The 55,516-nt window shown below is 54.4% G+C and carries 68 protein-coding genes; 64 read left to right on the top strand and 4 right to left on the bottom strand.

Annotation, left to right across the window (positions count from 1 at the left end):
• Window positions 1-19 precede the first annotated feature (19 nt).
• The 5 genes from Q0Z71_RS08995 to Q0Z71_RS08975 all read left to right on the top strand — a co-directional run bounded on the left by Q0Z71_RS08995 (window position 20) and on the right by Q0Z71_RS08975 (window position 5,031).
• Window positions 20-361 (top strand): plasmid mobilization protein, encoded by a 342-nt coding sequence (locus tag Q0Z71_RS08995; RefSeq protein WP_298021184.1) that lies wholly within the window; start codon window positions 20-22, stop codon window positions 359-361.
• Window positions 348-1,784 carry a relaxase/mobilization nuclease domain-containing protein gene (locus Q0Z71_RS08990; RefSeq protein ID WP_298021181.1) on the top strand — a complete coding sequence of 479 codons (1,437 nt, stop codon included), beginning with the start codon at window positions 348-350 and terminating at the stop codon, window positions 1,782-1,784. The genes Q0Z71_RS08995 and Q0Z71_RS08990 overlap by 14 nt, the downstream gene beginning before the upstream one ends.
• Before the next feature lie 217 nt (window positions 1,785-2,001).
• A complete protein-coding gene (locus tag Q0Z71_RS08985; RefSeq protein ID WP_298021178.1) occupies window positions 2,002-3,120 on the top strand; it encodes an IS110 family transposase in 1,119 nt (372 codons plus the stop codon).
• A 443-nt stretch (window positions 3,121-3,563) separates the two neighbouring features.
• Window positions 3,564-3,896 (top strand): DUF6809 family protein, encoded by a 333-nt coding sequence (locus Q0Z71_RS08980; RefSeq protein ID WP_298021175.1) that lies wholly within the window; start codon window positions 3,564-3,566, stop codon window positions 3,894-3,896.
• Window positions 3,877-5,031, top strand: coding sequence for a site-specific integrase (locus Q0Z71_RS08975; protein ID WP_298021172.1), 1,155 nt, complete (start codon window positions 3,877-3,879; stop codon window positions 5,029-5,031). Before Q0Z71_RS08980 ends, Q0Z71_RS08975 begins: the two co-directional genes overlap by 20 nt.
• Before the next feature lie 315 nt (window positions 5,032-5,346).
• Here the strand turns inward: Q0Z71_RS08975 and Q0Z71_RS08970 are convergent, their stop codons facing one another.
• From Q0Z71_RS08970 to Q0Z71_RS08960, 3 genes are all read right to left on the bottom strand, one after another.
• Window positions 5,347-6,486 carry a site-specific integrase gene (locus tag Q0Z71_RS08970; protein ID WP_298021168.1) on the bottom strand — a complete coding sequence of 380 codons (1,140 nt, stop codon included), beginning with the start codon at window positions 6,484-6,486 and terminating at the stop codon, window positions 5,347-5,349.
• 197 nt (window positions 6,487-6,683) lie between these two features.
• A complete protein-coding gene (locus tag Q0Z71_RS08965; RefSeq protein ID WP_298021165.1) occupies window positions 6,684-7,145 on the bottom strand; it encodes an ImmA/IrrE family metallo-endopeptidase in 462 nt (153 codons plus the stop codon).
• Window positions 7,146-7,796: a helix-turn-helix domain-containing protein gene (locus Q0Z71_RS08960; RefSeq protein WP_298021163.1), complete on the bottom strand. Its 651-nt coding sequence runs from the start codon at window positions 7,794-7,796 to the stop codon at window positions 7,146-7,148.
• Between the two features lie 200 nt (window positions 7,797-7,996).
• Between Q0Z71_RS08960 and Q0Z71_RS08955 the strand changes: the two genes are divergently transcribed.
• A complete protein-coding gene (locus Q0Z71_RS08955; RefSeq protein ID WP_298021159.1) occupies window positions 7,997-8,215 on the top strand; it encodes an XRE family transcriptional regulator in 219 nt (72 codons plus the stop codon).
• Window positions 8,212-8,427, top strand: a complete 216-nt coding sequence (locus Q0Z71_RS08950; protein WP_298021156.1) for a hypothetical protein — start codon at window positions 8,212-8,214, stop codon at window positions 8,425-8,427. The genes Q0Z71_RS08955 and Q0Z71_RS08950 overlap by 4 nt, the downstream gene beginning before the upstream one ends.
• Here Q0Z71_RS08950 and Q0Z71_RS08945 read toward each other — a convergent pair.
• On the bottom strand, window positions 8,413-8,862 hold the full coding sequence (locus Q0Z71_RS08945) for a DUF2513 domain-containing protein (protein WP_298021153.1): 450 nt from the start codon (window positions 8,860-8,862) through the stop codon (window positions 8,413-8,415). The genes Q0Z71_RS08950 and Q0Z71_RS08945 overlap by 15 nt on opposite strands.
• A gap of 71 nt (window positions 8,863-8,933) precedes the next feature.
• Between Q0Z71_RS08945 and Q0Z71_RS08940 the strand changes: the two genes are divergently transcribed.
• From Q0Z71_RS08940 to Q0Z71_RS08665, 57 genes are all read left to right on the top strand, one after another.
• Window positions 8,934-9,248, top strand: coding sequence for a helix-turn-helix domain-containing protein (locus Q0Z71_RS08940; protein WP_298021150.1), 315 nt, complete (start codon window positions 8,934-8,936; stop codon window positions 9,246-9,248).
• Between the two features lie 13 nt (window positions 9,249-9,261).
• Entirely contained in the window at window positions 9,262-9,498 is a 237-nt protein-coding gene (locus Q0Z71_RS08935; RefSeq protein ID WP_298021148.1) for a hypothetical protein, read from the top strand.
• On the top strand, window positions 9,495-10,151 hold the full coding sequence (locus tag Q0Z71_RS08930; protein ID WP_298021141.1) for a hypothetical protein: 657 nt from the start codon (window positions 9,495-9,497) through the stop codon (window positions 10,149-10,151). Before Q0Z71_RS08935 ends, Q0Z71_RS08930 begins: the two co-directional genes overlap by 4 nt.
• Before the next feature lies 1 nt (window position 10,152).
• Window positions 10,153-11,076, top strand: a complete 924-nt coding sequence (locus Q0Z71_RS08925; RefSeq protein WP_298021136.1) for a DUF1351 domain-containing protein — start codon at window positions 10,153-10,155, stop codon at window positions 11,074-11,076.
• A 17-nt stretch (window positions 11,077-11,093) separates the two neighbouring features.
• Window positions 11,094-12,056, top strand: a complete 963-nt coding sequence (locus Q0Z71_RS08920; protein WP_298021134.1) for a hypothetical protein — start codon at window positions 11,094-11,096, stop codon at window positions 12,054-12,056.
• A 49-nt stretch (window positions 12,057-12,105) separates the two neighbouring features.
• The gene (locus Q0Z71_RS08915; RefSeq protein WP_298021131.1) at window positions 12,106-12,255 is read left to right on the top strand and encodes a hypothetical protein; all 150 of its coding nucleotides are present in this window, start codon (window positions 12,106-12,108) and stop codon (window positions 12,253-12,255) included.
• 77 nt (window positions 12,256-12,332) lie between these two features.
• A complete protein-coding gene (locus Q0Z71_RS08910) occupies window positions 12,333-12,785 on the top strand; it encodes a hypothetical protein (protein ID WP_298021128.1) in 453 nt (150 codons plus the stop codon).
• 4 nt (window positions 12,786-12,789) lie between these two features.
• Complete coding sequence (locus Q0Z71_RS08905) at window positions 12,790-13,014, top strand: hypothetical protein (RefSeq protein WP_298021125.1); 225 nt, start codon at window positions 12,790-12,792, stop codon at window positions 13,012-13,014.
• The gene (ssb, locus tag Q0Z71_RS08900) at window positions 13,014-13,466 is read left to right on the top strand and encodes a single-stranded DNA-binding protein (RefSeq protein ID WP_298021122.1); all 453 of its coding nucleotides are present in this window, start codon (window positions 13,014-13,016) and stop codon (window positions 13,464-13,466) included. The genes Q0Z71_RS08905 and ssb overlap by 1 nt, the downstream gene beginning before the upstream one ends.
• Window positions 13,467-13,478: 12 nt before the next feature.
• Entirely contained in the window at window positions 13,479-14,273 is a 795-nt protein-coding gene (locus Q0Z71_RS08895; protein ID WP_298021119.1) for a hypothetical protein, read from the top strand.
• On the top strand, window positions 14,270-14,977 hold the full coding sequence (locus Q0Z71_RS08890; RefSeq protein WP_298021116.1) for a replicative helicase loader/inhibitor: 708 nt from the start codon (window positions 14,270-14,272) through the stop codon (window positions 14,975-14,977). The genes Q0Z71_RS08895 and Q0Z71_RS08890 overlap by 4 nt, the downstream gene beginning before the upstream one ends.
• Complete coding sequence (locus Q0Z71_RS08885; protein WP_298021112.1) at window positions 14,967-15,407, top strand: DUF1064 domain-containing protein; 441 nt, start codon at window positions 14,967-14,969, stop codon at window positions 15,405-15,407. The genes Q0Z71_RS08890 and Q0Z71_RS08885 overlap by 11 nt, the downstream gene beginning before the upstream one ends.
• Window positions 15,404-15,586: a hypothetical protein gene (locus tag Q0Z71_RS08880; RefSeq protein WP_298021109.1), complete on the top strand. Its 183-nt coding sequence runs from the start codon at window positions 15,404-15,406 to the stop codon at window positions 15,584-15,586. Before Q0Z71_RS08885 ends, Q0Z71_RS08880 begins: the two co-directional genes overlap by 4 nt.
• The gene (locus Q0Z71_RS08875) at window positions 15,583-15,942 is read left to right on the top strand and encodes a hypothetical protein (protein ID WP_298021107.1); all 360 of its coding nucleotides are present in this window, start codon (window positions 15,583-15,585) and stop codon (window positions 15,940-15,942) included. Before Q0Z71_RS08880 ends, Q0Z71_RS08875 begins: the two co-directional genes overlap by 4 nt.
• Window positions 15,943-16,218: 276 nt before the next feature.
• Window positions 16,219-16,395, top strand: a complete 177-nt coding sequence (locus Q0Z71_RS08870; protein WP_298021104.1) for a hypothetical protein — start codon at window positions 16,219-16,221, stop codon at window positions 16,393-16,395.
• A gap of 393 nt (window positions 16,396-16,788) precedes the next feature.
• Window positions 16,789-17,637, top strand: coding sequence for a hypothetical protein (locus tag Q0Z71_RS08865; protein WP_298021101.1), 849 nt, complete (start codon window positions 16,789-16,791; stop codon window positions 17,635-17,637).
• Between the two features lie 68 nt (window positions 17,638-17,705).
• Window positions 17,706-18,038, top strand: coding sequence for a hypothetical protein (locus tag Q0Z71_RS08860; RefSeq protein ID WP_298021098.1), 333 nt, complete (start codon window positions 17,706-17,708; stop codon window positions 18,036-18,038).
• Between the two features lie 2 nt (window positions 18,039-18,040).
• Window positions 18,041-18,871, top strand: a complete 831-nt coding sequence (locus Q0Z71_RS08855) for a DUF5131 family protein (protein ID WP_298021095.1) — start codon at window positions 18,041-18,043, stop codon at window positions 18,869-18,871.
• A 38-nt stretch (window positions 18,872-18,909) separates the two neighbouring features.
• The gene (locus Q0Z71_RS08850; protein ID WP_298021092.1) at window positions 18,910-19,410 is read left to right on the top strand and encodes a J domain-containing protein; all 501 of its coding nucleotides are present in this window, start codon (window positions 18,910-18,912) and stop codon (window positions 19,408-19,410) included.
• 18 nt (window positions 19,411-19,428) lie between these two features.
• Entirely contained in the window at window positions 19,429-20,034 is a 606-nt protein-coding gene (locus tag Q0Z71_RS08845; RefSeq protein WP_298021089.1) for a 3D domain-containing protein, read from the top strand.
• 14 nt (window positions 20,035-20,048) lie between these two features.
• Window positions 20,049-20,333 carry a hypothetical protein gene (locus tag Q0Z71_RS08840; protein ID WP_298021086.1) on the top strand — a complete coding sequence of 95 codons (285 nt, stop codon included), beginning with the start codon at window positions 20,049-20,051 and terminating at the stop codon, window positions 20,331-20,333.
• Window positions 20,330-20,788 (top strand): hypothetical protein, encoded by a 459-nt coding sequence (locus Q0Z71_RS08835; protein ID WP_298021083.1) that lies wholly within the window; start codon window positions 20,330-20,332, stop codon window positions 20,786-20,788. Before Q0Z71_RS08840 ends, Q0Z71_RS08835 begins: the two co-directional genes overlap by 4 nt.
• A 3-nt stretch (window positions 20,789-20,791) precedes the next feature.
• Window positions 20,792-21,367: a hypothetical protein gene (locus Q0Z71_RS08830; RefSeq protein WP_298021080.1), complete on the top strand. Its 576-nt coding sequence runs from the start codon at window positions 20,792-20,794 to the stop codon at window positions 21,365-21,367.
• Window positions 21,368-21,377: 10 nt separating this feature from the next.
• A complete protein-coding gene (locus tag Q0Z71_RS08825) occupies window positions 21,378-21,758 on the top strand; it encodes a hypothetical protein (RefSeq protein WP_298021077.1) in 381 nt (126 codons plus the stop codon).
• Window positions 21,755-22,273 carry a hypothetical protein gene (locus Q0Z71_RS08820; protein WP_298021074.1) on the top strand — a complete coding sequence of 173 codons (519 nt, stop codon included), beginning with the start codon at window positions 21,755-21,757 and terminating at the stop codon, window positions 22,271-22,273. Before Q0Z71_RS08825 ends, Q0Z71_RS08820 begins: the two co-directional genes overlap by 4 nt.
• A gap of 12 nt (window positions 22,274-22,285) precedes the next feature.
• Window positions 22,286-22,459, top strand: a complete 174-nt coding sequence (locus Q0Z71_RS17115) for a DUF3797 domain-containing protein (RefSeq protein ID WP_363316697.1) — start codon at window positions 22,286-22,288, stop codon at window positions 22,457-22,459.
• A 256-nt stretch (window positions 22,460-22,715) separates the two neighbouring features.
• Entirely contained in the window at window positions 22,716-23,270 is a 555-nt protein-coding gene (locus Q0Z71_RS08815; RefSeq protein WP_298021071.1) for a hypothetical protein, read from the top strand.
• A 54-nt stretch (window positions 23,271-23,324) separates the two neighbouring features.
• Entirely contained in the window at window positions 23,325-23,603 is a 279-nt protein-coding gene (locus Q0Z71_RS08810) for a hypothetical protein (protein WP_298021068.1), read from the top strand.
• Window positions 23,600-24,394: a hypothetical protein gene (locus Q0Z71_RS08805; protein ID WP_298021066.1), complete on the top strand. Its 795-nt coding sequence runs from the start codon at window positions 23,600-23,602 to the stop codon at window positions 24,392-24,394. The genes Q0Z71_RS08810 and Q0Z71_RS08805 overlap by 4 nt, the downstream gene beginning before the upstream one ends.
• Window positions 24,395-24,429: 35 nt before the next feature.
• A complete protein-coding gene (locus tag Q0Z71_RS08800) occupies window positions 24,430-25,164 on the top strand; it encodes a hypothetical protein (RefSeq protein WP_298021064.1) in 735 nt (244 codons plus the stop codon).
• A 107-nt stretch (window positions 25,165-25,271) separates the two neighbouring features.
• Complete coding sequence (locus tag Q0Z71_RS08795) at window positions 25,272-25,676, top strand: hypothetical protein (RefSeq protein WP_298021061.1); 405 nt, start codon at window positions 25,272-25,274, stop codon at window positions 25,674-25,676.
• A 62-nt stretch (window positions 25,677-25,738) separates the two neighbouring features.
• On the top strand, window positions 25,739-26,068 hold the full coding sequence (locus Q0Z71_RS08790) for a hypothetical protein (RefSeq protein ID WP_298021058.1): 330 nt from the start codon (window positions 25,739-25,741) through the stop codon (window positions 26,066-26,068).
• A complete protein-coding gene (locus tag Q0Z71_RS08785) occupies window positions 26,037-26,888 on the top strand; it encodes a DNA adenine methylase (protein WP_298021055.1) in 852 nt (283 codons plus the stop codon). Before Q0Z71_RS08790 ends, Q0Z71_RS08785 begins: the two co-directional genes overlap by 32 nt.
• A complete protein-coding gene (locus Q0Z71_RS08780; protein WP_298021050.1) occupies window positions 26,872-27,681 on the top strand; it encodes a hypothetical protein in 810 nt (269 codons plus the stop codon). Before Q0Z71_RS08785 ends, Q0Z71_RS08780 begins: the two co-directional genes overlap by 17 nt.
• On the top strand, window positions 27,650-27,934 hold the full coding sequence (locus Q0Z71_RS08775) for a hypothetical protein (protein ID WP_298021047.1): 285 nt from the start codon (window positions 27,650-27,652) through the stop codon (window positions 27,932-27,934). Before Q0Z71_RS08780 ends, Q0Z71_RS08775 begins: the two co-directional genes overlap by 32 nt.
• Window positions 27,935-28,210: 276 nt before the next feature.
• Window positions 28,211-28,399: a hypothetical protein gene (locus Q0Z71_RS08770; RefSeq protein WP_298021044.1), complete on the top strand. Its 189-nt coding sequence runs from the start codon at window positions 28,211-28,213 to the stop codon at window positions 28,397-28,399.
• Between the two features lie 127 nt (window positions 28,400-28,526).
• Window positions 28,527-28,703, top strand: a complete 177-nt coding sequence (locus Q0Z71_RS08765; RefSeq protein ID WP_298021042.1) for a hypothetical protein — start codon at window positions 28,527-28,529, stop codon at window positions 28,701-28,703.
• A 12-nt stretch (window positions 28,704-28,715) separates the two neighbouring features.
• A complete protein-coding gene (locus Q0Z71_RS08760; RefSeq protein ID WP_298021039.1) occupies window positions 28,716-29,810 on the top strand; it encodes a hypothetical protein in 1,095 nt (364 codons plus the stop codon).
• 130 nt (window positions 29,811-29,940) lie between these two features.
• Window positions 29,941-31,767: a hypothetical protein gene (locus Q0Z71_RS08755; RefSeq protein ID WP_298021037.1), complete on the top strand. Its 1,827-nt coding sequence runs from the start codon at window positions 29,941-29,943 to the stop codon at window positions 31,765-31,767.
• 9 nt (window positions 31,768-31,776) lie between these two features.
• Window positions 31,777-32,115 (top strand): hypothetical protein, encoded by a 339-nt coding sequence (locus Q0Z71_RS08750; RefSeq protein WP_298021034.1) that lies wholly within the window; start codon window positions 31,777-31,779, stop codon window positions 32,113-32,115.
• 10 nt (window positions 32,116-32,125) lie between these two features.
• Window positions 32,126-33,934: a hypothetical protein gene (locus Q0Z71_RS08745; protein WP_298021031.1), complete on the top strand. Its 1,809-nt coding sequence runs from the start codon at window positions 32,126-32,128 to the stop codon at window positions 33,932-33,934.
• 101 nt (window positions 33,935-34,035) lie between these two features.
• Window positions 34,036-35,403: a hypothetical protein gene (locus Q0Z71_RS08740; protein ID WP_298021027.1), complete on the top strand. Its 1,368-nt coding sequence runs from the start codon at window positions 34,036-34,038 to the stop codon at window positions 35,401-35,403.
• Window positions 35,404-35,434: 31 nt separating this feature from the next.
• Window positions 35,435-36,058: a hypothetical protein gene (locus Q0Z71_RS08735; protein WP_298021024.1), complete on the top strand. Its 624-nt coding sequence runs from the start codon at window positions 35,435-35,437 to the stop codon at window positions 36,056-36,058.
• Window positions 36,059-36,087: 29 nt separating this feature from the next.
• Window positions 36,088-37,326: a hypothetical protein gene (locus Q0Z71_RS08730; RefSeq protein WP_298021021.1), complete on the top strand. Its 1,239-nt coding sequence runs from the start codon at window positions 36,088-36,090 to the stop codon at window positions 37,324-37,326.
• A 102-nt stretch (window positions 37,327-37,428) separates the two neighbouring features.
• The gene (locus tag Q0Z71_RS08725; RefSeq protein ID WP_298021018.1) at window positions 37,429-38,340 is read left to right on the top strand and encodes a hypothetical protein; all 912 of its coding nucleotides are present in this window, start codon (window positions 37,429-37,431) and stop codon (window positions 38,338-38,340) included.
• Window positions 38,341-38,373: 33 nt separating this feature from the next.
• Window positions 38,374-39,069, top strand: a complete 696-nt coding sequence (locus tag Q0Z71_RS08720) for a hypothetical protein (protein WP_298021015.1) — start codon at window positions 38,374-38,376, stop codon at window positions 39,067-39,069.
• An 85-nt stretch (window positions 39,070-39,154) separates the two neighbouring features.
• A complete protein-coding gene (locus Q0Z71_RS08715; protein ID WP_298021013.1) occupies window positions 39,155-40,447 on the top strand; it encodes a hypothetical protein in 1,293 nt (430 codons plus the stop codon).
• Between the two features lie 227 nt (window positions 40,448-40,674).
• A complete protein-coding gene (locus Q0Z71_RS08710) occupies window positions 40,675-41,379 on the top strand; it encodes a hypothetical protein (protein WP_298021011.1) in 705 nt (234 codons plus the stop codon).
• On the top strand, window positions 41,376-42,017 hold the full coding sequence (locus tag Q0Z71_RS08705) for a hypothetical protein (RefSeq protein ID WP_298021008.1): 642 nt from the start codon (window positions 41,376-41,378) through the stop codon (window positions 42,015-42,017). Before Q0Z71_RS08710 ends, Q0Z71_RS08705 begins: the two co-directional genes overlap by 4 nt.
• A 7-nt stretch (window positions 42,018-42,024) precedes the next feature.
• Complete coding sequence (locus tag Q0Z71_RS08700; RefSeq protein WP_298021005.1) at window positions 42,025-42,840, top strand: hypothetical protein; 816 nt, start codon at window positions 42,025-42,027, stop codon at window positions 42,838-42,840.
• Window positions 42,841-42,922: 82 nt separating this feature from the next.
• Window positions 42,923-44,002 carry a hypothetical protein gene (locus tag Q0Z71_RS08695; RefSeq protein WP_298021002.1) on the top strand — a complete coding sequence of 360 codons (1,080 nt, stop codon included), beginning with the start codon at window positions 42,923-42,925 and terminating at the stop codon, window positions 44,000-44,002.
• Between the two features lie 202 nt (window positions 44,003-44,204).
• On the top strand, window positions 44,205-44,660 hold the full coding sequence (locus tag Q0Z71_RS08690; RefSeq protein WP_298021000.1) for a hypothetical protein: 456 nt from the start codon (window positions 44,205-44,207) through the stop codon (window positions 44,658-44,660).
• Window positions 44,661-44,676: 16 nt separating this feature from the next.
• The gene (locus tag Q0Z71_RS08685; protein ID WP_298020997.1) at window positions 44,677-49,578 is read left to right on the top strand and encodes a phage tail tape measure protein; all 4,902 of its coding nucleotides are present in this window, start codon (window positions 44,677-44,679) and stop codon (window positions 49,576-49,578) included.
• Window positions 49,579-49,596: 18 nt separating this feature from the next.
• A complete protein-coding gene (locus Q0Z71_RS08680; RefSeq protein ID WP_298020995.1) occupies window positions 49,597-51,681 on the top strand; it encodes a hypothetical protein in 2,085 nt (694 codons plus the stop codon).
• 13 nt (window positions 51,682-51,694) lie between these two features.
• Window positions 51,695-51,901 (top strand): hypothetical protein, encoded by a 207-nt coding sequence (locus Q0Z71_RS08675; RefSeq protein WP_298020992.1) that lies wholly within the window; start codon window positions 51,695-51,697, stop codon window positions 51,899-51,901.
• Between the two features lie 30 nt (window positions 51,902-51,931).
• Entirely contained in the window at window positions 51,932-55,012 is a 3,081-nt protein-coding gene (locus Q0Z71_RS08670) for a hypothetical protein (RefSeq protein ID WP_298020989.1), read from the top strand.
• Window positions 55,013-55,215: 203 nt separating this feature from the next.
• On the top strand, window positions 55,216-55,516 hold a 301-nt coding region (locus Q0Z71_RS08665), incomplete at its 3' end, for a hypothetical protein (RefSeq protein ID WP_298020986.1).

Raw genomic sequence — 55,516 nt, 5'->3', positions numbered from 1 at the left:
TATATGGAGGTGATAGCATATGGCAAACCGAAAACGACACCAGGTCATCGCATTCCGAGTGACTGCGGCGGAGCGGCGGCAGATCAACGCCAAGATCAGGCAGTCCGGCCTGAACCAGCAGGAGTATCTGCTGAACACCGCCCTGGGCCAGCCCATCCATGTGGTGGCGGAGCTGAAGCCGATCCTGTCGGAGCTGCGGGCCTGCGGCAGGAACTTGAACCAGCTCACTGTGCTGGCGCATGAGGGACGCATCCAAACGGTGGGCCTGCGGGCGGCGGTGGACGCGTTGGGCAAGGCCTATGATGCGGTCAATGCACTGCTCACATCGGAAGACAAGGTGATCTCCCATGGCGATCTGTAGCTTTATCAAGGAATCCAAGCAGACAGCGGGCGCTATGGCCGGTGTGATCCGTTATGTATCTCAAGCACAAAAGACTGTGGACGAAAACGGTACCCGCTACCTTAACGGCGTTAACTGTGTGGCGGATCTAGCGCAGCAGACCTTCATGGCAACTAAAAATCTGTATGGAAAGGCAACTGGAACATTCTTCTACCAGTACGTCCAGTCCTCCTCACCACATGAACAGATCACCCCAGCGGAGGCCCACAAGATCGCACTGGAGCTGGCCGAGAGATTCTTCCCTGGCTGCGAGGTCCTGGTAGCGACCCATATCGACACAGAGCATCTGCACTCCCACTTCATCGTGAATTCCGTCCACCCGGACACAGGGCAAAAGCTCCACTTCACGCCGAAAACGTTAGAACAGATGCGGCAGATCAGTGATCAGATCTGCATGGAGCATGGCCTCTCCACCCTGAAACCGTATCGACAGGACCGAAAAACCAAGGGTCTGCGGACAGGAGAATACCGGGCTGCTGTTCGTGGAGAAAGCTGGAAGTTCCAACTTATCGCCGCCATTGAAACTACAATGGAACGAGTAGGCAGCAGGGAGGACTTCATCCGGGAGATGCGGCGGCGGGGTTATGAGGTGCGGTGGGAGGCAAACCGAAAGAGCATCACCTACACCACGCCCTCGGGCATGAAGTGCCGGGATGACAAGTTACACGAGCGGAAATTCAGAAAGGAGAAGATGGAGGATGAATTCAGAATACGGCGAGCAGAGCAACAGTGCATTAACCAGTTTGAAACAGCGGGCACAGATGCCCCCGACATTGATGGAACAACAGCCCAACGTCCTCTACACAATGCCCATGCAGACGGTGGGGCGATTGGAGGAGGTGCTGCGGAGGACGCTGGCATTGCAAGAGAACATCCGCACATCTATGGAGGAACTGGCAACCAAAGAGAGCCTGGACTCGCTGGCGACATCGGAAGAATTGTTGGATTGGGTGAACCAGGTACAGGAACTCAATCAGCAGACATATCGATCTATGCAGCAGGTGTTGGCAGATGTGAAGGAGGAGAACCGACAGGCTGGGAAGATGCGCGACGAGTTTATGAGGAAACTCTCCGATATGGAGCGGCAGTTCCAATCGGATGGGGAGGACATTCTGAACACTTTCCGGCTCTGGACCCCGCTGACATTCATCGGGGCGGCAGCGGTATCCACGGTGTTCACCATCCTAATGCGGATCCTGGTGCGATAACGGAGGAGATCATCCACCTGCTGTCCAGACTGGAGGGTGGAACCGAGGATCAGGTGATGGACAGCACCACACAACGTCAGCACAGTGATAGAAAGGCACTCTCCAGAGAACGGGAAAAGAAGATCGCCATGGGACATAAGGCGGACGACCATGAGGAAGGCCAGAAAATGATGTGAGAGAGGTGCAGACAAAGGTCTGCACCTCAAATTTTGCATCGCAATATTCAAAGAAAGAATCTCTCCAAGCCAAATTGATAACAGTTTGATAACTCTGCCCAGTTGAGATAGACAATATGAAATGACCCCTTCACTTGTAAAGCGTGGATTTACCTGTCATACTTAAGGTGCGAACAAAAGCACACAGGAGTCACCACATACAAGAGGAGGAGTCATTATGACAAGTATAATCTATGTAGGAATGGATGTCCATACCACAAATTACACACTTTGCTGCTACAGCATGGAGGATGACCGATTTTTCGCCGAAGTTCAGGTTGAGCCGGATGCGAAGAATATTCTGAAATACCTTGCTCGCATTGAAAAGCAACAGAACAAAGAGTGCCGTATTGTCTGTGGTTACGAGGCAGGATGCCTGGGTTACTCACTGTATCATCAACTGCACGCACATGGTATCGACTGCGTGATCCTTGCACCGACCACGATGATGACAACGCCTGGCAAGCGTATCAAGACGGATCGCAGAGACGCCCGCCTAATCAGCAAGTGCCTTGCATTTCATACTTACAGCTCCGTGTATATTCCAACGGAGATAGATGACGCAGTGAAAGAGTATATCCGTATGCGTGATGATGCAAACAGCGCACTGGTTCGCGTCAAGCAGCAGATCATTGCATTCTGCATCCGACACGGCAAGGTCCATGATGGTAAGAGCTATTGGACAAACAAGCATTTGGAGTGGCTTTCAAATTTGAATTTCGGCAATGATATTTTATCCGAGGTATTGCAGGAGTACCTGATTCGTTACTACCAACTGCGGGAGCAGGTGGATATGTATGATACGCGGATCAATGAACTCTCACAGGCAGAACCCTACCGGCAAAAGGTAGAAAAGCTGGGGTGCTTCCGTGGCATTGCTGCGCATACGGCACTGTCTTTCTGCGTTGAGGTAGGAGACTTCCGGCGGTTTGCGACCGCACAGCAGTTTGCGTCCTATCTCGGACTGGTGCCGGGAGAATGTTCCAGTGGTGACAAACAGCAATATACCGGAATTACAAAGGCTGGCAATTCACATCTTCGCAAACTGCTTGTGGAAACGGCTCAGGTATTTGGCCGATGCGCAACAAAAAGCGGGAAATCAGCGGCTCTCAAGGCGCGGCAGGCAAAATGCGACTCCTTAACGATTGCCTATGCGGATAAAGCGAACGCACGGTTGAAGAAAAAATACTTTAAAATTGCAATGCGTTCTAAGGCGAACATCGCAAAAACTGCCGTGGCAAGAGAGATGGCATGCTTTATTTGGGGCATGATGACAGATAACATTTCTTGTGCATAGGGTATTGCATGAAAATCCGTGCGTCAAGGATGCTTCGCACCGCTGCGCGGCTTCGTCCTTGACCCACATATTTTCATGCAATATATGGTTTTCCAAGGGATCAATGTACAACTGTGCTGCCAAACGGCATCTGAAAGGGGCTAAGCGACTTTGAAGGTTCAGCAATCTACGAAATAGCTATGGCGGCGCCCTTGCGGCGATCCACGACGGTAGACGGTAGTGCTGGCGGAGAACCATTGTCCTGTGGTAACCAATCCACGTATAACAGAGTGGCCAATGCCGGAAATCTGTATCGTCTTAGCCCTTTTCTGATGCTGTTCGGTATCCTGCACAATTTGACAGGTAAAATTTCGTTGACTTTTCCCCTTGAAAAAAGTCATTTCATAACAGCTATTAAGGTCAGTGCATGGTATTGTGTGTCGCTGAAAAGGAGGTGGCACACAATGTATAACTACATGCAAGCCTTAAAGCAACGGTTCTTCCAGCCCCCAAAGTATGAAAAACTGCGGCAGGATATTGAGAGAACCCATCAGGAGTTGAATAGCAGACTAGGTGAACGGGAGTGCAACCTGCTGCTGGGGATCATGGATATGCAGACAGAACTCTGTGAAAATATCTCGCTGGATAGCTTCGTGGCAGGATTCCAGCTGGCATATGGGATCACAAAAGAACTGGAAGAGAAAGGTGTGTATTCCTTCGAATTGGAGGATGAACAATTGACCTGCCAAAGGCTTAGGGAGAGGAGGGAGCAGGCAAATGGCAAAGCGCAGGGCTAACGGTGAGGGTAGTATTCGCAAGAGAAAAGATGGCCGCTGGGAAGGCCGGTATACCGCAGGCTATGACCCAGAGACAGGCAAACGGATCATCAAAAATGTCTTGGGCCGCACACAGGCAGAAGTCAAAGAAAAGCTGAGACTGGCGGTAGAGGACAACAAGAAGATCGACGCCGCCAAGGGACAGGACCTCACCGTAGGGCAGTGGGCAACGCTCTGGTTTGAGAACTACGCAAAGCCTGCTATCCGCGAGAGTACAGCGGAGCACTACCGGAACTACATCGAGAAGCACATTGTCCCCCGGATTGGTAAGATCATGCTCCGAAAGCTGACTACGCTGGATATTCAGAAATTCTACAACAAAAGCAGAGAATCAGGAAGGGTCCAGCGCTACGAGGGCATGGAAGACCTACACCTCAGCAACAAGACCATCCGGGGCCTCCACGCCGTGCTGCGCCAGTGCCTGGAACAGGCTGTGACGGAGCGGTTGATTCCATACAACCCCGCCGCCAACTGCAAACTCCCGCCGAAGGAGAAGAAGGACATGCAGATCATCCCGCCGGAGAAACTGGGAGACTATCTGCGTGCGGCGGAAGAACACGGTGTCCTGCCGATGTTCTATCTGGAACTGACCACCGGACTCCGCCGGGGCGAACTGCTGGCACTCCTCTGGTCAGACCTGAATATCAAGGAAAGGTGCCTGACGGTCTCCAAGTCCGTGGCAAGAGGCAAGGGGGAACTGCGAGTCACGGAGCCGAAAACGAAAAATTCTATCAGGACAGTATACATCGACGATGAGGCCATCCGCCTGCTGGTGGAGGACCGCAAGAATCACCCGTTCAGCCCCTACCTGTTCCCGTCCCCAGTGACAGGCGGGATGTACGGCCCGGACTGCGTAGGGAGGACCCATAAGAAACTCTTGAAGAAAGCTGGAATCGAGGAGAATGTCCGATTCCATGATCTCCGAAGGACTTTCGCTACAATGGCGCTGCAAAATGGTGTAGACCCGAAAACAGTCTCCAGGATGCTGGGTCACTACTCCGCTGAGTTTACCCTGGATGTCTATACGAATGTGACGAAGGAGATGGAAAAGGAAGCCGCCGAAAAGATCGGCAGCTTCATGGAGCGGGTCATCTGAAAAAACGTCAGCACCGGAGGGCAGGACTGCTCTCCGGTGCTGTTTTGTCCTCTCTGGACCTTTCCGGACCTTTCGCCGTGTGGGTCACGGCGTGGGTCGACCTAAAAAAGTGCAAGGGTAAAACTCATGGAAAGTTCTGAAAAACGGCAAAAATCCGGCAGAATCAACAGATTCTGCCGGATTTTTGGTCCGAGTGGCGGGATTTGAACCCACGGCCTCTTGGTCCCGAACCATTAACCAGCTGGACAGTGTATGCCTAGGGCTGCAATTGACACAGCGGTTACTATTTGCTGTTGTACCACACTTGTACAACATTCAATTTGCTGCTTCGCTCGGAAGTTCCATGGCTTTTCTGACTTTCGGAAATGTGATTTCCCTTTGCTGATCTTCACAATAATCGGCATATATGCGCATTGTAATGGTTGGATCGGTGTGACCGAGCAGATACTGAACCTCTTTGGGGTCCATGCCTTTTTCGATGCAACGGGTCGCGTAAGTGTGTCGAAGGATATGAGGTGTTACTTTGAAATCAATGATTCGCTTTACCCAGGGATGCTTATTGGGTTTTGCTTTTTCGCCGGGCGCAAGAGGCGGGGGTGTTTTTCTGGCGGTAACGGCACTCCACATGCCTCTAAAAGCGGTTTCTGTCAACATCTCCCCATTTCTCTTGTGAAATAGAAACATAGAATTCGATTTGCACAGTTCACCCTTGATAGCAATAGCTAGATCCCTTGGTAGCGGTACTTCCCGATAGCCGGCAGGGGTCTTTGTAGTATCCTGCAAAATCGAATTCGTACCAATAAATACAAGCGTTCTATGGACCTTGACTACGGCATTGTCTGGGTCGGCAATTTCTAAGGCGTCGCGCATAACAGCAAGAGCCTCGCCGCGGCGGAGTCCGGTTTTGGAGAGAAACCAGACGAAAAGTCTAGCAGTGGTCCCCTCCAGAGCGGTAAGCAGAATCTCCTCCTGGGCAATTGTCAATGCCCGGAGCTTCTTCTTTGTTACACCATTGTTTTTGAGGCGTTTTGGTACAGGCGAACGTATAATCAGGTTATCGTCCACCGCACTGTCAAAAATTGCGCGGAGGCATTGAAGAACTGTTCCGTACAGTGACTTGCTGGAGTTTGAAAGGTGGTTCAAACAGCTTTGAATAGCCATGGGAGTGACATCCTGCATTTTCAGCGCACTTAAATAGGGGAGAATATGCACATTCAGCGCATTTGTGATGCTGGCTTTGGAATTTTCTCTAAGCTTGGGCTTTTTGTAGACATTATACCACATCTGGGCGTATTCACCAAAAGTAGTATCATCGCCCAAGTCAATGCCGGCGCGGAGCAGCATTTTGGCTTCTTGGAGCTTTTCTTCCGCTTCTGCCTCTGTCTTTCCGTAGATATATTTCCTCTTTCCGTTCGGGAGAGACAGCGTTTTTGTGACATAATCTTTTCGTGCCATATAAAATTTCCTCCTTGTGGGAGGCTGCCATCTGTGGTATACTAAAAAATGCAGATGGTAGCCCCTTGATTACATTTGGTCGTGTGGTCTTTTGGATACTTCTGCCGCCGCTCTGGGGTGCCACCCGGGGCGGCTTTTTTTATTGATTGGATCGTGCATGGCCTGCCGGGGTGCCATCCGGCGGGCCGTTTTGCTTTTTAAGTGGCGATATCTAAATTGAAAAGACTTGGCTGAACAGATTTCATCCGATATTCGGCAAGCCGAAGAGAAACCCCCATATAGTTGGCCGCATCTTGGAGCGGCCTGTCCAGAAAGCATTGAAGTTCATAGTCGTTGTATAGAAGGTCTACCGAAAATTGGTGGGCCTCTTTTTCATATCTGCCGGGGACCATATATGTTTCGTGATCCATGAATACCCGGTTTAGGCCGCGATGCATGAAGTGATGCCCAAGTTCATGTGCGCAGACCAACCGTTGCTGGTGTTCGTCCAAATCGGAGTTGATATAGATAAGTGTTCGGCGCTGACAATACTGGCGCAGTCCACGGAGAGACCCAAGAGGGGCATATACCAGAATAATGCCTAGTTTCTCCGCAATGCGAAAAGGGTCCCGTGTCTCATATTTTTTGACAATTCGAGAGGTCAGGGCCTTACTGTCCATTTATTGCTCCTTTTTATATTTCTTGGGCGTATAGGTTTCCTTATTTTTTTCTCGGACAAGGCGAAGGCCGGCATCCATTGCAATTCTCAAATTTCTGATGTCTTCATCAGACATTGGCGTTCCATCAAACATCAACTCGCCGCCGGCGGCCATATCGGACATGATCTTTTCTACACGGCGGGCAATATCACGCTGCTCACGATCTGAAAGCGCCTGAGTAACGTTTTTCTCCGCCGAATCTTGGCTGGTATAGGTGCGGATGATTTCGGCAATGTCTGCGTCGGTTGCAGTAGCGTTTTTATCTGCGGCAATCAGAAGGGACTTGCTCTGATACAGAGTTTTATAAGAATCGGGAGGAAGTGCGTCCAGAACAGAGATATCCACGCCAACAGGCGATTCATTCTTCCAGATGTGGATGCCGTTTTCGAGGTGTTTTTCACTGTTTTGTGCAGTTCCATGGAGCAGATAGTCAATCGAAACGCCAAAATATCCAGAGATCTTTGTGAGATTTTCTGCTTTCAGCGTTTTAATGCGCCCCATTTTCAACTCGGTAAGATTGCCGCGACTGATCGAAAGCTTATTGCACATTTTTCCAATAGTAATGTCATGGCTTTCGCATAAAGCATGGATACGATTATACAAGTCATCCATTTTTATACTCCTATTTTTGTGCATAACGCAGATTGCACTAATATTTGTACAAAATGGCTTGACTTGTACAAGTGCTTGTACTAAAATCGAACCATGATAGGTACAAGAATTAGTGCGATATATTTGGTAGCACTTATATATTAGTACAAAGACTTGTACCTGTCAACAGATTCTTTTAAGAGAGGAGGATTTTTGGCGATATGGCCGAATATACACGATTTGGTTTGGAGGTAAAAACCAAACTGCTTGGACCACCGGCGAGAACACAGACATGGCTGGCGGCCCAGGTATCAGAGAAAACCGGACTGTTCGTTGATGACGCATATCTCTCTAAAATTCTGACAGGTCAGCGAAATGCCCCCAAAATTGTGAGCGCAATCTGTGAAATTCTGGACTTGCAGGGCGAGGCGGTTGGATGATGGGGCTGATAATTGCACTGCTTGCCGTGGCAGTTATTGTGCTGCTGATCCATTCGTGGTCATTGTCCACGGGAATCCAGGCGATACTTTTGTGGCTCATGGATAAGAATTTGCCACAGCCTTCAGATGCAGAACTACGGAAGTTCACCCGGAAGGCTGCGGCGCACCAGATAGAAGATTTGAAAACGCTGTTTTGTTCAAAGAAGTCCTAACTGCTGCTTCATCCAAGCAGACGCTACACCCTCGGCAATCTTTCCGAGCATGGAAATTCCAGCGGAACCAACCTTTGAAGAGATTTCCTTGGTTTTTTGCCAGTTATTATGCTCTCGGATATTTGCCAAAAATTCATGACCCTTGGGAGTCAGATCGGCGACCCAAATGGCGTCCCCGGCAGTCATATCCGAAAGTTTGATAAGTTCGGCCTCGGCGCAGTAGTTGATGTGGTATATCAGTTCGTCACAGTCATATTGCTCCATCAGCTCTTTTTGAAAGCTTGGGATCTCTGGATCATCAAGTCCAAGAATATCCGCGGTTTGGCTATGCAGGTCCAGGTCTATAAAGACAGCGCATTTTCGCAGGCTGGTATGCTCTTCAACACACAGCAGAACATCTCGCACACAATCAGGATTTAGGCGCAATGCATTCACCCCCTTTCTCCTCTATTTTACCATGGCGGCATCAGCGGGACAAGCGGGGACGATCAGGAAGGAGACAGAACATGAAGAATCCCAACAGCCAGGAGCCGGTGGCACCCGGAGGCTGTGAGAGAGACCACACGACCGTATATTTTACTGTTGAAGAGGTTGCGGAACGCTACCGCGTCTCTACAAGACTTGTTTATGAAGCGCTCAGTCAGGGAAGCATGGGCGGATTCAAAATCGGCGGGAGCTGGCGCGTGTCGGAGGCGGCTTTGCAGGCTTTTGAACAGAGCGGAGGGTTCCGCCGCCCAAAGAAGTTTGTGAACCGGACAACGGCAGCGGCCACTGGACGGCGCAGAAGCAGGCGGCCAATCGTCAGAAAAATCTCAATTTGAGGAGGCTACATGTATGGATAAGAAAGAAATTGTTGAGATCCGCTATTGCGGGCAGGATGGACAGCCCCGGGGGAAAGCGTACAGCTATTACACGGATATCCCGTTGGCCGTCGGCGACCGGGTGATTGTACCTACATATAAAGGCGACGGTGAGGGCGTTGTCTGCGCAGTAGCTGTGCCGGAGAGCACGGTGGACGAGCATGTGCTGCCGCTGCTGAAAACCATCACCAGAAAGGTGGAGGCAGAATGAAATGTGAGAAATGTGGATATTTCTGTGGCTGGAATGACGAAGGGGAACCTATCTGCGAGTACGATGAAGGGATTGATGGCTGCCCATTCGCGGATGAAATGGAAGCAGCCAAGTCTTCTGGCTTTGATATTTCAATCGATTGTGTCCGTCTGACTCAATATCTCCGGAGCACGATGATGAATACGTCCAAACGAGTTGCGGAGGAGACCATTAAAGAGTCTATCCACAGCATCGTAACAGATACTTACAAGCAGGAAATCCAGGCAATGACCAAGGCGGCAATGGAGAAAATCGTCATCGAACAGGTCGCTGCTTTTATGGCAGGTGAGATCACGATTGGCGGTGGTTGGTTGGAACCGAATCGGACTCTCACGAGGAACGACTATTTATCAGAGTGCGTCCAAAAGAGCCTTCATGAGAAAGCGGATGGGAACAGTATCAGGAAGATGTGTGAAACTGAGGCAAAGAATCAGATCGGGACATTTTCCGAAAAGCTCAAAAAGGATATCAACCGGGACTTGAAAAACCTTCTGGATGAAGCGACGCGGCAGACACTGACTTCCAGCGTGGTAAACCTGCTAATGGCAAATGAGACATATCAAAAGCTCTCTAGCGGCATGGATAATTTGCTGGAAGCGGGAAGGGAGATCTGACATGAAAGAAGCGCAGGCAGCGTTGAGCGTAAAGGCCCAGGCTCCAGAAACGGAGCAGCAGCTGATCCAGGTGGTCCAGCTCCCCATTATCACACAGAAGCTCCGGGAACTGGCACCCGAGATCGACCGGCAGGTCGCGGAGGCGAAATCGCTGGCCTGCACCGAGGAGACGGTGACTGCCGTCAAGAAGGCCAGGGCGGCGATGAATGCCCAGTTCGCAGGGCTTGAAGAGCGGCGCAAGGCCGTTAAACAGGCCATTTTGGCCCCTTACGACGAGTTTGAGAAGGCCTATAAGGAGTACATTACCGATAAGTTCCGCAGTGCGGATGCTGATCTGAAAGCAAAGATCGGCGACACCGAGGCCGGTGTGAAGAAGCGGAAATCGGATGACCTGCGGGCCTATTTTGACGAGTTGGCGGCGGCAAGGCATGTTGAGTTCCTGCGTCTGGAGGATGCGGGATTGACTGTAACGCTCTCAGCCTCTCTGACTGCCCTGAAAAAGAATGCCACGGCATTCATCGAGCGGGTGGCGACCGATGCTGCCATGATCGAGACGCAGGAGCACGCCAGCGAGATCATGGCAGAGTACCAGAAGAATGGATGCCATGTGTCTGCTGCCATCACTACGGTGGTGGAGCGGCACAAGGAGATCCAGCGGCAAAAGGAGCTGGCGGCCCAGCGGGAAGAGGCGCGGCGGATGGAAGAGGAAGCGGCTCAAAAAACCTTGGAATCTTTGCCGTCTGCCTTTTCGGCGCCAGTAGTTGCACCAGTTGCTGCATCTGCGGCCCCGCCGCAATCTGCGGACGGAAAGGCGAAAAAGGACCCAAACGATGTGCTGACTGTCGGATTCAGGATTCGGGATACACGTGCCCGACTGCTGATCCTGAAGAACTGGATGGATGCCAATGGGTACAAGTATGAATGATGGAGGAATTTAAAGTCATGGAAAATAAGAATTTGATCCAACAGTTCGGAACTTCCGAACTGTCAAAACAGATGAGCGGAGTTGGAAGGGCGCTGGTTATGAGCCGAGAGGCGCAAGAGGTCCACACGGCCATGCTGATTGCAAAGAATTTTCCGCGGGATACCATTGACGCATACAATCGTGTGTTGACAGAGTGCCAACGGAAAACACTGGCAGAGAAGGCAATGTATGAATATCCCCGCGGCGGAAGCATGGTCACTGGCCCCTCCATCCATCTGGCCCGCACTATGGCGAGATGCTGGGGCAATCTGGATGCCGGTTTCAAGGTTTTGGAGCAGACGGCAACAGAATCCACAGTAATGGCCTACTGCTGGGACCTGGAGACGAACTTCCGAGAGTCCAAGATTTTTACAGTGGCGCATGTGCGGGAGACGAAGAAAGGCAACTATGCACTGACCGACCCCCGCGATATTTATGAACTGATCGCCAACCAAGCGGCGCGGCGGGAACGTGCCTGTATTCTGGCTGTGATCCCCGGTGATGTGACCGACGCCGCTATCGGGCAGTGCAATGTAACACTGGCTGGCGATAGCAAGATGACAGTGGAAGACATGGTGCGAGCTCTGGTCAAGAACTTTCAAGAGCAGTATGGCGTGACCCGGGAGATGCTGGAGAACTATATCGGCGTCAAGGCGAAGGCATTTTCACGGCAGAGCGTGGTGCGGCTGAAGAATGTCTATAACACCCTGCGGGATGGCTCGGCATCTGTAGAACAGTATTTTGACATGTCGCTGGCCGCACCTGATAAAAAGGAGCAGGAAGACGATGCCGCAGCCCAAAAGGGCGAGTTACCCAGTGCAAAAGACGCTGAAAGCTACAGCTCATCTCGGCCTGAGCCGCAGGATGCGTCCGGGGATGTTGTACCGGATGGTATGAAGGTTGACGATAAGACTGGAGAAGTGACACTCGGTGAGCTGTGAGTGTGAGAGATGGAAAGATATCAATGGCGATTTGAGGAGGTGATGCCTGATGACCTGTAATATCATTGCAACTGGTTCCAAAGGAAACGCAATCCAGCTGGACCACCGGCTGCTGCTGGACTGCGGTGTTCCCTTTAAGGTTCTTCAGCCCATTTTTATGGAGCTGAATCTGGTGCTTTTGACACACAGGCATGGTTAGGAGACCATTTTAACCGCTCGACCATTCGCTGTCTGGCGCAGGAGCGGCCAATGCTCCGCTTTGGGTGCTGTTCTTGGATGGTTCTGCCCCTGGTGGAGTGCGGCGTTGATGTGAGGCGGATCGATTCATTTCATCCCGGCGGGAAAATGCACTACCACATCTTCGGAATGGACTATATCATTGAAGCCTTTGACCTTTTCCATGATGTGCCGAACTGCGGCTATAAGATCCAACTGCCAAATGGTGAACGGGTGCTGTATGTCACGGATACCGGGACACTGGAAGGAGTGAGCGCCCCTGCTTATGAACTCTATCTGATTGAGGCGAATTACAGGGAGACGGAACTGAAAGAGCGTATGGCACAGAAACTGGCGGCTGGAGAGATGGCCTATGAGGGTAGGGTAGAGGCGACACACCTTTCCAAAGAGCAGGCAGATGCTTTTTTGATGGCAAACGCTGGGCCAAAGAGTTGCTTTGCCTATCTGCATGGGCACCAAGAGAGAGCAGAAATAACGGAAGAACAGGAGTAAAAGCATGGGATTTTGCGAATTTGAAGATAAGGCCAAGTTCATTAGTGCAAGGCTTCTCCCTCTGACTGCGGCTGCAACCGAGGGAGATGTTGCCGGCCTGGATTTTGAGTATCGGGACGGCAGCGAAACAGTGACCATTACATATAAGGACGGAACGCGCCAGGAGGTTGACGTGACTGGCGATACGCTCCTCATGCTGGCCCAGGACGTGTTGGGGGCGGTGGGCTGATGCTCAACAAGATCATCATCATGGGACGCCTGACCCGTGACCCAGAACTGCGCCACACCGGGAGCGGAACTGCTGTCACATCCTTCTCCCTGGCTGTGGACCGGGACTTCAAGTCTCAAAGCGGCGAGAAGGAGACGGATTTCATCGATGTGGTGGCCTGGCGCAGCACTGCGGAGTTTGTCAGCAAGTACTTCACCAAAGGCCGCATGGCCGTGGTGGAGGGCCGGTTGCAGATCCGCGACTGGACCGACAATGACGGCAATAAGCGCCGCAGTGCAGAGGTCATTGCCGCGAATGTCTACTTTGGCGATTCCAAGCGGGATGCCAGTGCGGCGCCGGCGGCGGATGGAAGGGCCCCAAACTTCCATCCGGCGGGCCGCCCTGTGGATGTGAATCCAGGGCCGGATGACTTTGCCGAGATCGGCGAGGAGGACGGCGATCTGCCGTTTTAAGGCGGTGAAATTGTGCCAAGGCGAAGAATGATAGACCCTAATATATGGCAAAGCGAAGATTTTTCAAATCTTTCTATTTTGGCAAAACTGGTGTTCATTGGCCTTTTTTCCAATGCGGATGATGAGGGACGTGGACGAGCCAAACCCATGTATATCAAGTCAATACTTTTCCCTTATGACGAGAAAATACGGATCATCGACATTGAGACTGCGCTATCGGAGATAGCTCTGAATTTGTCCGTGACGTTTTATTCCGCCGATAACGGAAATCAATATTATTCGCTTGATAATTGGAAGAAGTGGCAGTCCATTGAGAAGGCAAAACCGTCTAAAATCCCTGCACCGCAAGGAATTGAGTATAATCCCCGACCAATCGGCGATTCGTCGACGACTAATCCCCGACCAATCGTCGACAAGTTCCGCCTAAATAGAAAAGAAGTAGAAAAAGAAATAGAAATAGAAAAGAAGAAAGATATATGCGCAGAGGCGGAAACCGCCTCCGCGCCGCCAGTAATCGTATTACCGCTGAATACCGGAGACGGCTATCCCGTTTCCGCGGAGCAGTGCCATGAATGGGCGGGCCTGTACCCTGCTGTCGACGTGATACAGCAGCTTCGGAATATGAAAGGATGGCTTGATGGGAATCCGACAAAGCGGAAAACACGCCGGGGCATCTTGCGATTTATCAATGGCTGGCTAGCAAGAGAACAGGACCGAGGAAGAGATATTTCTAGAAAAATGGGAGCAGAGGAAAAACAGCCCACAGACTGGGAAAAAGTTGCCAGAGAATTGGAGGAAGGATTATGACCGCGGCAGAGACCGGAACCATCATGAATATTTTGCAGGCCGCATATCCACGGTTTTATGCGGACATATCCAAAGCTAATGAACGAAAAATAGTCCTCCTGTGGGCAGAGATGTTCGCCAATGACGATGTTTCACTTGTTGCCGCCGCAGTCAAGGCGCTTATCGAAACGGATGAAAAGGGATTCCCTCCCCATATTGGGGCTGTCAAGGCCAAACTGCGGCTTCTGACCGTTGGCGATGAAATGTCCGAAGCAGAGGCTTGGAGCATGGTGGCCTCCGCCATCAGAAACGGTACATACGGGGCAAAGGCGGAATTTGAGAAATTTCCGCCGATCATACGCCGGATCGTAGGCAGTCCCAATACACTTCGGGAATGGGCCGGAATGGACTCGGAAACCGTCCACAGTGTAGTTGCCTCAAACTTCCAGCGGAGCTACCGGGCAATATCTGAACGGGAGCGCGAGTTCAAAAAGCTGCCGCCGGATGTGAAAGAGTTGGTCCTGAGTCTGCGATGCGCCCAGTCAGAGCCTGCGGTGCCTGAGAAAAAAACAGATGTATCCCAGCTGCCGCCTCCAAAGCGTGAGATACCGGCATGGATGGCGGAGCCGGCGGAAAAGCCGGTACAGCGGAGCCGCGAGGAGGTTATTGCCATGCTGCGCTCCGGGAAGCCATCGCGGGAAGAGAAACGCTGCAATGGGGATTGATTTAAAGGACTTATCCCCCAAGGCACAGAAGCAGGCCCTTGCCAAGCTGGCGGAACAGAGTCCGCAGGCGGCACAGATTGCCCGGAAGGTGACAGGGAGCAACAAATACGGCGCTCGGAAAACCTGGGCTTTCGGGATGCCTTGTGACAGCCAGAAGGAAGCTGGATACTTGGGCAACTGTGTGCTGCTGACCAGGGCCGGGGTGCTGGCGGGGTTTCTCTATCACGGGAAGCTGCTACTGGTGGATGGGACGGACAGGGACAACCGGGCTGTGACCTATGAACCGGACTTTGTACTGCTTCATGCAGACGGCACCTATGAGCTGGTGGACACCAAGAGCGACGCCACAGAGACCCGGGTATTCAAGAACAACATGAAAATCATCCGGGAGCGGTATCCGCTTCTGAGAGAGGTGACGATTGAGAAATGAGCGATAAATTTGACCTTTGCGTGCCATGCGCTGCGGCGCTTTTTGAACAGGGGAGCCGGATGCGGAAGGTCCGGGAAGTGCCTAATGTGAAGCTGACCTGCTCCAGGTGCGGCCGGCGGCGGTACGGGGCCACCTATCAAACAGACGGTGGGACGGCATTGGAGGGGAAGAAGGCATGAGAAAGTTTACATGCCCGGTCTGCCACAATGAAGAACACCCGGATCATGCCCGGTTTTGTGTGATTTGCGGAAATGCGCTGCCGCTGGCAGAGAAACCGGCGGATGAGGCATTGGAGACGGTGAAGCTGCTCGCCCTGGCGGCGATCTGCTATCAGCGCATGTTCGACGAGATCCTGCGCAGAGCAAAGTGTGATCCGGTGATGGCAGATTTGCTGATGAGTGTCCAGACGGTTCAAGGGACTCCAAACGTCATGAAAATCTACAAGTTGGAGCAGAGTGGGCTTGATGTCAATGCCATCCAGAGCATCGACGATGTGACAGCTGCTATGTGTTCCCAAAAGGAGAATCGGACATGACGGACAAGGACAGCGGAGAGCGGAAAGTCATAGAAGGACCTGACGAACGGTATATCGTACTCTGCGGTACATGCGGCGCCCGCACCAGGGCATATAGGACCAAAGGAGCGGAGACACGCGCATGGGTACGCGGAGATATCATCAAAGGAGAAAAGCAGTGAGCAGCTGCACGAAACCTTGTCGGATCGGCTTTTAAACCATGGGCCTGCCTATGAGCAGATGCGGAGGCAGGCCCGTTCAGGCGAGGCTTATGGCAGCAGGAAGGAAGTGGGCGGCATGAATCTGATTTATGTGCAGAAGAACGGCAAAATGACCGAGGTAGACCGGCTGGCCCTTGGAGAGCTTTTGCTGAAGGCGGGATATAACGTCCGGCTGACTAAACGGAGGGTTCCGGGCGGCCCTGCGGATAAAAGTATTCCGGTCATTGAGTTCAAGGGTGATGGGGAGCCGTGATGAAGGGGAGAGGAAGCGTGTTTCGGATACGATGAAAAACCACATGACGGTACATCATGGACTGCTGGCGGACCTCACCGCTTATCTGATAAAGAGTGGGTGGCAGATTGAAAAGCCTGTCGGAAAATATGAGGTCCTTCGGGCGCGGCGCCCAGACTATCCACGGCCTCTACTGATCCATGACCGCACTTCAGGCGGCTGCGGTTACAGCATTGATGAGCGAGACCTGAAAGTGTATCAGGGATGGAAAAGGAACCGTAGAAAGCGTGGCCTTGATCCGAACTGGCCGGGTGAGCTGCCGCACTGTAACGAAGAAGAATGCGAGCCTCCGTATGGCATGAAATGCGACTGTGAATTAAACGAATACGGATGGTGTACTAGGAGAATGCACAAATGAAAATTTTGTCTTGCGGCGCTGGGATGCAATCAACCGCCTTAGCGCTGATGAGCTGTGAGAATTCCTTCGCAAAAGAAAAGAAACTGCCCATTCCGTACCCGGCGGTGCCGATTTACGATTTGGTGGTGTTCTGTGATTTGGGCCTTGAACCTCCCTGGGTGAAGCGTCAGGTGGAATTCATCCGAAAGGCATGTGAGTCGGCTGGTATTCCGTTTAAGGTACTGGACTCCCCGCTCTATAAGGATTTTATGAAGAACTTCGGGGAGAGGCGGACTATCAGTATCCCGTGGTGGACGCTTGGCGAAGACGGCCATAAGTCACGAATGCCCAGGAACTGCACCATCGACTACAAGGTGGAGATGATCTCAAAGTTTTTCCGATGGGAAGTGCTGGGGTACAAAAAGGGTCAGCGGCTCCGGGATGAGGATAAAAAAGCGCATGAGATGCATATGGGATTCAGCGCTGAAGAAGCACGCCGGTGCAAGGAAAGTCCAAACCCGATGTTTATTAACAAATTCCCCCTGGTAGAGATGGGACTGGTGAGAGCTGACAACTACGCATACATCAAGGATGTGTGGGGGCTGGAAACAAGGGCGTCTGCCTGTACCTTCTGTCCATTTCATAAAAACTACTTTTTTCAGTATTTGAAGAAAAACCTGCCGGAGGAGTACAGACGGCTGGTAGAAGTGGACGAGCTGCTGCGGGACAAGAACCCAAAGCCGCCGATGGATTCCGATTTGTTTATCTCCAGAAGCCGCAAGCGGATCAAGGAGCTGACACCGGAGGACTGCTGTGATGCTGAGTGCTTTGAATACCATGGCAGACAGGTATGGAATGGATTTTGAGTTCGTTTCCTTGAAAGACAGGAGCTTGCAATAGGTACACGCTGGAACAATGGGGAGTGATGATGAACATGAATAAGAAACGGATTTATGCTCCATGGGCTTTTACAGAGAACGAGAGAGAAAAAGGGAAGCAAAACTATGAAATTTATAAAGAACTGAAGGAAAAATACAGGGTTTATCGTCACGATCTCAAAATGGATCTGAAAGATGGCGCGGACTGTAATTTTGAAAATTACGATGTTGTGATTGGCCGGAAACCTGGTTATCATCACGCCTTATATCGCATTTACAAGAACGCCCCCGGCCTGACCACCGCTGAGTTGGCCTTGCTCTGCGACGAAGGGAACCTGTGCTTCGGCTATTCGATGCAGGGGGACCACATCAGGGTATCGGAGGACTGAGTATGAACAAGACCAAGATTGAGTGGTGTGACGCCACCTGGAACCCGGTCACGGGCTGCCTTCACGGATGCCCCTACTGCTACGCAAGGAGCGTGGCTCACCGTTTTGGCCTGCCATTTGCGCCGAAGCTGGGAGACCCAGGAATGGAGGGAGCCAGCAAGTACGATAGCCCGGAGGGCATGGACACCATGCTGGAACTCGAAAAGCCGTATATCCGCGACGGAAGAGTCCAGCCGTTTCCTATGGAATTTCTGCCGACATTCCACCGCTACCGTCTGAAGGAGCCGCAGCGGAAGAAGCCTCAGACCATCTTCGTCTGCTCGATGGCCGACCTGTTTGGGGAGTGGGTGCCGGATGACTGGATCAAGGCGGTATTTGATGCCTGCAGTGAGGCCCCACAGCACAATTATTTGTTCCTGACAAAAGCGCCTGATCGGTACAACGACCTGGATGCCAAAGGACTTCTGCCGCAGGATAAGAACTTTTGGTATGGTGCTTCTGCCACAACGGCATTCCAGATGGAAAAGGCCGCTGATGCCTTTGGGCAGCTTTCCTCCAGGACACGGACATTCCTGAGCATGGAGCCGCTGCTGGAAGATATAGCAGAGTCCGCAGGATGGACATATGCAGAGAATGGCGCATATGCAAATTGGATCATCATCGGGGCTATGACGGGAAGCGGAAGCAAAAAGAGCAAGCCCAAGCGAGCGTGGATCGAGAAGATCGTCAAGGACTGTGCATTCAGAAATGTTCCGGTCTTTATGAAAGGCAGCTTGGCGGAGATATGGGGCGAAGAGCTGATCCAGCAGTTTCCATGGGACAGGTTGGACTGAGCGCGGCCAATTGACAGAGAAGGGAGACAAAAAGGCCTATGCCAAGGAAGAAATACAGCGCCAGTGTGGACTATGAAGCCAAGCTCCAAACGGTGATGGAGCGGCTGGGGATTGAGAAATTCAACTACGACTGGACGCGGAGAGACTGCTTTGTGGAGATGATTTATCACGGGCGGGTGTACCGCTTTGAGAACAGTTTTGAAAAGGCATCCGCCTGCGGCAGAAGAATACAGTATGTCAGCGACCTGTTTGCGGAAGTGGTGCTTTCCCTGGAGGCAATTGCCCGTGCGACGGAGAAGGATATTTTTACACTGGACATGCTGTTCGAAGGGGTTCCGAGTCTTCCGGCTAAAATCACAGTTCCTGTCTGCTTTGCATTTCTTGGCTTTTCAGAAGTGCCGCGGGATGAAGGCGAGGTGCGGAGCCGATACCATGAGCGGGCGAAGCAGCTGCACCCGGACAGTGATTCGGGGAGTCGGCAAGCCTTTGAGGAACTGAACCGGGCCTATCAGGACTGCCTTGCATATTTCAAATATTGAGAAAGCGATGGGTTATTCATGAAAAGAAACTGGACAAGAGAGGAAAGAAAGCGGCGGCTTGCCCGCCGGGTGCTGGCAGGGATCTTTGCGGTGGCAATGGTGCTGGCCGCTGTGTCGGCCCTGATCCTGCCCGCCGGAGGCGCTGAGGCCAGTACATATTTGCCGGATACTCCAGAGGATATATTCCAGAGGGAGGAAGGGGCAGGCACTACGGTCACATACATTCCCGCCTGGGAAGAGGCATTGGATGAGGCGGAGATACAGGAGGATTATGAAAACGAATTGATTGAGGCGGCTCTGTTGGAGCGGGCCTGTGTGATCGAGAGATGCCGGATCACCTATTACTGTGTAGAGCGATATCCCCATATCTGCGGGACCGGAGATGGGATCACAGCGTCTGGGACAGAGGTGTTGGCGGGGGTCAGCTGTGCTGTGGACCCATCCATGATTCCACTGGGCAGCGATGTACTGATAGACTTCGGCGATGGGGATTTGCGCTATTTTGTGGCAGATGACACAGGGCCGACCGGAGGTCACATTGATTTGGCAGTTTCGACGCACAAGGAGGCGGAACTGCTTGGCGTTACACAGGCCACGGTTTACTGGGTGGAGCAGCCAGGTTGATGGAGGGAAAGAACATGGAAGTTTATGACATGCTGGATCGGGAAAGGTTTCCGCACCGGCTTCGGGTGGGCATGGAGATCGCAGACATCAGGGCCGGTGAGTTGGCGGGGATGTGCGGGCTGAGTATTTCCGCTATTTATAGAGCGAGGAGTACCGCCTGTGACATGTCCGAGGAAAAACGCAGGGCGCTTCTGGTGGCATTGGAGAAGTGGAGCCCGGGGACGCTGGCGGCTGTCAGGGCAGCAGAACAGGAAATGAAACGGCAGATGCCGGAACATGATCTGGGAGGATGTGTATGATTATGATCTATAAGTTGACGGCGGCAATTATGGCTACTATTATCGCCGGAGTAATTTTGATTTGGCTGTTTGTATGGCTGAACAGCACGAAGGTGCGGGAGTGGTGGATGGTCTGCAGGATCGAATGGGCCATGGGCTTCAAGCTCTATGGGTGGCAGCGGGAATATATCCTGCATGGCGGAAAAGTCCCGCAGAATCCCCGGGGAAAGACCACGGCATATATTATCAGGATGCTGATAACAAGGACGGATACCGACATCCTGATTTTGGATATGGAGGATGTCTGGTACATCTCCGAGCAGAAACTGCCGGAGGGACAGAGCATTGTGACGTATTGCAGCAGCTACCTTCACAAGATCATGCGGATCTGGCAGAAGCTATTTGACACCGGGATAACGGTCCGCAATCTGATCGTGCGGGCGGGGATAGACCGCCGGGCGTTTGAGGAGCTATGAGCAGTGGAATCCAACAAAGATAAATGCTCTGCTGCGGAGCTGGAACAGCAGCTATGTCCGGCCAGAACGGAATACGGATGCTCGGCCTGCGGGCTTTTTAAAAGTCCGACCTGCTTTGGGCGTCACCTGGAAGCCGCGGATGAGCGCCTACATTGCGGCATGGCGGAACTGGAGAGGATGCAGGCACAGCTTCGGAAGGAGCGGACGCGGATGTACAATCTGCGAAAGCGGGCCAGAGAAGCCGAAAACGAAGTGCAGCGGCAGGCCGAGGCGGTCATGCACCAAAAGGAGATGGTCCAGACCGCAGAAAAACAGCGCAAAAATATCCTGCGGCCGGACGGATTCAAAGAAAAAGTCAGGCGGACGACGATACAGCGCCAGAAATACCTGCGGGGGCTGGAACGGAAGAACACCAGAGCGGGAAGCCCCAGTGAGAAGAAGTCTCTCTGCAATATATGCTCTGTATGCACATGCTCCTGGATGCTGTGCGGGGAGCCTGTGGAGGGATGGGTGGCTGAGCCGTCAAAACTCTATAAGGATGGCTGGGGCGTGCTGAGGTGCCCGGAGGCTAAACTATGAGGAGATCAAAATGAATGTAATGGAAAATGGGGAGATCCGCAACCGATTGGGACGGGCTTTCCCGAAGGCATACATCAACAGGCAGTTTGAATTTATCGCTTTGCCGAGCCGGAATACATACTTTTTGCTGGATGGCGTGGACACGGAGCTGAAATTGAAATGCAAGGTTCTGGAGTGGCTTTCACGGGAGGCGGCGAAGGGGATTTCGCCCATCTCGCGGAGGTATCACCTGGATGGCATTAACTCGTTCCTTGGAACGTCCTTTACGCAGGAGGACATGATGGAAATCTATACCTATCTGGGAAACGCCTGCAACCATGAAAAGACCCTCCGCTTTATTGAGAGCGGATATGATATGGCGGCGCTGACCAAAGCGGAAAAACCTGTATGAGCAATCGGATACAAGGATTTATCCTTTACAAGATTTTTTGTGGTTCGACGCTGGTTTATTTGGGCAGGACGAAGCAGCCGCTGGCAAGCCGCCTGCGGGGACACTTCTTTCAGAAGCCCATGCACCGGGTCATTGATATCAGCCTGGTGACGAAGGTCCAATATGCCAGGTTCCAAACAGAGGCAAACATGAACCTCTATGAGATCTACTTCATCCTGACGCTTCATCCGCCACTGAACGTGGATGACAAGGCAGGTGACTACCCGACGGTGACACTCCCGGAAGTGGAATGGACAGATTACTGGCCTCCGCTGATGGAGAAGTGGCTGAAGGAGATCGGGGAGCGGACAACACGCTATGAGAAACTGCGGCTCCGCCAATCCAAAATCCTGATGGAACAGCACGAGCTTCGGGTTCAAAGACGGAGCGGGGCGCTGGATGAGGAGTCTTATTGGCAAAGATATGAGGAACTGGTCCAGGAGGACCAGCAGATCAGGATAGAACTGCATGGATAAGGCGGTGTACATATGGAATTGGACGTGACTATCAAATTGATTCGGCTTTTCGGTAGATGTCCAAACTGCGGGAACGACATGGTAGGTCCTAATGATGGGCTTCTGGATATTACGGATCACACATTCACCAGAACCTGTACTTGCGGATGGACAGTGACCGTGGAAGAGCATGGGAGGCGGTTGTGATCAATCTTCACCCAAAAACCTGCAACCTCTGCGGTGGAGTTGTGGACTATATCAGCAATGCTGAGGTGTATGGGCGGAATATGACGCGCTCCGGTGCAAGGAAGCCTTGTGAATTTGATGGATGAGAGAGGATGAACCATGAAAAGGCATCTCGACAATCTCTATTGGACCAGAATTTTCCTTCCGCCCCGCTCCCGTCCGACTGGCCGGAGCACATCAAGACCCGCTTTGAGCGGATTGAATAAGGAATGAGATTATGAAAAAAGCAAGAATTTATACAAATGATTTTAACCGCATGATTTTAGCAACCAAGAATTTCACTGGGACTAATAGCAAAAAAGGACTGCATCAGTATATCCGGCTTGAATTCGATTCCGAGACCTCTATTGTGACGGCTATTGCGGTTGACGGCTATAGGATGTCTGTTGAGCATGCTGTTGTCTCTGCTTGTGATGAAAGCTTTGTAGCATACGTCAGAAACAATATCAAGCTGCCAAACAAGATGTACGCAGATTTAGAGCTTGAAGGCGGAGACCTGATGATCCGCTGCGGGGAGTTCATCTTCGGCCTAAAGCAACCAGAAGGAGAGTTCCTGGAATGGGAAAAGGTACTTCCGAATAAAGAAGCGACTTTTAAAATCGGTTTTAATGGAAACTATCTGCTGGACGCGCTGCAAGCAGCCAAAATATCAAATGGAAGTTCGTTCAAAAGCCCGGTAATTTTGGAATTTAGAAGCGCAGTTGAGCCGGTTATCATCCGCACCAACAAAAATGATGTAAAAATGGTGCTGCCGATTAGGATTAGAGATTGATTGAAAACCGTCATAGGAGGCCCTGGGATAAAGGGGCTTAAAGGAGAATTGAGCATGGAAAGATTGACAGAACGCGACGAATACGGGAATGCGGATATTATTGCACTCAGTGACATGATGCCGAAATTGTACGCAAAATTGTCTTACTCAGAAACAAATGCATTGACGGACGCGCTGAACCGCCTCGCTGCCTATGAGGACACCGGCCTGGAGCCGGAGGAGGTAGAAGCGTTGAAAAAAGGGACCTGCGCCGGTTGCTCTGTCCCAGTACTTGGCACTGACCGAATTCGCGAGCTGGCGCAGGCCGAGGCGGCGCTGGAGGGGTTATTATGAAGAAAATAGTTTGCTTTAGCGGCGGTCACTCCTCCGCGCTAGCTGCGATTGAAACGGCTAGGAAGTATGGCACAGATGGCATGGTGATTTTGAATCACGATATTTCCCCGCACGTTGAACATGAGGACATCAAGCGATTTAAAAAAGAAGTGGCCGCATATCTTGGGCTGCCTATCACCTACGCAAATATGCCAGGGTGGGAAACGACACCTCCACTGGATGTGGCAATCAAAAACAAGGCGTTCAAAGCCTACAACCGCCCCGCTTTTTGCACTTCCCGGCTCAAAACAGAGCCGTTTCACAAGTGGCTCGAAGGAAACGGAGAACGGGGCGATTGGGTAATATACGGCTTCGACGCAGAAGAAGCAGGGCGGATGATGCGCCGAAGTGATGTTATGAACGCCCTGGGGTATAAAGCTGTTTTCCCATTGGCCGACTGGGACAGAACGATTTACAGCACAGAGGAAATCGGCATAGCCCGCCCGTCTACATACCAGACTTACAAACACGCTAACTGTATCGGATGTCTCAAAGCCGGAAAACAGCATTGGTACTGTGTGTACTGCCTGCGTCCGGATATTTGGGAGGAGGCGAAAGCAGCGGAAGAACAGATCGGATACAGCATTATTAAAGGCGCTTATCTGAAAGAGCTTGAACCGCAATTCCGGGAAATGCGCGATACACTCCGCATTGTGCCAACGGATAAGACCAACAGCGCCCGATTTTGGAAACGGGTACGGGAAACGATGCCGGAGGAACAGCTTGAAATACCATGTGATTGCAGTTTTTAGATTGGCGGCGCTGGAGGCGCAGAAAGGATCACACCATGAAACCGATATATGAACCAAAGGGGAAAGCAAAAGAATATGGCGACTATGCCATTAACACCTATATGGGCTGCCCACACCAGTGCTATTACTGTTTCGCCCCCAATGTGTTGCACCGGGAGCGGGAAGCATTTCACAACTGCATGGAGCCTCGCAAGGATATTGTGCGGGAGCTACGGCGGCAGTTGAAGCGGGAAAACATTACTGGAAAGCTCATTCACCTGTGCTTTACCTGCGACCCCTACCCTACCGGATATGACACAACGGCCACACGAGAAGTCATTCAGGCATTGAAGGAGCACGGGAACCACGTCCAGATTTTGACCAAGGGCGACGGGAGCCGGGACTTTGATTTGTTGGACGCCGAGGATTGGTACGGCGTGTCTATTTCCTGCGACCTATCGATAGCGCACAAGGCGGAGCCGTTTGCCGAAACTCCGGCAAACCGCCTGCTGGAGCTGGAGGCGGCAAAGTGCCGGGGAATCAACACTTGGGTATCGTTCGAGCCGGTCCTTGACCCGGTGGCTGTGCTGGAATGTATCAGGAATTGCGCCTATTTCATCGACAAGGTGAAAATTGGGAAGCTAAATTACTGGCCGTCGGATATTGACTGGGCGAAGTTTGGCCGGGAGGCAGAGGCACTTTGCAAGTCGTTGGATATGGACTATTACATTAAGGACAGCCTGCGTAAGGAAATGGAGGAGCAGAAAGGCGGTGAAGCCGATGCTGGTTGATGTTGCAATGATAACAATGCCGATTAAACCAAAAGCGGACAGCACGCTTCGCTGTATGCGCAAAGATGATCTTATCGAGTATATGTGCGATAGGAAAGTGTGATCTCATGGATGAAAAGGAGAAAGTGGTCAATGTTTTCCCGGCAATCATTGAACGGAACAGGCAGAGGGTATGTACCTGCAAGAACGCTGTGTATCGCCTGGATGTGAAGAACCACATCGTCCAGTGCGACGGCTGCGGGGCCGTTTTGGATCCATTCACAGCGCTGCTGGACTTTGCGGAGCGATGGGAGGAGATCAAGAAGATGGAACGCAGCAGCCGGGAGCGGATGGCGGTGTTCAATGAAGAAGCGCGAAAAGCTATGCGGTTTCGTGGGGTACAGGACATCACCAGACGCTACAAAAACGGGATGTTTCCGATATGCCCCAAATGTGGTGAGGCGTTTGATCCCAGCACCGTGATCCGATTTGTCAACAAGGCATATGTGGAGGGAGAAAAAGCCAATGGGTAAAGGGAGATATCTGCATATCTCCTGCGGAAACTGCGGCGCGTAGCGCTGTGAGGAGCTTGTATATGAAAGAAGGAAAACGAATTTGCCCAGTATGCGGGCAGGAAGTTGAGACGCGCTTGGGGGAGAAACAGGCAGAACGTCCCTCCACGGTTGGAGCGGCAAGGGCTGCGGAACCGCAGGTGCGCCGGCGGACCAATATGGAAAAGCTGCTGCTGGAGGACATGCATGATCAGGTGATGCGGCTGCTGCTTCGTGAGAAGATCATATGCCCCACTTGCCCGGCCCGTGCGTACTGCGAGAAGCAGCCAGGGCCGGTCTGCTGCCGGGAAGTTCTGGAGGAGTGGGGAAAGGAGATGGCAGATGCGGTCGATCATGCGGTATCCGGGGAGTAAGTGGGCCATTGCAGAGTGGATCGTATCCCATTTCCCGGAGGGCTATGAGAAGATGGTCTATCTGGAACCTTTTGCCGGAAGTGCCGCGGTGTTTTTTACAAAAAATCCTGGTGCTGTTGAGACGATCAACGATTTGGACGGCGATATCGTGAATCTGTTTCAGGTCCTGCGGGAGCAGCCGGAGGCGCTGTCACGGGCAATAGAGCTGACACCCTTTAGCAGAGAGGAGTATGACCGGGCGTTTGAACCCTGCGTGGAGCCTTTGGAGAAAGCACGGCGCTTTATGGTAAAGACGAGTCAAGCCATTGGGACTAAGAGAGATGGGAAAAGTGGATGGCGCAACCATAAGAGCGAAAAAGTTGGTGGGACTGCGTGCTCCTGGCATGGTATTCCAGGTGCGCTGGGGATTGCGGCGGAACGGCTCCGGGGGAGCGCCACAAATCTGGTGCAGATCGAGCATATGGATGCACTGCGGCTTATGGAACGGTATGACAAACCGGAGGTGCTGATGTACCTGGACCCGCCCTATGTGATGGGGACCCGCCGCTCTGGCCGGCTGTACCGCCATGAGATGGACGATGCCACCCACAAGCGCATGTTGGAGATAGCGGTCAACAGTCAGGCAAAGATTATTTTGTCCGGCTATACCTGTGAACTCTATGACAACGCACTGAAAGGATGGCGGAAGGACAGTGTGAGAGCGGCGATTACCTCTGGGGAAAAAGCGGAGGAGTGCATTTGGATGAACTATGAACCGCCTTTTCAGCAAATCAGGATGATGGACATAAAGGGAGATATCTTGTATGAGAACTCGAATTGATTGGACTAAGGTCCAACCGTATGAAACGGTTATCGTATGTTATGGGAGTCAGCAGACGGCTGATTTCATCCGGCGGGCGGTGAGCGACGGATTTATATGTGAAAACTTTGCAGCGAGTAGACTGAGCGCGAACTGCTTCGAGACTGGCGTGAAAATCTATATGTTCCGCATTACCGGGCGCAATGGAATATTGAAAACTTCAGAAATCCGCATTCCAGATTGTGGAGTCGGCTATGAGACGCTTTTGGTAAAGGACGAATTGAAGAAGAATCCCTCTCAGGTACAGGCAATGAAGGTTATTCCGAAACGGGGGCGGATGACCTTGGAAGAGGCAGCGGAGCCGAAGCTGTGCCAGTTGTTGGGAGTCCATGTGGGGGAACGGTTCCGCATCGATTATCCCAAGGGAATCACAGGTGAGCTGTACATCACGGGGGGTGGACTGATTGAGCGGGTGGATGGCGGCAAACGGCATGACAAGATCGGCAACTCCATTGCCTATGCCATCCAGCACCCGAAGAAAGTCATAAAGCCGCCGCGGTGGACAGAGGAGGACATCCAGGACGCAAAGGCCCTGCGGCGGATGTGGCCGATTGGAACTGTGGAAGTAAGGCGCTATGGAGATGAATACTACACTTCTGTTGTTGTGTACCTGACCTGTACTGGAGATGTGCTAGAAAGCCTGTCACTGCGGCACTGCAAGATATTTCCATCACTCCAGATCAACGAATGTGTGGACATCGACCAGATTTTAGAGGAGAGTCATGGGCAGCAGAAAGAAAACAAATCCCAATAGGCGGCCAGCCACGCAGGCGGATGTGGAGCGGGCACGGCGGGAAGGACGGGTGGATGGCGCCAGATTTATGGCGGCGACCTATACGATGGTCCTGCGCGATAAGAAACGGGACATCCTGCCCGAGGGAGAATTATTGGAGATATGGAAGATGGTTGATAAACTGTGGCAGGAGATCAGAGAAGGTCGGATCAGCTACGCGGATATCCTGCATACGCTGGAAGAGGAAGAACAGATCACTTTTGATTTTTGTTAGAAACAGAAGGGGGTATAGCCGTGCGGCATTATAGGAAACGGGATATATTCCATTGCCCCTGCTGTGGAAATGAGATCGGCGGAGGGGAACCGCTTTATTTGCATGACGGCCAATGGATGTGTGAGGCCAGTATCCGCCGGGTGATTGGGCTGATGCCTTTTGCAAAGGACGCAGAATATACCCTGGAAGATATTTGCGCGGCTTTGGACATTCAACAGTGTCCAGCGGAATCCGTGCTGAAAAGACTGGCCCGGGAATTTCATGGGAGGAACCTGAATGATCCCTGATACAGGATGGAAACCGTTGCTGTGCCGCGGTTGCGGGAAGGTCATTGCCAAGGAAAAAGACGGGACGATCAAGGTCAGGCACAGGGGAAGGGAAGTATCTTTTTCGGCACTAAATGCGGCGATAACCCTGGATATTACATGTGAAACATGCGGAGCAGAAAATCATTTTGTAAAATAGGGCTTGCATTTTACACAAGAATGTGTTACATTTGCAACAGACAAAATGAATCAAGTAATCGGCACGATTTCCGGCCAAAAATTTTTGGAGCGGAATTCGTGCCGATTTTTTTGTCAGGGAGGCGACCATGGATCAGAGGGACAAGGCGGCCTGGAATGCGATTATGCGCATCGTACAACGTGGAGAGACCGCAGAAGTCCGCATGACGCCTGATGGAATCAAAGTGCTGAAAGTGCAGAAAGAACTTGTGTTCGGACAGTCGAGTTATGTGTACGGAAAAACACGGCCGGCAGAGAGGGAATAGTTGGGAGTTCATATGACTGGAAGTTCTCGGACAATTGGACAGCAGGAAAGCGCGGTCATCACCTGTGTAAACTGCGGGAAAGAACTGGACGAGTTTACAGGGGTGCCTGCGGCAGAGGACTGGTACAAGGACACCCGCTTTGTCCATTACTGCAGGGACTGCCAGGAGAGCTATTTTGAGGAGCTGGCCCAAAAGACCACGCCGCACCTGGCACTGTTTTATTGCTGTGTGGCATTCAACATCCCTATGGCCCCCCTGGAGATCCCCAATATGGATGATGTCTCCACACCCTGGCTGGCCTATCTGGAGAACCTGCGGCGGAGCGGCCGCCTGGAACAGGACAACGGAGAACCCTCCACGTTTTTTGACGGAATCGTGGATATCCTGAAACTGTTTGGCGGAGATCTGTCCAGCGGCGAGGTGGCAAAGGCAATCCAGCTGGAAAAGAATATCCGGGATACCCAGCAGGGGAGCCAGCGCCAGCGCAAGGTGTGGGGAACGATAGATGGATTTACGTCGGAGCAGTATACGGAGCTGGACCGGCTGTATGCTATCCAGAGTAAGCCCTATGAGGCGGCGGGCATTGACGCCATGATGGAATACAATCTGCGGGAGATCTGCAAAAATCTGCTGCGGTATTCCATAGAGCTATCCTGTAACTCTAAAGACAGTGCCGCCAATGCCAAAAAATATTTGGACATAGCAGAAACCATCAAGGCCAGTAATCTGATGCGGCGAAAAGACGAGAAGCCAGTGGAAGACCTGCGGGTCGACACCATTGTGGACAAGTTGGAAAAGCAGGGATTTCTGAAAAACGGAAAACTGCTGGGATATTCGGAATTGCTGAAAAAGCTTCAGGGAGAGCGTCCGCATTACCCCCACTCCAAGGATGCCGCAGACCAGATGCTGCTGTGCATCAATAACACCATGCGGAAAAATATGGGGCTTGGGATCGAGACGGAATTACCGGAGACGATGCGGTTTGATGCCATGTCTGGGGAGTTTGAGGAGGAAGCCCCGCAGTGGGAGAGGGACATCAAGGCAAAACTGGGGCTGTTCCCCCTTTCGGACAGGGAACGGGGGGAACCTGGAGCAGCAGGACCATAGGCCTGCATAAAGCTCCAAAACCGCCTGAGAATAGGAGCTGAATTCCCACAGTTGAAAAGGAGGAGCAAGGAAGCGTGCACGGCTTTCCGCGGCAGCGGAAAACGGGGCGGAGCAGACTTGCAGAAACGCAATGCCAAGAGGATATAAGTGGTCCCCCACCGCACGGCGATGGGTGAAGGAAAAGACCACGGAAGAGATCAAATATGAAGAGCGGGATGACGGCGAGAGCTGGGCGCTTCTGATCTCCTACTGGCGCTGGTATCCTGATGCGCTTCTTGACCTGCTGGAGGATGACAACGCCGATTTTGAACTGGCGCTGATCCAGCGGATGAACCTGCGAATACTTGCCAGATACAAAGAGACGTTTATCACCGGAAGCCGGGGAACCAGCAAGACCTATATCGCGACATCCAGCAAGTATCTGGACGGCATCCTGTGGCCCGGAGAGGTGATGCGCTACTTTGGACCGGCGCTGAACCAGCTGGCCCCTATTGCCTCTCAAACATATAAGCAGATTGCAAAGAACTATCCTTTGCTGGCGGAGCATTACCGGGTCACATCGGATTCCAAGGAAAACTTTGAAATGCGCAGCGATTATGGAAGCGTATTTTCCGTGGCGGCTATGCGCGGAGACAATTGCAGCGCCGTGCTGGCGGAGGAGGTGGGCCAGGAGGAGAAGGGCAAGGCATTTGACCATGTGACCTTCGCCGCGGTCGTTCTGCCGGCGGTACGGCTTACCCACCGGGTCAGCAAAATGCGGGACCCGCTTCACATAGATTTTAAGAAAGCCTATATCACCAGCGCCTGCACCCAGCAGAACAAGACCTTTCAATACCGCCTGGATATTCTGGCCGATATGGCGGCCGGTGGAAACGCTTTTGCGGTGGACTACCCATATCAGGTGGCCCTGCTGTCCGGTATCCGGGACTGGAGCTGGGCGGAAGACCTGCGCAGAAAACTGACGCCGGAAGTGTGGCAGCGGGAGATGGAGTCAAATTACACCGGTACGTCGGAGAATCCGGTCATACGGGACAGCGTGCTGACCGAGGCGAAAAAGCTGACGGTGATGGAAACCCACCACTGCGGTGATCCGGAGGCCATTTATATCGTCGACTATGACGTTTCCTATGAGGACGGCGCCAAGAACGCCAAGTGTGCGCTGTCTGTTGTCAAACTGACTCCCCAGAAAGAGTTTTTGAAACGAGACCGGTATTTGAAGAAGATCGTGTATGTGGAGGACATGAGGCCGAAGGGACACATGGAGCAGGCTATCTATCTGAAGCGGAAATGGCAGGATTACTGCATGGAGGGCGGCGCAGGGACCTATCTGGTGATCGACGGATGGCAGTATGGCAAGGCTGTGGTGGAGGACCTGATGAAGGATCTGCACGATGGACTGCCGCCGCTGTGCTGTTACGACCACAAGTTCTACACGGAGCTGGAATTGGACGGTGCCCTGCCGGTCATCTATCCCATTAAGGCGACACCGGGAAATGACGGCGTTCACGACCCGGACAGTGAAATGCTGCGGTACGCGGAACTGGAATTTGAGCATGGCAACGTGTGGCTGCTGACCACGGACATCTACAAGGGCGTGGAGGCATACAAGCGGCACCATGGCATCAAGGACAGCTCTGATGATGGAAAGATCGCCATTCCCTATGCGAAGACAAAGGAAATGCTGGACCAGATCGGAAACCTGAAGAAGAAACTGTCCGGCACCTCCTGGCGGGAGGAGCGCATCAGCAAAAACATCAACCGCGATATGTGGTCCTGCACCAAATACGGCCTGCGGCTGGCGCAGATACTGGAATATAAAATGCAGAGGGACGCCGCCAAAAAGAAATCCAGCTGGGCCGGGAAAATAGAGCAGTATCAGCGTGGAATTGCCGGAAAAAGAAATCTGCCGGTATCCCGGACGATTGGGTATCGGGGCGGCCGGATACAGGATGATTGAGGTGCGGATATGAAGAAAATCCGTTATAAGCTGTATGCCATGAAGGTGTCTCAGGAAGGACTGCAAAGAGCGGAGCGGGAGCGCTTTTTCATGGTCACTCCCACACATATCCTGATTTACCGGAGACCATGGCGGAAAATGCCGGAGGGTGTGAAGGCGGTCGCACCGGATATTCGGCTCTCTGAAAAAGAAACGGAGTGGCTGCGGGAATGCAATCTCTCTATCATGCGGGCGTTTGCCGAAAAGCATGAGCAGACAGCAGCGGCAGGCATGGAGTCTTTTGTGGATGCGTTTGAACGGGAATTGATGGCGGAACGTGAAAAACTGGGAGCGGAAGCACCGGCATAAGGAGTTTGGAATGAGGATCGAGAGCGGCGGAAAAGGCTACCGGGCGTTGTATCAGCGCTTTCGGAGCTTATCAAAAACCTTTGGCGATATGCCGATGGAAAATATCATGGCGGCTTATGTCCGTGCCTCCTCCGGCAGGATCCGTGAGAACTTCACAGCGGACCCTTACATCCAGAACCGGAGAGTAAAGGCCATCAACTCTATGCCGGCGGACTATTCCAAAAATCAGGTAGCACAGATGATTCGTGCTCCTGGGGAGAATGAATTGCCGCTCAGACAGGTCTCCCACGCCCTGGAAAGCACAGCGTATCCGCTTTTGAAGATACGCAAGACCTATACGGACATCATGACATACCGCTACTATGCCTATCCTTCCTATTTGGAAGCCGGGGATGCGGGGAAGAAGGAGCTGCGGCGGGAGTGGGCGCTTGTGGAGAAGCTGAACGACGCCATCCAACCAAGCGCCAAGGCCCATGAGATCGCGGGGCGGGCCATCCAGGAAGGAAAAGTGTGCTATACTCCCCGCATAGAGGTGGACAAGAGCCACAACCAGGTGAACGCCGCCTTTGTAGAGCCGCTGCCCAGCGACTGGATCAAAATCGTGGGGATGAACAGTGAGAGCGGCTACACCGTGGCTTTCAATCTGTTCTATCTATTTCGCCCAGGCGTGACAGCGGAGCAGTTTGGCGACCTGCTGACACCGTATTTGGATGATTTTAACAGCATATTGACCACGGAGCCGACGGTAAAGAACGCCTATGGCGAACATATTCTGTTCGGCGTTGGGAACCGGACGGCGGATGGCCGCCAGGTGGGGCTCGATATGAAGAAATTCCGCTCGCTGGCAGCAAAGGGCGCACCGGGAAAACCGGACTGCTATGTGCAGAACGGACGCTGGGCATATTGGGTGACGCTGCCGCCGGACCGGGTGTGGACCTTTGGCGTGGATGATACTAACGCCAACGCGGCGCCCATCATGACGGGGCTGTTTCTAGCTATGCTGCAGATCGCTCAGTATGAGCAGGTGCAGCTGGAGTTGGTGCAAAACCCATTGGTGTCTGTGATGACTGGCGAGATCCCGTATCAGAAATCGACCGACGCGAAAGACCTGGAGGACAAATACATGCTCAGCGAGGGTGGGCGGCTGATGTTTGAGGCCTACTGGTATGACATGCTGGCGGCAACCAACACCAGCGGCATCGGTTTCTTCACGGCACCCGTGGAGAACATGAAACTGCACCAGCTGGCGGAAGCCCCCAGCGCCACAGACATTTCCGCCAAGGGCTATGCCTATGCCGTGGAGAAATCAGGCCTGGCGGGGCTGATCCCCGTCAACGACAATCCCCGGGCGGGCGTGGTGAATTTCTCGGCGAAGCTGGAGGCCCGGTACTGCCAGTGCATCTACTGGACATTTTCCAAAATGATGGAGAGTATCTACCGGCGGCTGAATCTGGACTACACCTGGAAGTTCCGTATGTTTGGGGATATCCAGTCGGACGAGAAGATGCTGGCGCAGGTGCAGAAAACCATGGCATCCGGGATGCTGCCGGACCTGTTCGTTTACAACGCGCTGATGGAGCGCTCCACGCTGGACGATATCTCCATGAGCCGTGTGGTTGAGAAGTGCGGTGTAATGGATCTGCGACTGCCGCTGGTGTCGGCGTTCAACATGAGCAAAAAGGACCCGGACCTGCCGCCAGTGAAGCAGAAAACGGCGGGAACGGAGGCCCCGCCCCTGGAACAGAAGGAGGGGGGGCGGCCTGAGACGGCGATGGAGAATGTGGTGTCCGATGGAACAGAGGATGCCAAGGACGCATAAAAATGAAGGAACATGCCCTGCCGCAATTGGGCGGCGGGAAGGCCAATCGGGGCAGAGTGAGGGGATCACTCTGCCCCTTTATCTTTTTGGAGGTGAAATGAATGGGTGAGAAGGAAGAAATCCTGCATGGACGGACATTTGGCTGTCATCTGCGGGTGCTGGGTCAGGACAGCTATAAGAACTACAACGTGGAGATCGATATTCTGCGGTCCGGGCCTGTGCAGAACGGAACGTGGGAGTTCCGCAATCTGGAGACATATGCCCATACATTTGTGGGCTGCCCGATCCTGTGCGCCTATGTGCTTGGGCAGGTGGGCGACAGCCACAACATGGAAAAACGGCGGGACAGCAAGGGCGAAGCGTATTTCAGTTTTATGGGGAATACGGCGGAGCGCATCGTCGGTTCCATTTCCGAGAATCCCGATGACGTGTTTGTCCAGGAGAAGAACGGATATCAATGGGTTACAGCGCGGGGAAAACTCTGGCGCTTTTACGCAAAGGAATTGGTGGACAAGATCGCGGAGCAGGGCCGCATGGATGTGTCCGCTGAGACCAACACCTACCAGGAGACCACCGAGACCGAGGGAGAAAGAGAGATCTACAACACCTGGACCGGAATTGGTGTGACTATCCTGGGCGACCGGGTGGACCCCGCTGTGCCAAATGCGCACATCCGTGCGCTGGCCGCCATGGAGCAGGAGTTTGAGACCGCGAAGCTCCGTGCGGCCGCATTGGAAAAGCCGCAAACAAAAGTCAAAGAAGGAGTGAAGAGACCTATGAACAAGAAACTGCTGGAAAAGCTCGGCAAACTGTTTGAGGGATACCGTGTTCTCAGCTGCTGCGAAACCGGCCGCCATGTGCTGCTGCTGGCCGAGGATGGAACCGTCTGCACATATCAGTTCTCTGAGGATGATCCTATGGAACATGTGTATGCGGACCGGGTGAAACCCGTCTGTCTGTCCGCCACGCATCAGTTTGAGGATGGGACCGCACTGACAGTGGACACCGGCGACATGTTTACCACCCTGTCCGCCCAGCTGAGCGCTGCCCAGGCGGGCCTGACACAGGCAAACAGCGAACTGAACACGGCGAAGAGCACCATTACCGCCATGCAGAACCAGGAGAACAGCCGCCGGGCACTGGCCGCCGAGGAAGCGGTAAAGTCCAGACTGCTGGCTGTGAACGCCAACCGCGGAGAGAGTGAGAAGATCGATTCCAAGGTGGCCGACACCATTGTGGCCGACTGCAAGGCCGGCAGGTTCAATGCCTGCGTAGATGCATCCGGCAACTGGACCGGAGACAAAGAGGCCGTTACCCGCCTGATGGCCGCCGTGGGCGAGGCCCAGACAAAGCTGGACGAGCTGCGCAAGTCCAGCCAGAAGGCCGGATTCATCTGGGAGCAGAAGAATCTGGGTGGACAGCAGGAGCCCGACGGCATTGATGCCCTGCTGAGCAGCATCAACAACTGAGAGAGCAATTTTGAGAAGGAGTGAATGAGTTATGGCGAAAATCCAAAAGACCGCTTTTGAGGAGCGGATCACCAACAGCCCCTTTGACGCACTGGCAAATGTCACCGGCGTTTTCCTGAATAAGGACGGCAAGCCGGAGATCTGCCCCGCTGGGTTCCTGGTGAAGCAGGGAGAGAACCTGCCCTGTGAGGGCTATGAGGACCACCTGAAGAACCAGGGCAGCTGGTACATGCAGGCCGCTGGAGCCGGAGACCTTGTGAATGTGCCGATCTTTGCCTGCAACACCCACAACGTCAGTCAGATGATGCAGGGGGACGTGGTGCGGAAGATCGGCCCGGAGACCCTGGGGCTGGAAGCCGCCGAGGGAGAGACTGTTACTTACACCCGCATTTTCTTTGACGGCGTTCATACCTACCGTTTCGGTGTTGGCAATGCCGCCGGTGAGGTGGGGGAGAACAAGTTCTTTACCATCGCTGACGGTCTGATGGTTCCTGCGGCTGCCGCGCCCACCGGAAATGGCGTGCCGTATTTCAAACTGGTGGATACCGGGAGCTTTGAGGAGGGCAACCGGGCCAGCTTTGGCTATGTGGATGTGGTGGCCTGTGTGGCTATGGGCGCCGCTTCCAGCGGAACGGCAGATCCTGATAACCCCTGAGACGGAAATTGAGAGAGGAGTGACAAACAATGTCTGAAATTTTGAGACTGAGCAGCCTGAACCCCAGCATTTTTTCCGTGAACGCCGCAGAGAACAGCGGTGACCAGAGCCGCGCCGCGATTGTGGCCTGCGGCCGTCTTCTGGCCGTGGAGAAGGCGGGGCGCGGCATGAACGCCATGCGTTTGGCTGAAAAACGGGCGGCGGATTATACCTGCCGTCTGGATGACAACACCTATGCCATGACCAACCGGAACCTGCAGCAAAAGATGTGCCTGTTTGCCGCCAAGATTGCCGCCGGCAACAGCGGAGAGATCCCGCCTGCAACCTACGAGGACTTCATGCGGAATCAGCGCAAGTACATGCAGGACGGCACCTTCCTGAAAGTGATGTCCGGCCTGATCCGGGATATGGTGACGCCCATGCTTCCCACCTTCATGTCCAATGCGCTGGGCTGGCTGTGCCAGACGGTCAATGTTCCCATGGGAAAGACCTATGAGATTGACATTCAGCCCGCCAGCCTCTTTGTGTTTGAGGAGGACAGCTGGGGCGCCAGCCACAGCAAGCCCAAGAACCGCGGCTATGTGAAGCCCGTGACACTGAATCCGACGCCCCGCACCGCCGCTGTATCCATCAAATGGTATCAGCTGGTGGGCAATAACGCGGACATCGGCGCCCTGCTGAACAGCATCTACGCCGGACTTTACAACAAAGTGGTGGCCCTGTGGTACAAGGCCATGAATGCGGGCATTGACGAGAATGCCGGGATCATCCCCTCTGGAATGCAGTTCGACACCTACTCCACCGCCAACGTGGTGAAAGCGGTGAAGAAGGTGCGGATGGTGACAGGCTTCCAGGATGTGATCGCCATCGGCGATATCGAGCCCCTGAGCCGGATGCTGCCCAGCGGAAACGTGAACGCCGCTTCCGTGAACCTGGACGCGGCCCTGACCGAGCTGCTGGGCGTGGAGTACGCCCGGTACGGCTACATCGGCGAGACCGGCGGCGCCCGCCTGATGCCCATCAACAATGTGGTGGTCCCCGGCACCCAGCACACCAGCGTGACGCCGCTGATCGACAGCAACACCGTGTATTTCGCCGGAGCAGGCGCCCGGAAGCCCGTCTATCTGGGCTTTGAGGAGGGAACGCCCATCACCATTGAGATGGAGGCATCCAAGACCGCCGACATGACCATTGACATTACCGTGGTCGCCTCCATGGCGGCTGTGCCGGTGTTTGCTGACAAAATGGCCGTAATGCATGGCGTGTAAACTGAAACCACTTTATATGCTTTGGGGAGGGCGGCGCCCCGCCCTCCCCATGCATCAGGTGGCCCTGAGAGAATGATTGAAAACCGAAAGGAGACAAAAATCATGGGAAGACCGAAAAAGAACCCCGCTGACGAGGTGAAAAAGGATTCTGGCGTAGTTCTGACAGAGGGTGTTATGCCGGATGAAAAAGTGGGCCTTGCAGATGATTCGCCGGAGCTGAGTGAAAGTGAGCGCCCTGCGGAGCATACAGAGGTAAATGCCGTGGAACTGGAGGAAAAGCAGACCACGGTGTCCGGTGGGGAGCCGGAGGAGACGCAGACCGGGGCCTCCGGCGAGGAACCGGAGGCGGAGCAGACCGGGGCGCCTGGAGCGGAACCAGCGGAGAACGGCAAAACGGAGTCTCCCGGCCAAAAGCCGGAGACAGACGGCCGCGTTGCTGAACTGGAAGCCATGGTGCGCCAGATGCGTGAGGAGCTGGCGGACCGGCGGCCCCAGGTGGTGCAGGTGATGGCCGACACGGAGAAGGTGGCGATGCGCTTCCAGAGCGAGTGCGCCGATGACAACGTTGCTGTATTTGGCCCCGGCGGCATGTATGGTCAGGTGACGGGAAAGACCGGATATGTGACCGTGCCAAAATCGGAGTGGAGCCGCTTTTTGACGGAGCAGGTGCGGTATTTGCTGGACAGCCGGAAACTGATCGTCCTGTCCGGTCTGGATGATGACGAGCGCGAGATGTATGGCGTGAATTACCGAGAGGGAGAACTGCTGGACCAGCGGGCCTTTACGAAGCTGCTGGACCTTGGCAGGGACCTGATCGCCATTTTCCCGAGACTGTGCCAGAGCCACCAGGAGATGGTTGCCAGCCGGTTTTTGAGCGCATATCAGAAGGGCGACCACAGGGCAAACGACAGGGATCTGATCGTGGCGCTGAATGAGCTTTCCAAGCGCGGCGGCCGCCGGGGGATGTTTACCCCGATCATTCGGGAAATGAATGCCATGGAGGAACGGGATTAAGGCTATATCACAGCGCAGAGAGGAGGGAGCGGCATGGGAACTTCATGGGCGGAGGTCATTGTGGATTATGGCCTTACGAAGATCAACGATATCCGGCTGACAGAGGAGATGGAGGCAAACCCCGCCCTCTTCTTCCGCAAGATGTCTCTCTATATGAAAAACGCCATCCCACGATTCAGCCGACCGGCAGAGGAGCAGGAGTGGCTGAGATGCGTGGAGCCGGTATATGACAGCTTTGAGTACCAGGCAAAGGGCATGGACGGCGAAACTGTGGAGACCGGGAAACTGGAATTTGAGGTGTTCGGCGCCGCGGTCATCGGGAGGGACAAATTTGAAAACCCGGTGGCGGTCCCATTGGAGGGCTGCCGGTACGATGCCCTGACCGGGCGGGTGACACTGCCGAGCGGCATCGACAGCTACACCAGGATATCCATGGACTTCTACACCGACGGCACATTCCATCGGGAACTCTCCATGGAGGAGAAGAACATCCTGGGGATGTGCATCCAACTGGTTTGGGAGGGGAGATTTGCCGGGGACTGGCTGAGCCGGGTGCCCAAGGTGAAGGACAAGTCCTCTGACATGGGCAGTGAGGCAAACCGCACCAGGGCGGACACGGAGCGCCTAAGATTCCTGACCAGCGAACTGAACGACACCATGATTCGGTATGCACAGAATCTGGCGTACCGCAATGTGGTGCCCCGAAACCAGCATTTCCGGCGGAGATGAAAGCCCGCTTTTCCTGAAAATTAAGCGGGAATACTGCCGCATGTCCCCACATGATATGCACGAGTTCACATCGGAGGCGAGAGAGTTGGACATCCATGATTATCTGAAAAATGGTATCTGCATGGCCCCCGGGGGAGGACGCACGGACAGAATGTCCGGCGGACGCCTGAAACCATATTTCGCCGCCGAGACGCGGCGGTATGTGGCGGACCGGGCCAGGTATGCCCATAATTTCTATGAGGCTGAGATCCAGGGTATGGACCGGGAGCATCCCATGGAGAAAAAATGGTATCGCATCCGTGTGGCCGATATCATCACCAACGCCGTGGTTGGCGCCAACATGTATGACGGTTGGAAAACAGTCTACTTTGAGGACCCGACGGTGGAAGAACTGCCCAGAGGGGCAAAGCTCTGGTTTGCCGGAAGCTGCTGGCTGTCCGTAAACCCCGCCAATATCGGCGGTGTGATGGTCAGCGGCATCATCCGACAGTGTGACGCGGTGTGGGGGAAACTGGACTATTACGGAAATCCCGTATATGTGCCATTTGTCCGGGATAAGCTGGCGACCAAAGCCAACGACAACCAGACACAGCAGTATACCCTGATCGCCCAGCACTACAACAACTGTCTGATGGGCAGGGATGACCTGAGCCGGGACCTGCGGGAGAATACCCGGATGATCCTGGGCAGCAGCGCATACACGGTGGCGGGATTAAACGATTCCGCCCGGGATTTCACCGATAATCCGGACTCTGTGGGAATCCTCTACTTCACCATCTACCGGCAGGAGCCGACGGAGAATGACGATATGGAGCGGGGAATTGCCGAAGGAAAGGCGTTTTCCTGGGAAATCACGGTATCCGGCCCCCGGCGGCTGGCGGAGGGCGGCACTGCCCAGCTGACAGCGGACTCCCTGCGCTGCGGCATGGCACCGGAACGTCCGGCCAGTTACCTTTGGGAGAGCAGTGACTTTGATGTGCTGACGGTGGATGAGACTGGGAGGGTCCAGGCAATCGGCCCAGGCACGGCGGTGATCACCTGCCGGCTTGCTCAGAACCCGGATATCTTTCAGACCACTGTGATGGAGGTCGAGGCTGACCGGAATGTGCCGCACATTGCGTTTTTGGACACCGTGCCGGCGGAACTGGCGCAGTATCAGGATCTGACACTGCGGGCGGCGGTATTTGAGGATGGCGTGCCGGTCAATGACCCGGTGGAGTTTCACGTGAAAGGCCCGGACCCCAGCTGTTATGAGATCATTCCGGGCTTTGGCAGCATCACGCTGCGGTGCCTGTTCCCAAGCCGCACGCCGCTGGAGATCACGGCGGAGAGCGGAGCGCACAGCGTTACCACAGAGATCACACTGCGGGGATTCTGAATTTCAGAAAAGAGGGAGATCAGAATGGAGGCATGTCCATACGCCATCCGACAGGGCGGCGCCGCTGCGATACGGTGCCTGAAGATGATGGAAGCGGGGAAGCCCCCGTATTGCGCGTTTCAGCAGTTTTGCAGCAAAGGCGGCCGGTATGAGCATACCGGCGGAGCCGGAGGGTGCAAGATGCGCACAGAAGCAGAACGCCATTAAAAACCGAAAGGAGAAAGATTATGGCTGTCAATTATGTAGGAAATGTGACGATCACAGAGGAGGATATCCGGCGGGCAGAAACCTATCTGCCGATCATGGATAAAACAGCAATCGTACAGGTGATGGCTCCAGCGTGCATCGAGAAGGTTCGCATTGCGGTTCCGGTGGGAGGAGACGGGGAGGATATCGAACCGACGCTGATCCCAGTGCCGGATATGGACCAGGAGTCCGCCTTGGAGCGGACGCTGTGCTCCACGTTTGTTCTGCTTTACTTCTACCTGAAGATGCCGGACATCACCAGTCAGTATGACCCCAACGGGGAAATGAAGCTGGCGGCCAACGACTATGACCGTTACCGCCACATCATGACACAGTTGGAGCGGATGAAGGCATCCTGCAAGGACACGGAGGTACGAAACAGGATTTTTGAACTGCTGGCGGACTACAAGGATTTTGAACGGCGCCTGGGGCTGGAGATTCACAATCTGCTGAATATCCGTAATGACCTGTGCAGCCGGATGACCGCGATGTTCTCCCAGCAGACAGACCCGAAGACCATTGAGAACGCTTTGAAACAGGCGGACGCCCTGGCGCACAAAACCACGGAGCTGCAGGACAAGGTGACGCGGGAGGCCGTGGAACTGGCGGTGAAGGGCGCAAAGCGCAAGGCGGTGGAAAAGCGGATGAATGAGACCGCTATGGAGAAGTTTGGAGGGAAGGTATGACCTGCGGCGCGGGTGTTTCCCCCACATATCCCTATGAGCGGACCATTGAGGCGCCGCGGCTGCGGGGCGTGGAAAATGTGCCGCGGAAGCTGGTGCAGTACTTGATGGACCTGCCGCTTCCCGGATATGTCCCGCCGGATGACAATGCCTATCCCAGATGCCGGCTGATGAAATATCTCTTCTGGGATACGGCGGACCCGCTCCGGGAGCTGGCTCCCACCACGGAAGAGAAACTGTCCATCCTCTTTGACCCGAAGAACGCGGCCAGGCCGCCGACGAAAAGAGGATACCGTCTGTATCCGCAGTCCTATGTGGCGCAGAGCCAGACGGACGCCCAAACCCGTCTGCTGGTTTACATGGGGAGGACCACGCCGGTGAACACCCATAATATCGCGCTGGCCGTCCACTTTGATATCCTGACCTCAGTGTCCAGCGAGCAGACGGCGGGAGCGGCCATGTCCCGGGTGTTTGCCATGGAACAGTGCGTCATCGAGGCGCTGAACGGCGTGAATATCGACGGCATGGGCACGGTGTACTTCAACCGGCAGGCCCATGGAGATTGCGGTTCCCTGGCTGTCGGAGACCGGGGAACGAACATCGGCAGGGCCCTGGTGATGGGTCTTTCCTGGATGGAGTGAGGCACATATGACAAAGGGGAATACCAGCGAAGCCATTCTCAGGGGAGACCCAATCGAGTGGAACGGCTTCACGCTGTATCCAATAACGGTGTCAAAGTTTCTGGAATTCAATGACGCCAAAGAGGGAATCGTCCTGTCCCAGCAGACGCTTCCCGCAAAATATGCTGGGATGCGCTATCTGGAAGCGCTGTTTGCTCTGGATGCCGACTGCATGGCACATGGAGGCGAGAAGCCGGGCCTGTTTGCCAGGGCCATGAAATTTCTTGCACTGGCGCTGCGGCTGCCGGAGCAGATGAATGGCCAGGGCCGGGCGATGCTGCCCTTTCGCATTTATGTGGATGCAAAGGACCAGAGCAGACTGGCCGCCGTGGAAGTCCGCCAAGGGCAGACGATGATGAAAATGGCCCCCAAGGCGTTTGACACGCTCCGCCCCCTGCTGGCGGAGATGAACGGGCTGGAGCTTCCCAACGAGGCGCACAACGCGGAGCTGGAGGCGGCGGAAAGAGAGATCGCGGCCGCCAACAGCGCGGACCTGGACCTGAATTTCGAGGACCTGGTGTATGCGGTGGCCTTCCAGAGCGGCATTTCCGAAACGGAGATCCTGGATTGGCCGGTCCGCAGGTTTTCCAAGATGCAGGAGGCCATTGACCGCGGGATCGGCTATCAGCTTGCCTATCTGGCGATGGCCAGCGGCGCAAAATATCCGAAGGGAAACCCGTGGCCCTCCTGGAAGTTCAACCGGAAGCGGGGACTTTCCGCCGCGCTTATTCCCATGAGCCAGTATCAGCGGCAGGTGGGCGGCGCAGTGGAGACACGGGCTTAAAAAGGTTTTGTAAAACCCAATTAGGTAAGTATTCCGGCATTTTGCCCCACAAATTATTAAATCAAGAGGAGTGAATCAAGAAATGGTAAATCTGAACAACCAAAACCTGTTTGTGAAGGGAACCTATGAGGCGTATGCCTTTGACATCAAGACTGGCGATGTCCTCTACTATTCCAACAAACTCCAAACCAGCGGTGTGGAGTCCAGCGTCAATCTGGGCGATATCCACGCCGGAATCGGCAATCCCACGGTCATCCAGATCCCGGACACCTCCAAACTGGATGTGAAGGCCACAGCCGCGGATTTCTCCCTGGAGGGGAGAGCATTGCAGGTTGGAACCAATGTGGCCTACAACGGCATCACGGAGATCGATGAAGTTGTGGAGGCGCAGGGAGGCAAGCTGACCGTTAGCCAGGAGCCCTGCGCACCCTATGGCAGCTGCAACATCGAGTGCCGCATCAACAAGAGCGGTAAGGGATATACCATTGACCCCAAGACCCGGGAAGTGCAGGGATTTGCAGCTGAGGACGGTGTAAAATACTGTGTCCATTATTACTACCACATGCCGGATGCGAAGTGGATGGCCGTAAACACCATGTTTGCCCCCTCTGTGGTGCGCTGGATGATGAAGATGCCTGTTTACACCAAGGACGGTGCGCCCGATGCCATGATGGGAAGCCTGTACGGATACCTGTACACCACCATCCCCAGAATGCAGTTCGGCGGCAACGTCTCCACCACCGGAGACCAGACGAACCCTGCCACCACCGTTATGGACGGCACGGCGCTGAGCTATGACGAGGCGTGTGGAAACGGCCTGGACTGCGGCAGCACTGCGGCACAGCCGAAACTGGCCTATCAGGTGCTGGTGCCCGTCAGCGGAGATATGCAGGGCGTGGCGGGCCTTGTCGTGATCGGCGGCGGAATCAATGTCGGCGTCAACGCGACGGTCCAGTGCCCTGTGAAGCTGGTGATGGACAATGACCAGCTGATTCAGCCTGACTATACCAAACTGACCTATCAAATCGTGGACACCAATACGGCGGAGGTCAGCGCGGCGGGCGTTATCACCGGCAAGGCCGTCGGGGATACGGAGCTGATTATCAAGCTGACGGCAGACGGCAGGGAATTCTCCACCACCTGCAATGTCAGCGTTGCCTGAGATGTCATGGCCGCTTGAACGTTCGAGTTGGGGAAATACAATAGATGCCCTGCCGCAATTGGGCGGCGGGAAGGCCAATCGGGGCTGATATTCCTTCGGGGATATCAGCCCTTTTTCTCATTTTGATGCGGCGTAGAGGAAAACCAACAGGGCTTTCCTGTGCGCCACACAGAGGAAGTTTCACGTGAAAGAGAGGTGCCGCATGGGGCTCTTGGATGAATACGCACGCTGGAGGGCGAAGCTGATTGGCGATGTGGATCAAGTATTGCTGACCCATGTGGCGCCGGCCGTGAAAAGAACGATGCGGGAACAGGTCTATGAAAAGGTGTATGAGGCCTATGAGCCAAGGGTATACGTTCGCCGCTTCGATGACGGCGGTATGGGTGACATTGAAAACTATGAAGCTTCTGTCGACAGCGGAAAGATGACGCTGACCGTGGAGAACCTTACAAAAGACGCTGGATACTGGAGGCCGCCGGGAGCCGGAGACCGCCTTCTGACACCGGTAATCGAGTCGGGGAGCGGCTATGACTATTTCTCTCCGGGGGCAAGGCCGTTCAATGGAGAGACAGAGGAAGCGGTCGTTGAAAGTGGGACCGCAGAGCGAGAACTGGCGGCAGGGCTGCGGGCGTTGGGGTATGACGTGCAGGAGCTTTAAGGAGGGCTGATCGAGAATGGAAAATGTGATATTGAAGGTCAGTTTAGACGAAGGCGGCTCCTTAAACACACTGAACCGGTTGGATACTATCATCAAACAACTCAGTGGAAAAGTCATATCTGTTAAGGTCGATATGGCTGGACTGGAGAATCTCAATAAGAACACGCTCTCCGCACTGAAAAATCTGACAAAACTGGCGGGAGAGAGCGCTAAGGCAGCTCAGGAGGAAGCAAAACTGGCGGCCCAACATGAAAGGACCGCACAGGCTGTTGCGAAGGAATCAGCTGAATGGGCAAAGGCATCCGCCCAGCATGAAAAAAGCCATCAGGCTGAAACCAGGGTTATTCAGATTGAGCAGCAGCGTCAGCTGCTGGCAGAGAAGATGGCGGCAGCGGCAGAAACGCGGGCAAATCGGGAAGCGGATGCAGCAAACCGCCAAGCGGCAGCCGCCGAGAGAGCTGCCGCACGTCACCAGGCGGCACTGGCCAGCCTGGGAACGCAGATCGGGACCGTAGATGTCAGACTGACCCAGGGGACTGCGGGCTTTACACGGTATATCCAGTCCATGGAGGGTATGCAGAACGCCACAGTGAAAGCTGAGGGCGTGATCAGCGTGGCGGGGGATTCCTTCCAGCGATATACCGCCACCGTGAAGAACTCCGACGGCAGTTTTCAGAATTATACATATGCGGTGAACCGGGCCACCGGTGCGACCTATCAGCTGGAGAAAGGCGTGACCTCCGTGGACACGTCGGCCACGCATATGGGCGACACCTTCGGAAATCTGGTGACGAAGATCGCCAAGTGGGCGGCATTGACAACACTGGTATATACCCCGGTCCGGGCCTTTAAAAAAGCGGTAGACGAGCTGAAAAATGTGGACACGGAGCTGGTGACGATCCAGAAAGTGACCAACTACACCGCGGAGGAAATGCAGAGGCTGGCGGCCTCCGCCTATGATGTGGCGGCGGCTTATGGCTCTACGGCGTCCAACTATCTGAACTCCGTGTCGGAGTTTGCCAAGGCGGGCTATTCTGATCTATCCGCATCTTTGGGGCAGTTGGCCCTAAAGACGCAGGTGGTCGGCGATGTGGACAAGGAGACGGCAAACCAGTTCCTGCTCTCGGTGGACGCGGCCTACCAATACGCCGGAAGCGTGGAGAAGCTGGGCGCGGTTTTGGACGGCGCCAATGAGTTGGGCAACAAATATGCCACCAGCGTGCAGAAGATCGCCGAGGGCATGGGCATCGTATCCAGTGTTGCCAAGTCCGCCCACACAGACGTGGGGGACCTGGCGGCGGCCATCGGCACCATTACGGCAGTGACACAGCGCTCCGGCACCGAGGCGGCCCGGGCACTGCGGGCCATTTATCTGAATATCCTGGGCAATACGCAGATCACACTGGACGAGGACAGCGACGAGACCTGGACGGCGGAGGAGATCCAGGCCATGGCCACCGCCCTGGAAAAGTTCAATATCGCCACGAGGGAGACCGTGGACGGCGTTGAAAAGCTGCGGGACCCCATGGCGGTCATCGGGGATATGGCCGCGCAATGGGAAGCGGATGTGATCTCTGAGGCGGAGCTGAACGACCTGATCCAGGACCTGGGCGGGAAGCTGCGCAGCAACCAACTGCTGGCGCTGATCCAGAATTGGGACATGTTCGAGTCCATGCGAACGGATTTTGCCAATGCCGCCGGCAGCGCGGATCAGGAGTTTGATATCTACCTGAACAGCTGGGAGGCCAAACTGAACCAGCTGAGCGCGGCGTGGACCAAGTTTGTCGCTGAATTTGGAATTGAGGACGCTATCAAGACACTGCTGGATATCGGCACTGCGATGCTGAATCTGGCAGATAACGGATTTGTGCATACCGCCGTGGAAGCGGCGGAGCTGGTGGCTGTGCTTGTGGCACTGGTGAAAATAGTTGGAGCCTTGAAAGGCGCTGCAGCGGCCAGCCGCGCATGGGCAGCGCTGAGCCTGATTTTTGCTGAGACCGCTGCCGGCGCCGGACTGCTGAATTCCGCCATGCTGGTGCTCAACACAACATTACTTGCATCCCCGCTTTTCTGGGCGGCTGCTGGTGGCCTGTTGATTTTCGGACTGCCTAAACTCATTGATGCAGTTACAGTCTCTTTTGAAGAACAAAAAGAAGTCGTTAAGGATTTACAATCAGCGTATAATGACCTCACAAGCGAAGATTCCGAATATGCAGACCTGAAAAAGCGCATAGACGAGCTGACGGAGGCCGAGCGGGCACGTTTGACAGTATTGGAGGCCGAGGTTGCTGCCAGAGAAGAAGAACTGAACCTTGCAAAGCAGAAAGAGTGGAACAAGTTTAACGAAGTACAGGGAACTGGCAGAGAAATATGGGTCAGTGATTCCTACTACGATGAACAGGGGGAGTACCAAAGCGGGTGGACAACAGCTGACATTGACGCTCTCGACCGGTTCAAAGAAACATGGGCGGATCTGCAGCAGGAGTATCAGGACGGGCAGGTTTCGCTCGAAGAATACCGTAAGGGCCTGCAAAAAATGCTGGTCGACGCGTCTGAATATATCGAATATCTGCGGGAAGCAAAAAAGGCCGGATTTGACCTTTCAGATGCTCAGAACGAGTCCATCAATCAGTATGACGAATTGGTTGGGGCAGTTGGGAAACTGACAGCGGAAACCGAGAGCAATACCAAGGCTACGCAGGACAACACGGCGGCCAAAGCGGATGCCGCGTCCATTTTGGACACCCTGAAGGACCGCTATGACCTCCTCAAAACTGCGCAGGAAGAGACCAACGAGACCGGATATATCTCCGCTTCCACGTTGGATACTTTGCTGAGCAAATATCCAGATTTAATGGGATATCTGGTTGAGACCGCCGATGGGTATAAACTGACAACTGGAGCACTTGAGGACTATTTGACAGCACAAAAGGCGCAGTACTCTCTGGCTTACAATGAGGCGGAAAGTGCGGCAAATGCGCTGATAGACTCCGAAGACGCCAAAGAAGCTGGGTTTAAAAGGACAACTGCCAGTATTCGAGAACAGATCGCGGCACTGCTGCAATTATACTCGTTAAAGGTAAATGAAGCGCGTGCTGACGCTATGTCGGTCTATGGAGACGATGCAATTGGCCGACAGATGGCAAATCAGGATAGCAGTGTTAAAAAGTACGAGTCCTTGATGTTGGGAGCGCAGAGCGCGTTATCGGCTATCGACTCGGCGCAAAGCAATTTGGACACCTATGCCGCAGTCGAGAGTACCCTGCGACGAAATGGTTCTTCGAGTGGTTCCGGCGGTTCCAAGACGGATAAAGAGCTGGAACAGCTGAAGGATGTTGTTTCCCTGCGGAAGTCGGAACTCTCTTTAATGAAGGAGCGGGGGGATTCCACTGAGGCCCAGATCGCCAAGATGCGGGAAATCCAGGCTGGCCTTCACGCCCAGGCGGAGTATCTGCGGTCCATCGGCGGAGACCAGGCGGATATCAATGCCCTTTCCACCGAGCACTGGAAGATCACCAATGAGATCAACGATCTTTTGGAAGAACAGGCGGAGGCGCAGAAAAAAGCCTGGGAAGAGCTGGAGGACTACGTTGACGATATCCTGGCTAAGGCCAAGGACGCCCGGGATGAGCAGATAGACGCCATTGACGAGCAGATCGACGGGCTGAAGAAGGCCAAAGAGGAAGAGGACGACCTTCTGACGCTGGAAGAAAAGCGGCTTGCGGTGGAAAAGGCCCGGAAGGAACTGCTGAATGCACAGAATGAGCGGACCGTGCGCCAGATCCAGGCGGACGGAAGCTGGGAATGGGTGGCGGACAGGTCCGCGGTCCAGTCCGCACAGGACGCACTGGACAAGGCCGAGGACGAGCTTAAGGAATTTGAACAGGAACTGGCCTACAATGCTGTTATTGACAGTCTGGAAGCGGAGAAGGAGCGCATCAATCAGGAATATGACGCCTTTGAAGCGGAGTGGGAGGCCATTAAGGATTCCATTGCGGAGCCGTCCCGGGATATCGCGGAGATCCTGGCGGACATCAACGAAAACGGTGCACCCGCCATGCAGGAGGCCGTCAACAGCGTGACGGAGATGCTGGACGGACTGGCCCAGTATATCGGCGGAGCCACAGGGTCCCAGACGGGAATTTCCGGGATAGGCGCCGGGGCGGATGGAGGCGGCACCGGAGGGCTTGACGGCGGGTACAGCTTCGGCAGCTCATATAACGCCAACACCGATTATTTGGCCGAGGCGCTGAAAGCGGCATCCAGCGGTGATCTTGACGCGGCGCAGGAACTGTGGGAGCGCAGGGGTGACAAGGTGGCTGCCCAGGGAGATGACCGCGGCACCAGCCAAAAGGACGCCTGGGACAAGATCATGGACGCCTATGCCGCCGCCGGTGGATCTGGAAAAGGGGACCGGGATGAAATCGGGACCGCCGGAAGCGGCAGCGGAAAGGGCGAGACCGCCGCAAAAAAAGCCTCGGTCCGGCCGGATATGTCCCGGGATACTTCCAACGCGGGAAAAACCGTGACAAAGGGCAGCTATTCCATTACCTACAATGAGCATGGATACGCGAGAAAAGCTGTAAAAGCCTATGACTCCGGCGGCGTGGCGAAGGGCCTTGGCGTGATGGTGAAGGACACCACGGAGGATGAAATCGTCCTTGGGCCGGAGACCACGCGAAAGGTCCTGGACCCCGGCAGCAATGAGAAGTTCATCAGCTTTACAAAATCCCTGGGGCTGCTGTTTGGAACGGTGGACCGGAGAGGTGCGCAGAACGCGGTGCCGGGGAGCGTATCGACCACGGACAGGCACGATGTCAACTATTTCATAAACGGAATCAAAGTGGGAAATGACATGGCGGATCAGCCGCTTTCCAGGATACTTTCCGTCCTGCCCATCCACACAGAAAGCAACTAAGAGAAGGAGGAGAAAGCAATGGCACTTTACAGACCGACAGACATCACACCGTCCTCCTTTTCCGGGCTGGGCAATGGAACAGTGGATGTGAAGAAGGATATGGAGGTCACATGGCAGGTGGACGGATCCTCTGCCATGACAGCCTACCAGATCATCATTCAGCAAAACACCACGGCATCCTCAAAGGTGTATGACAGCGGGAAAATCGTGCTTGATGAACCGTTCTTCGGAACAGACTGCAATGGCGCCAAGCAGAGATATACCGCTGTGATCAAAGCGGCGGAATTGTCAAGGCTCGCCAATGGGTATGCAAATGGCTATAAGCTGAAGATCAAAGCGTGGTGGTCCGCCTCCGATTATGTGGAACAGCTCCAGCCCGCGTATTTTAACACCCGGTCGGAACCGGAACTGCGGTTAAAGGAGATCCCCGTCCCTATGGAGGCGAGGAAACACACATTTGAGGCGGAGTATACACAAAAAGAGGGGGACACGCTGAACTGGTTCCGCTGGATGATCGCGGAGAGCGGACAGGAGAGCACGCCCCTGAAGGACACAGGCAACATCTATGGAACGGAGGATGTGCGGTGCACCTACGACGGATTCTTTACGGGAAATACATACACGGTGCGCTGCATCTGTGAAACGGAGAACGGCATCCAGGCAGACACGGGCTGGACCGCTTTCAGCGTTTTGTACAGCCTTTCCGACCTGGAGGGTGTGATACAGGTATGCAGGACCTCCATGCAGGACTGTCTGCTCGTCTCCTGGGCGGCCATCCGCTATATCACGGGAACGGCCTCCGGCGACTACGCCATTGCAGATGGGCAGCTGACCTTGCCGGAGGGGGCCACCGTGACATGGGACAAGGAAAATGGGATGCCCATGCGGTTTGATCCGCCGTGGAGCATTGCATGGAAGGGCGTTTTAACGGTGACGAACTGCACGCTGCTCCGGCTGTCTGGACAGGGAACGGTGCTGGAGATCAACGCGGCGGACAGCGGCTTTTTCATCCGGGTAAATGGCGAAGCTGTATTCCACTTAGACTACGCCCTGCAGGAGAAAGACATCTGGCTCATTGCGCTGACACCGAACGCCGTTTATCTCCGGTTGGACCGCATGTGCTATGGACTTTATCCGGCTCCGGGGCTTTATCCGGCCCCAACGCTGTACCCGGACCCAGGCGTGCTGACGGCATTCCGCTTTGACGGACCGATAGAGATGGAACAGTTCCCAATCACGGGCGTACAGCTGATCGGACCGCAGGTGTGTGAATATCTATGGGTGGAAAAGGGGACTTTCGCACCGGAAGTTATAGAGCGGATGATGGGAGAGCTGTCCTTTGAGCCGGAATTTGGAGACAACACCTGGATGCTGGCGGATTTCAAACATCAGCTGGACGCGGGAAACCTTCGGTCCGCCAGCGAGCCCATTAAAGGCGTGGGGCTTTACAGACAGGAGGTCGGAAAGGCCAAGCTGACGCACCTGCTGGACCTGCCGCTGACAACAACCCGCTTTTTGGACTATGGATTCAAAAACCAGACGGCATACCAATACTATTTGTTCCCCCAGGGTGAAAACACCTTTATTTCCGCCCCGCTCTATTCAGCTGAGGTCCGCCCAGCGTTTTGGAATTGGACGCTGCTGGTGTGCAGGGAGGATGAAAACGGAATTTTCCATGTGGAGGACGAGTTTGTGTTCCGAAACAATGTGGAGTCCGGGACCGTCAGCAACAACAGCGCTCCGGGAATATTGAAGAACTTCACCCGGTATCCCATGATCCAGCGGGACAGCGCCAATTACCGCAGCGGGACGCTGACGGCGTTGATCGGTAAGGTGGACCAGGAGAACAGCCGCTATGTGGATACACCGGAGCTGGCGGACAGCATTTACGCATTGTCGACGGATACCCGGCCAAAGTTTTTAAAGGACCGAAAGGGAAACCTGATGCGGGTGGAACTGTCCTCCGCAATCATGATGACAGCGGGAGACGTTCAGGCACCGCAGCCCTACACCGCCCAGATTCCATGGGCAGAGACCGATAGCGCGGAGAATATTTCCATTATCCAGACCCCGGAGGATGGCATCCCGGAGTTCGACATTTGAAAAGGAGGAGCCTATGGCAGCAAAACGAAAAGCACAGGAGCCGGAGGAACGCTGGCTTGTTCTGGACTTTGGCGCGTTCCGCATCAAATCTGAGGACGGAAAATACTATCACTGCGGAGACCGCCGGTTTCTGCGGAGCAATCCTCATATTCAGAAAATTGAGACACGCTCCGGCAGGCACACGAAAGGAGCGGAAGCGGCGAGGAATGAAGCGCCCTGAGCTAAGCGCCAGAGAGGAGAGTGAGGCGGCGTGATCACAAGCGCGCAGAGTCCGAGTTTTTTGACGCCGCTGACCGGCGGCGTATATGGCATTGGAGATCCGATTCCCGCCCTGGACAGCGCGGCCCAGGTGAGCGACGGCGGAACCCTGTCTTATCAGTGGCAGAAGTCGGCGGATGGGGAGACCTGGGAGGATATCGCCGGGGCTGACGGCGCGGCATATGTTCCGGGATCGGAGACCGTCGGTGTTTCCTATTACCGGGTCATTGTGACCAACACCAATGGGTATCCCAATGGCCTGACACCGGCGGATTCCCTATATCCGGCGGGAGACCTGAATCCGGTGGCGGAAAATACGTTGTATCAGGCAAGTGCCACCAGTGAGACAGCCGAGATCAATGTTGTGGGTGCGGCGGCCCCTGTGTTTTCCAGACAGCCGGTTTCCGCCGGGTATATCCGGGACACGGCGGCCACGGAGCTGTCGGTGGAGGCTTCGGCACCCTATGGCACAATCGTCTACCAGTGGCAGAAGTCTGCGGACGGGGAGACCTGGGAGGATATCGCCGGGGCTGACGGCCTGGAATATCTGCCGCCTACCGATGAGGGAGGCGTTACGCACTACCGCTGTGCGGCGGAAAACCGGGTGGGCATCGACTCCGCCGCATCCATATCCGAGGCTGCAATCATCACGGTCTATGTGGCGGAGGTCCCTGCCTTTGCTGCGGAGCTGCAAGACGCCGCATATGACTGCGGAGATGTGACGGCGGCGCTGAACGGGACAGCGGCGGCATCTTACGGGACCGTCACTTATCAGTGGTATGAAGATGGACAGGCCATCCCGGGAGCGACGGAGGCCCTTTTCAGCCCACCGAGCGCAGAGGCTGGAGTCCACCAGTATTATGTGGTCGCAACCAATGTCGTGGGAGACATGCGGGAGAGCGCCCAGAGCGGGACCGCCACAATCACGATATACGGCGCAAAAGCGCCGGTGTTCGTTGGAGCGCTCTCCAGCGCGGAATATGAGTGCGGAGACACTGCGGCGGCCCTGGACGGCACAGCGAAGGTGGAACGGGGCACCGTTTCTTACCAGTGGTATCAGAACGGCATGGCGATCCCCGGCGCTACGTCGGCGGCATACGTCCCGCCGACTACAGAGGCAGGACGCTTTCTTTACTCTGTGACAGCGGTCAATACCGTTGGCACCTCTACGGCAAGCGCTGTGCTGGAGGGCGCAGTCATTGTGGTTTATGGAGCGGAGGCACCCATATTCACCGTGCATCCGGAATCCGCGGAGTATTTGGAAAATGATCCGGCAGATGCGCTGTATGCCGCCGCCGAAGCGGCCCGAGGAACTGTTGCTATCCGCTGGCAGAGGAGGACATCTGCCGGGGAATGGGAGGATATCCCGGGGGCAACTGGAGGCACTTATACGCCGCCGACCGAAGCGGAGGGGACCTTCTTTTACCGGGCGGCAGCGGTGAACCAAGTGGGGACCTCTGCGGCGGAGGGATACAGCAGCACCGCAGTGCTCTATATTCGGGCGGCACAGGTGCCGGTGTTTTCGGCACAGCTGCGCTCGTCCGCTTACCGCTATGCCGCCGCAGCGCTTCGGATGGACGGAAGCGCGGGCGTGGCGGACGGAGGGACCATTACATACCAGTGGTACAGGGCGCTGCCGAATAGCGAGGAATTTACGGCAATTCCCGGCGCCACGGATGCGGTATACACACCATCTACTGTGATTGTGGGCGTCACACGGTTTTATGTTGCGGCGACCAATACACTGCGGGGGTCATCCCGCTCCGCGCAGAGCAATACGGCGGAGATCACCGTTATAGAGACCAGGCTTTCGCCATCTGAGAAATGGGCACTCTATTTGGAGATGCTGCGGCAGGGAAACTTCCAAAAGCTGTGCCGCCTGGATTTCCTTCAGCCGGACGGTTCGGTGGCGTTCAGTCTGGACAATAACCAACGGAATCCGCGGAGCCGGGCCTTTATCCAGGAGGGGACGCTGGAAGTCAATTTGCAGAACGGGCAGAGGCGGCGGGCCACGGTGACGCTGAGCAATCTGGACCGCGCTTACGATTTCGCGGTGGGGAAGATCTGGTTTGGGCAGCAGATCCGCCTTATGGAGGGAATACTGCTCTCCAACGGAGATGAATTCTATCTGCCGCAGGGCGTTTTTTATGTGAGTGACCCGGAAGAGACCTTTCAGCCAGGGCAGCGGACAGTGACCTATCAACTTTTGGATAAATGGGCATATCTGGACGGAACGCTTTTTGGGAATCTGGAGGGGATCTATGAGGTGCCTCTTGGGACCAATATTCTTATGACGATATCATCCCTGCTGAAGCTGGACCGGGGAAACGGATATCCTGTGGACAATGTTCCGCCCATCTTCTCCGATTATTGGAACGGAAAGACTGTGACGCTTCAGGACGGCACGGTCGAGTCCGTGCTGTCATCCCCCTATACCTACCGCTGTGACAGCGGCGGCGGGACCTACGCGGACGTGATGTTGGAGATGAACACGATGCTGGTGGGATGGATTGGCTATGATCAGACCGGACATCTGCGGCTGGACGCCGGAGACGATGATATCTTGGACACCACCAAGCCGGTGCTGTGGACTTTTTCTCCCACGGAGCGGCAGTTTTTGGGGGCAACTTATTCCACCAAGATGACCAAAGTCTACAACGACATCATCGTTGAAGGACAGGCGCTGGACGATGGGAGCATCCCCTTCGGCAGGGCAACGAATATGGACCCGCGGAGCGACACGAGCATTTACAGCTCTCTGGGCCGACGTACTCTGCGGAAAAGCGCACCCAGCTATTACGCGGACTCCCAGTGCCGGGAATTCGCGGCCTACACGCTGAAGCGGAATACCGTGCTGCAGAAATCCGTCTCAATCAGAACCGCACAGATCTTCCACATCCGGGAAAACTGCCTGGTGGAGATCCGCCGGCCGGACAAGGAGGGCGCACCCACGGAGCGTCATCTGGTGACGGGATTTTCCAGACCGCTGGCGGGCACGGAAGAAATGGTCGTGAATTGCACATCTGTGCTGGACTTTGTGGATGCCACACAGACGGAAAGGCCGGGAAGCTGAGCGGCGGATGGTGCGCACTGAATTTTTTAGAGAAGCAAAACGGGGTTGTCATTTCAGCCCCGCTGTGGTAAAATACCATCAATCAATAACGTCCCTGCCGCAATTGGGCGGTGGGAAGGCCAATCGGGGCTGTACAGCGCATGATGCGCTGCACAGCCCTGTCTTTTTTTGGATCTTGACTATTATTTTAAGGAGGAATCATTATGCCGAGAGTTAATAACAAGTATGTGTGCCCCGCATGGAAGGATAACGCCGCACCGGCTATTGACGCAGCCGAACTGCTGGCAATCGGACAGTCCATCGTTGCCAACCAGACGGATATTGAGACACTAAAAACCGCAATCGCTGCCGTCTCTGGAGCGGCGAAGATCCAGACCGGCAGCTATGTGGGAACAGGCACCTATGGGGAGTCAAATCCGTGCAGTTTAACGTTCGATTTTTCGCCCAAGTTGGTTATAATTCAAAACAAGGCAAAAGCTGGAACCACATATAATTCGACTAGCC

It is taken from the genome of uncultured Dysosmobacter sp. (genome assembly GCF_947631635.1).
Lineage (GTDB): Bacteria > Bacillota > Clostridia > Oscillospirales > Oscillospiraceae > Oscillibacter.
The sequence above is the reverse complement of the archived record's forward strand: the minus strand, read 5'-3'. Positions and strand labels throughout refer to the sequence as shown.

Bases quoted from the DNA above. Each gene is read 5' to 3' on its own strand.
- Q0Z71_RS08840 (WP_298021086.1), top strand. From the start codon at position 20,049: ATGGAAGTTTATGACATGCTGGATCGGGAAAGGTTTCCGCACCGGCTT.
- Q0Z71_RS08920 (WP_298021134.1), top strand. From the start codon at position 11,094: ATGGAAAATAAGAATTTGATCCAACAGTTCGGAACTTCCGAACTGTCA.
- Q0Z71_RS08845 (WP_298021089.1), top strand. From the start codon at position 19,429: ATGAAAAGAAACTGGACAAGAGAGGAAAGAAAGCGGCGGCTTGCCCGC.
- Q0Z71_RS08735 (WP_298021024.1), top strand. From the start codon at position 35,435: ATGGCGAAAATCCAAAAGACCGCTTTTGAGGAGCGGATCACCAACAGC.
- Q0Z71_RS08990 (WP_298021181.1), top strand. From the start codon at position 348: ATGGCGATCTGTAGCTTTATCAAGGAATCCAAGCAGACAGCGGGCGCT.
- Q0Z71_RS08875 (WP_298021107.1), top strand. From the start codon at position 15,583: ATGAGAAAGTTTACATGCCCGGTCTGCCACAATGAAGAACACCCGGAT.
- Q0Z71_RS08870 (WP_298021104.1), top strand. From the start codon at position 16,219: ATGAATCTGATTTATGTGCAGAAGAACGGCAAAATGACCGAGGTAGAC.
- Q0Z71_RS08770 (WP_298021044.1), top strand. From the start codon at position 28,211: ATGATCCCTGATACAGGATGGAAACCGTTGCTGTGCCGCGGTTGCGGG.
- Q0Z71_RS08780 (WP_298021050.1), top strand. From the start codon at position 26,872: ATGAGAACTCGAATTGATTGGACTAAGGTCCAACCGTATGAAACGGTT.
- Q0Z71_RS08800 (WP_298021064.1), top strand. From the start codon at position 24,430: ATGAAACCGATATATGAACCAAAGGGGAAAGCAAAAGAATATGGCGAC.
- Q0Z71_RS08815 (WP_298021071.1), top strand. From the start codon at position 22,716: ATGAAAAAAGCAAGAATTTATACAAATGATTTTAACCGCATGATTTTA.
- Q0Z71_RS17115 (WP_363316697.1), top strand. From the start codon at position 22,286: ATGGAATTGGACGTGACTATCAAATTGATTCGGCTTTTCGGTAGATGT.
- Q0Z71_RS08725 (WP_298021018.1), top strand. From the start codon at position 37,429: ATGGGAAGACCGAAAAAGAACCCCGCTGACGAGGTGAAAAAGGATTCT.
- Q0Z71_RS08915 (WP_298021131.1), top strand. From the start codon at position 12,106: ATGACCTGTAATATCATTGCAACTGGTTCCAAAGGAAACGCAATCCAG.
- Q0Z71_RS08745 (WP_298021031.1), top strand. From the start codon at position 32,126: ATGAGGATCGAGAGCGGCGGAAAAGGCTACCGGGCGTTGTATCAGCGC.
- Q0Z71_RS08890 (WP_298021116.1), top strand. From the start codon at position 14,270: ATGACCGCGGCAGAGACCGGAACCATCATGAATATTTTGCAGGCCGCA.
- Q0Z71_RS08850 (WP_298021092.1), top strand. From the start codon at position 18,910: ATGCCAAGGAAGAAATACAGCGCCAGTGTGGACTATGAAGCCAAGCTC.
- Q0Z71_RS08930 (WP_298021141.1), top strand. From the start codon at position 9,495: ATGAAATGTGAGAAATGTGGATATTTCTGTGGCTGGAATGACGAAGGG.
- Q0Z71_RS08820 (WP_298021074.1), top strand. From the start codon at position 21,755: ATGAGCAATCGGATACAAGGATTTATCCTTTACAAGATTTTTTGTGGT.
- Q0Z71_RS08775 (WP_298021047.1), top strand. From the start codon at position 27,650: ATGGGCAGCAGAAAGAAAACAAATCCCAATAGGCGGCCAGCCACGCAG.
- Q0Z71_RS08975 (WP_298021172.1), top strand. From the start codon at position 3,877: ATGGCAAAGCGCAGGGCTAACGGTGAGGGTAGTATTCGCAAGAGAAAA.
- Q0Z71_RS08695 (WP_298021002.1), top strand. From the start codon at position 42,923: ATGGTAAATCTGAACAACCAAAACCTGTTTGTGAAGGGAACCTATGAG.
- Q0Z71_RS08940 (WP_298021150.1), top strand. From the start codon at position 8,934: ATGAAGAATCCCAACAGCCAGGAGCCGGTGGCACCCGGAGGCTGTGAG.
- Q0Z71_RS08790 (WP_298021058.1), top strand. From the start codon at position 25,739: ATGAAAGAAGGAAAACGAATTTGCCCAGTATGCGGGCAGGAAGTTGAG.
- Q0Z71_RS08955 (WP_298021159.1), top strand. From the start codon at position 7,997: ATGGCCGAATATACACGATTTGGTTTGGAGGTAAAAACCAAACTGCTT.
- Q0Z71_RS08995 (WP_298021184.1), top strand. From the start codon at position 20: ATGGCAAACCGAAAACGACACCAGGTCATCGCATTCCGAGTGACTGCG.
- Q0Z71_RS08910 (WP_298021128.1), top strand. From the start codon at position 12,333: ATGGTTCTGCCCCTGGTGGAGTGCGGCGTTGATGTGAGGCGGATCGAT.
- Q0Z71_RS08810 (WP_298021068.1), top strand. From the start codon at position 23,325: ATGGAAAGATTGACAGAACGCGACGAATACGGGAATGCGGATATTATT.
- Q0Z71_RS08765 (WP_298021042.1), top strand. From the start codon at position 28,527: ATGGATCAGAGGGACAAGGCGGCCTGGAATGCGATTATGCGCATCGTA.
- Q0Z71_RS08685 (WP_298020997.1), top strand. From the start codon at position 44,677: ATGGAAAATGTGATATTGAAGGTCAGTTTAGACGAAGGCGGCTCCTTA.
- Q0Z71_RS08970 (WP_298021168.1), bottom strand. From the start codon at position 6,486: ATGGCACGAAAAGATTATGTCACAAAAACGCTGTCTCTCCCGAACGGA.
- Q0Z71_RS08690 (WP_298021000.1), top strand. From the start codon at position 44,205: ATGGGGCTCTTGGATGAATACGCACGCTGGAGGGCGAAGCTGATTGGC.
- Q0Z71_RS08700 (WP_298021005.1), top strand. From the start codon at position 42,025: ATGACAAAGGGGAATACCAGCGAAGCCATTCTCAGGGGAGACCCAATC.
- Q0Z71_RS08880 (WP_298021109.1), top strand. From the start codon at position 15,404: ATGAGCGATAAATTTGACCTTTGCGTGCCATGCGCTGCGGCGCTTTTT.
- Q0Z71_RS08860 (WP_298021098.1), top strand. From the start codon at position 17,706: ATGAATAAGAAACGGATTTATGCTCCATGGGCTTTTACAGAGAACGAG.
- Q0Z71_RS08965 (WP_298021165.1), bottom strand. From the start codon at position 7,145: ATGGACAGTAAGGCCCTGACCTCTCGAATTGTCAAAAAATATGAGACA.
- Q0Z71_RS08960 (WP_298021163.1), bottom strand. From the start codon at position 7,796: ATGGATGACTTGTATAATCGTATCCATGCTTTATGCGAAAGCCATGAC.
- Q0Z71_RS08855 (WP_298021095.1), top strand. From the start codon at position 18,041: ATGAACAAGACCAAGATTGAGTGGTGTGACGCCACCTGGAACCCGGTC.
- Q0Z71_RS08705 (WP_298021008.1), top strand. From the start codon at position 41,376: ATGACCTGCGGCGCGGGTGTTTCCCCCACATATCCCTATGAGCGGACC.
- Q0Z71_RS08935 (WP_298021148.1), top strand. From the start codon at position 9,262: ATGGATAAGAAAGAAATTGTTGAGATCCGCTATTGCGGGCAGGATGGA.
- Q0Z71_RS08760 (WP_298021039.1), top strand. From the start codon at position 28,716: ATGACTGGAAGTTCTCGGACAATTGGACAGCAGGAAAGCGCGGTCATC.
- Q0Z71_RS08730 (WP_298021021.1), top strand. From the start codon at position 36,088: ATGTCTGAAATTTTGAGACTGAGCAGCCTGAACCCCAGCATTTTTTCC.
- Q0Z71_RS08980 (WP_298021175.1), top strand. From the start codon at position 3,564: ATGTATAACTACATGCAAGCCTTAAAGCAACGGTTCTTCCAGCCCCCA.
- Q0Z71_RS08675 (WP_298020992.1), top strand. From the start codon at position 51,695: ATGGCAGCAAAACGAAAAGCACAGGAGCCGGAGGAACGCTGGCTTGTT.
- Q0Z71_RS08680 (WP_298020995.1), top strand. From the start codon at position 49,597: ATGGCACTTTACAGACCGACAGACATCACACCGTCCTCCTTTTCCGGG.
- Q0Z71_RS08825 (WP_298021077.1), top strand. From the start codon at position 21,378: ATGAATGTAATGGAAAATGGGGAGATCCGCAACCGATTGGGACGGGCT.
- Q0Z71_RS08755 (WP_298021037.1), top strand. From the start codon at position 29,941: ATGCCAAGAGGATATAAGTGGTCCCCCACCGCACGGCGATGGGTGAAG.
- Q0Z71_RS08985 (WP_298021178.1), top strand. From the start codon at position 2,002: ATGACAAGTATAATCTATGTAGGAATGGATGTCCATACCACAAATTAC.
- Q0Z71_RS08805 (WP_298021066.1), top strand. From the start codon at position 23,600: ATGAAGAAAATAGTTTGCTTTAGCGGCGGTCACTCCTCCGCGCTAGCT.
- Q0Z71_RS08740 (WP_298021027.1), top strand. From the start codon at position 34,036: ATGGGTGAGAAGGAAGAAATCCTGCATGGACGGACATTTGGCTGTCAT.
- Q0Z71_RS08835 (WP_298021083.1), top strand. From the start codon at position 20,330: ATGATTATGATCTATAAGTTGACGGCGGCAATTATGGCTACTATTATC.
- Q0Z71_RS08905 (WP_298021125.1), top strand. From the start codon at position 12,790: ATGGGATTTTGCGAATTTGAAGATAAGGCCAAGTTCATTAGTGCAAGG.
- Q0Z71_RS08750 (WP_298021034.1), top strand. From the start codon at position 31,777: ATGAAGAAAATCCGTTATAAGCTGTATGCCATGAAGGTGTCTCAGGAA.
- Q0Z71_RS08720 (WP_298021015.1), top strand. From the start codon at position 38,374: ATGGGAACTTCATGGGCGGAGGTCATTGTGGATTATGGCCTTACGAAG.
- Q0Z71_RS08865 (WP_298021101.1), top strand. From the start codon at position 16,789: ATGAAAATTTTGTCTTGCGGCGCTGGGATGCAATCAACCGCCTTAGCG.
- Q0Z71_RS08785 (WP_298021055.1), top strand. From the start codon at position 26,037: ATGCGGTCGATCATGCGGTATCCGGGGAGTAAGTGGGCCATTGCAGAG.
- ssb (WP_298021122.1), top strand. From the start codon at position 13,014: ATGCTCAACAAGATCATCATCATGGGACGCCTGACCCGTGACCCAGAA.
- Q0Z71_RS08925 (WP_298021136.1), top strand. From the start codon at position 10,153: ATGAAAGAAGCGCAGGCAGCGTTGAGCGTAAAGGCCCAGGCTCCAGAA.
- Q0Z71_RS08885 (WP_298021112.1), top strand. From the start codon at position 14,967: ATGGGGATTGATTTAAAGGACTTATCCCCCAAGGCACAGAAGCAGGCC.
- Q0Z71_RS08795 (WP_298021061.1), top strand. From the start codon at position 25,272: ATGGATGAAAAGGAGAAAGTGGTCAATGTTTTCCCGGCAATCATTGAA.
- Q0Z71_RS08950 (WP_298021156.1), top strand. From the start codon at position 8,212: ATGATGGGGCTGATAATTGCACTGCTTGCCGTGGCAGTTATTGTGCTG.
- Q0Z71_RS08710 (WP_298021011.1), top strand. From the start codon at position 40,675: ATGGCTGTCAATTATGTAGGAAATGTGACGATCACAGAGGAGGATATC.